We start from the raw sequence: 57,671 nt of genomic DNA, 5'->3' as shown, positions 1-57,671 counted from the left end.
ACCTCTTTTACTCGCATCATAGTGGTGCTGTCGATTTTGCGCCAAGCCATTGGTTTACAACAGACACCCTCTAACCAAGTTTTGATTGGTATGAGCCTGTTTATGACCTTTTTCATTATGGCGCCGGTGTTCGACAAAATTTATGACCAAGGGGTCAAGCCTTATATTGATGAGCAGCTCACGCTGCAACAGGCCTTCGATAAGGGCAAAGAGCCATTACGTGCATTCATGTTAGGGCAAGTGCGTACCACAGATCTGAAAACCTTTATCGATATCTCGGGGTATCAAAACATTAATTCCCCAGAAGAAGCGCCAATGAGCGTGTTGGTGCCAGCTTTTATTACCAGTGAACTGAAAACCGCCTTTCAAATTGGGTTTATGTTGTTTGTGCCATTCTTAGTGCTCGATCTCGTGGTGGCCAGTATCTTGATGGCCATGGGTATGATGATGCTCTCGCCGATGATTGTCTCTTTACCCTTTAAGATCATGTTGTTTGTGCTTGTCGACGGCTGGGGCCTAGTAATGGGCACACTCGCCAATAGCTTTGGTTAGACGAGCGGAGATTCGCGATGACGCCAGAAGCCCTAATCGATATTTTCCGTGAGGCCTTAGCCGTGATAGTCATGATGGTTTCGGCCATCGTACTGCCAGGGCTGGGTATTGGCTTAATTGTGGCGGTGTTTCAAGCTGCGACCTCAATTAACGAACAGACTTTAAGCTTTTTACCTCGACTGATAGTGACCTTACTGGCCTTGATGGTCATGGGACACTGGTTAGTGCAAACCCTGATGGATTTCTTTATCGAAATGGTTAACCGCATTCCCCAAGTGGTGGGTTAAGTCCATGGAGCTGCTGCTCGACACCTTAATGCAAACCATCGCCTCTTACATGTGGCCATTGTTTCGCGTGACCAGCATGTTGATGGTCATGGTGGTGTTTGGGGCTACAACAACTCCGACTCGTGTACGTTTACTGTTAGCCGTTGCCATCACGCTTACCATTGCGCCAGTTTTGCCGCCCGTAAAGGATGCCGAACTCTTTTCCTTAAGCGCTGTTTTTATTACCGCCCAGCAAATTATTATTGGTGTCGCCATGGGTTTTGTGACCCAAATGGTGATGCAAACCTTTGTGTTAACGGGCCAGATCATTGGTATGCAAACCAGTTTAGGTTTTGCCTCTATGGTCGACCCTGGATCTGGTCAACAAACACCAGTGATAGGTAATTTCTTCTTGTTACTCGCGACGTTGATTTTTCTCGCCGTCGATGGACACCTGTTGATGATCCGCATGCTCGTCGCCAGTTTTGAGACCTTACCGATTTCGAATCAAGGATTAACCTTAACAAGTTATCGCTCGCTAGCGGAATGGGGCTCCTATATGTTTGGCGCGGCACTGACTATGTCGCTCTCGGCGATTATTGCCTTACTACTCGTTAACTTATCCTTTGGGGTCATGACCCGCGCCGCGCCGCAGCTGAACATTTTCTCGATAGGTTTCCCCATCACTATGATTGGTGGACTGCTGATTTTATGGTTGACCTTGACTCCCGTAATGGCCCATTTCGAAGAAGTCTGGGCGTCGGCACAGCTTTTGCTGTGTGATATTTTAGGGCTTCAGTGCCAAGCCAATGGCATATTCTAACCGGATAGGAACGCGTAATGGCTGAAGAAAGTAGCGGCGAACGCAGCGAGGAACCCACCGGGAGGCGCCTCGAACAGGCGCGAGAAAAAGGGCAGGTAGCCCGTTCAAAAGAGTTAGGTACTGCGACCGTGTTACTCTCGGCGGCGACTGGCTTATATATGCTCGGACCTGGAATTGCGAAAGCCTTATCCAACGTATTCGAGCGTGTATTTACCATGGAGCGCGCTGCGATTTTCGATACGAACCAGATGTTTAATGTATGGGGCGTCGTGGGGAGCGAGATTGGCTGGCCGTTACTCAAGATTATGTTACTGATTGTGGTGGTGGCATTTATCGGTAACGTATCCCTTGGCGGGATGAATTTCTCCACCCAAGCCATGATGCCTAAAGCCAGTAAGATGAGCCCGATTGCAGGCTTTAAGCGGATGTTTGGTGTGCAGGCCTTGGTTGAATTAACCAAAGGGATTGCTAAGTTCTCCGTGGTAGCAATCGCGGCTTATTTGCTACTCAGTCATTATTTTAACGATATTCTGCTCCTGTCTGCCGATCATCTCCCCGGTAACGTCCATCATGCGCTGGATTTATTGGTGTGGATGTTCATTCTGCTTTGCTCCTCCGTCTTAGTCATAGTGGTCATCGATGTGCCGTTTCAGATCTGGAACCACAACAAACAGCTGAAAATGACTAAGCAGGAAGTCAAAGACGAGTATAAAGATACCGAAGGTAAACCCGAGGTCAAAGGGCGAGTACGGCAAATGCAGCGTGAGTTAGCGCAGCGGCGCATGATGGCCGAAGTGCCCAATGCGGATGTGATTGTGGTGAACCCTGAGCATTATGCGGTGGCCATTAAATACGATGTGAAGCGCTCTGCAGCGCCTTTTGTGATCGCTAAAGGCGTCGACGAAGTGGCGTTTAAAATCCGCGAGGTGGCAAGGGCACATAACATTGCGATTGTCTCTGCACCACCGCTTGCGCGGGCCATTTATCACACCACTAAACTTGAGCAGCAGATCCCTGAGGGCCTATTTACTGCGGTGGCACAGGTACTGGCTTATGTGTTCCAGTTACGCCAGTACCAAAAAGGTCGTGGTCGTAAACCTATTCCAATCCCTGCTAATCAACCCATTCCTGACGAGCTGAAGCACTAGTTAAGTGTTAGGTTAACGAAGAGATAGTTCACAGAGATAAAACCATAACTTGAACTGTTAGCGGTTGGCGCGCTTTTTGCTTCCAGGCTGTTATACGTCAAAGTTTAGGTATCTGTGAATGGATGTTAAAGCCTCCCTAGGCCAAGTAAAACAGTTGAAACTGAGCTCTTTCAAGGGCATAGGTACGCCAATGCTAGTGCTTGCGGCATTGGCTATGATTGTATTGCCTATCCCGCCATTTCTACTCGACGTTTTATTCTCCTTTAACATTGCCTTGGCTTTGATTGTTCTTCTTGTCGCGATTTATACCGACAGACCCTTAGACTTTGCTGCTTTTCCAACTGTTTTATTAGTCGCGACATTGCTGCGACTCGCACTTAACGTGGCATCGACCCGTGTAGTATTACTCGAAGGTCACAATGGTGGTGATGCCGCCGGTAAGGTGATTGAGGCCTTCGGCTCCGTGGTCATTGGCGGTAACTATGCAGTGGGTCTAGTTGTATTTATAATCTTGATTATTATCAACTTTGCCGTTGTGACTAAAGGTGCTGGCCGTATTGCCGAGGTGAGTGCTCGCTTTACCTTAGATGCGATGCCCGGTAAGCAAATGGCCATCGATGCCGACTTGAACGCAGGTATTATTAATCAGGATCAAGCCAGAACCAGACGCGCCGAGGTGACCCGCGAAGCCGACTTCTATGGCGCGATGGACGGTGCGTCTAAGTTTGTAAAGGGCGATGCGATTGCCGGTATCATGATCTTGGTTATCAACATTCTCGGTGGGTTTATTATCGGGATTGTGCAGCACGGTTTGACATTCTCCCAAGCCGTTGAAATTTATACCCTGTTAACCATTGGTGACGGTCTCGTCGCACAAATCCCCGGCCTGTTGTTGTCAATTGCTGCGGCGTTGATGGTGACCCGTCAAAATGAATCTGGCGATATGGGCCAGATGTTGATTAGTCAGATGTTTGACAGTCACAAGTCACTCAGTATTGCGGCTGGCGTACTCTTTGTCATGGGTATTGTGCCAGGCATGCCACACATGGCGTTTTTAAGCTTTGCCGTGATCACAGGTGGTGCCGCTTACTTTATATTTAAACGTAATGAAGCCAAACGTGCCAAAGCCCTTGAGCAAGTCAAAACGGGCCCAACTGAAAGAGCCGAAAGAGAACCTAAAGAACTTAGCTGGGACGATGTGCACCACGTTGACACTATCGGTCTGGAAGTGGGTTATCGTTTGATCCCATTGGTCGATAAGGGGCAAGGTGGTGAATTACTGAGCCGGATCAAAGGAGTACGTAAAAAACTTTCTCAAGAACTGGGCTTCTTGGTGCCTGCGGTACATATTCGTGACAACCTCGATTTATCACCCAATGCCTACCGCATCTCGTTAATGGGCGTGGTGGTTGGAGAGGCGGATATTCGCCATGACTGCGAACTCGCCATCAACCCTGGTCAAGTTTATGGCAAGCTCGATGGTATCGAAACGCGTGATCCTGCCTTTGGTCTCGAAGCGGTTTGGATTGCCCCAGAGCTGCGTGAACATGCACAAACCTTAGGTTATACCGTGGTGGATGCCGCGACAGTGGTGGCAACCCATATCAGCCAAATATTGACGAATAACGCGGCGAAACTCTTAGGCTACGAAGAAGTGCAACAACTGATGGATATGCTTGCCAAGCATTCGCCTAAGCTGGTGGATGGCTTTATTCCTGATGTGATGCCGCTCGGAAATGTCGTAAAAGTGATGCAAAACCTATTAAATGAAGGAGTTTCTGTCAGAGACTTGCGTACCATAGTGCAAACTTTGTTAGAATACGGCACTAAGAGTAACGATACTGAAGTATTAACGGCCGCGGTGCGTATCGCATTGAAGCGCATGATAGTTCAAGAGATCTCCGGTCCTGAACTCGAAATACCTGTCATAACTTTGGCGCCAGAGTTGGAACAGATGTTGCATCAGTCGATGCAGGCAACCGGTGGCGATGGTCCTAATATCGAGCCCGGTCTTGCGGAGCGTATGCAGCAATCCTTAGCGGATGCCGCTCAAAAGCAAGAAATGGTTGGTCAGCCGGCTATTTTGCTAACGTCAGGTATGTTACGTGCGACACTGTCTCGCTTTGTTAAATATACTATTCCTAATCTCAGAGTGATTTCTTACCAAGAAATCCCCGATGAAAAGCAAATACGCATAGTGTCTGCCGTCGGCCAGTAGAGGACGCATAAGTGAAGATTAAACGTTTTTTTGCCAAAGACATGCGTGCTGCACTGGCCCAAGTGAAGGACACGCTCGGCTCCGATGCCGTGATTATGTCAAATAAAAAAGTGAACGGTGGCATTGAGATTGTGGCTGCCGTTGACTATGACGAGCCCAAAGCGAAGGCGCCTGCTGCGGCTCCGACCTTTATGGATGTGAGTGATGACTTAGTTTCGCTCGGTGCTAAAGCGCCGATTCGCGCTGAAACTAAGTTAAAACCATCGGCGCCAGCGGACTCTCTCCAAGCATTGCTCGAGAAGCAACAAAGCCGTTTAAACCAACAGCTCACCCATCAACAGCAAGACGCCGAACTGCCTGCGTGGGCTAAAGGATTACAAGCACCTGTGGCACCTAAAGCTGAGCGTCGCGATATGGGCAATCCCTTCGATAAGAAACCGCAGAGCTCGCCAAAACAAAATGCGGATCTCGAAGCCATGCGCGATGAATTATCATCCTTACGTAATTTGTTGACCCATCAGGTTTCAGCATTGATGACTGAGCATAAAAAACGTATCGACCCTGTCGGTGCCATGCTGGAGTCAAAGTTGCTGGAAGCCGAGTTTTCTCCAGCTGTCGCGAACAAGTTAGCGGCGCTCAGTCAACACTATACCCCTGCAGAATTAGTTCGTGCACTGCCACAAAGTCTAGCGAATATGCTTGATAACCAAGGTGATGATATCGTTAAGCAAGGTGGTGTTGTAGCGCTGGTTGGCCCAACGGGTGTAGGCAAAACCACTTCTTTAGCGAAATTAGCGGCTCGTTTCGCCGCCCATCATGGTGCGGATCAAGTGGCTTTGATTACCACAGACCATTATCGTATTGGCGCCTATGAGCAATTGGCCACCTATGGCAAAATTATGGGTTGTCCAGTCAAACAAGCCCATGACCTTGCTGAACTGGAGCAAATTCTGTATCAGTTCAGAAATCGCAAGCTAGTATTGATAGATACCGCGGGTATGGGTCAACGAGATATGCGGCTTTACCAGCAACTTGATAATTTAACTGCAAATAGCAGAATACCTATCCGCAGTTATCTGGTACTGTCTGCCACAGGACAGCGCCGCGTGCTGCAAGATGCTGTAAATCACTTTAAACGCATTCCCTTATCTGGTGTTGTACTCACAAAACTCGATGAATCCGTGTCTTTAGCGGGCGCATTAAGTGTGTTGATCCAAAGTGGGTTGCCATTAAGTTATGTTACGGATGGGCAGCGAGTGCCCGAAGATATGAAAGTCGCCGATACCTTACTGCTCGCTGAGCAGGCATTAGCGGCCTTAGAAAACACTGAAGAACAATCGTTACCAGACACAGCGTGGTCAGATAATATGACCTGTGCATTTGAGTAGAGTTATGACCCTGGATCAAGCAAGTGGTTTACGTATGATGAATCAACCCTATAACGAAAAAGTGAAAGTAATCGCGGTTACGGGTGGTAAAGGTGGCGTGGGTAAAACCAGTGTGTCCATCAATACCGCTGTAGCATTAGCCGAAAAGGGCAAGCGTGTCTTAGTGCTTGATGCCGACTTAGGCTTGGCAAACGTCGATGTCATGTTAGGGATCCGTGCTGAACGTAACCTTTCCCATGTACTCTCAGGCGATGCTGAGCTGGATGATATTATTGTCCGTGGTCCCAAGGGCATAGGCATTGTCCCCGCGACCTCGGGTACTCAAGGCATGGTAGAATTGAGCCCCGCACAACATGCAGGTTTAATTCGTGCTTTCAGTGAGATGCGTACCCAGTTTGATATTCTCATCGTGGATACTGCCGCGGGGATTTCAGACATGGTGCTCAGTTTCTCCCGTGCGTCACAGGATGTACTAGTCGTGGTATGTGACGAGCCAACCTCCATCACTGACGCTTATGCGTTGATCAAAATTCTCAGCCGTGAACACGGTGTTTTCCGCTTTAAAATTGTTGCGAATATGGTGCGCAGTTTACGCGAAGGTATGGAATTGTTTGCTAAACTCAGTAAAGTGACCGACAGATTCTTGGACGTGGCACTTGAACTGGTTGCGACCATTCCGTTTGATGAAAACCTTCGCAAATCAGTGCGTAAACAAAAGTTAGTGGTTGAGGCTTATCCTAAGTCTCCAGCTGCGATAGCGTACCATGGCCTAGCGAATAAAATTATGAGCTGGCCAGTACCACAGCAACCTGGTGGGCATTTGGAGTTTTTCGTTGAGCGTTTAGTTCAGCGACCAGATTTTCAAGAGGAAAAAACGAGTGAATAAAGCCGCAGCGTATACTTGTTTAGACAGTAAAACGTCAATCGTTGAACAGTATGCACCGTTGGTTAAAAGAATTGCACATCACTTGCTCGCCAGATTACCTGCCTCAGTGCAGCTCGATGACTTGCTTCAAGCGGGGATGATGGGGTTGTTAGAAGCATCATCCAAGTTTGATGGTGGCAAAGGTGCAAAGTTTGAAACCTTCGCCGGCATACGGATCCGTGGCGCCATGTTGGATGAGATCCGTCGTGGCGATTGGGTTCCCCGTTCCGTTCATCGTAATAATCGTCGAGTTGCTCAAGCCATTGATGAGTTAGAGCAAGTGTTGGGTCGTGATGCACGCGACACAGAAATTGCAGAAAAACTTGATATGACGCTCGATGAGTACCATCATATTCTTAACGATGTTTCTGTTGGTAAAATCATAGGGATAGAAGACTTAGGCGTATCACAGGATATACTCACTCCGAGCGATAATGTGAGTGATGGTACATTTGAAGCACTAGCAGAGACCCAGTTTCATTCAGCACTAGTAGAGGCGATAAAATTATTGCCCGAAAGAGATGCGCTAGTGCTATCGTTATACTACGATGAAGCATTGAATTTAAAAGAAATTGGCGCCATTCTTGAGGTGAGCGAGTCGCGAGTTAGCCAGATATTAAGTCAGGCAATGTTGCGACTCAAAGGCAAACTCAAGCATTGGACATAAGTATAATTATTTATTGAGCACAGAATGTCAGCTCACCGGAGGAAACCTTGGACAAGAATATGAAGATTCTCATCGTTGATGACTTTTCGACAATGAGACGTATCATCAAGAACTTGTTGCGAGACTTGGGATTTAACAATACCCAAGAAGCAGACGACGGCTCAACCGCGTTGCCTATGCTACAGAAGGGCGACTTTGATTTTGTCGTGACAGACTGGAATATGCCAGGTATGCAGGGTATTGATTTGCTTAAGGCTATTAGAGCTGATGATTCCCTAAAACATTTGCCCGTGTTAATGGTTACCGCCGAAGCAAAACGTGAACAAATTATTGCTGCCGCACAAGCCGGTGTTAACGGCTATGTGGTTAAGCCTTTTACCGCAGCAACACTAAAAGAGAAGTTAGATAAAATATTCGAACGACTCGCTTAAGCAAGGATGAGCTATGAAGTCACAAACATCAGGGCTCATTACGCTCGAGAAGGCTCAGCGTTTAGTTGAATTATTAAGCGCGAATGAACAAGCTCAAGCAGATGATTTATTTAGGGAACTCGCGGCTCCACTCCAAAGGGAGCTCTTTGATGAAGTTGGCAAATTGACTAGACAACTTCATAGCGCATTAATGGATTTCCAAGTTGACAATCGTTTGGTTGAACTCGCGAATACCGAAATTCCCGATGCTAAGGAACGGCTAAGTTATGTCATTGACATGACAGAACAAGCCGCGAATAAAACCATGGATGCGGTAGAAGAGTGCTTGCCGCTCGCAAATGCATTAACGGCGAATATTCAGCAAGTGATGCCATCTTGGGATAAGTTGATGCGGCGTGAAATAGCCCTGAGCGATTTTAAAGCGCTTTGCCACAATGTGCAGCATTTGATGTCACGTAGCGAATTGGATTCCAACCGCTTACGCGAATTGCTCAACCAGATTTTGATGGCGCAGGATTTTCAGGACCTGACTGGACAGATGATCCGGCGGGTGATCGATCTAGTGATGGAAGTTGAAAGTAATCTGGTGTCTATGCTGACAGTATTTGGTGAGCAACCCGTGATTGAGAGTCAGATTACTCAGAAAAATAATATTGAAGCTGAAGGACCGATAATGAATGCCGAGCTTCGTCAAGACGTCGTTACCGGTCAAGATGAAGTCGATGATCTGCTATCGAGTCTGGGTTTCTAACTGGGAGTCAATTTGATGGCCTTTGATGTAGATGAAGAGATACTCCAGGACTTTTTAATTGAAGCGGGCGAAATTCTTGAGTTGCTGCAAGAGCAACTGGTCGCGCTTGAAAACAATCCTGATGATACTAACTTGCTAAATGCCATTTTCAGGGGGTTTCATACTGTAAAAGGCGGTGCGGGTTTCCTTAGTCTCACTCCCATGGTGGATGTCTGTCACGAAGCAGAAAACACCTTCGATTTATTACGCACTGGCAAGCGCAGTGTCTCCGCCGAGTTAATGGACATCATTCTTCAAGCTGTCGATGCGATTAACACTATGTTTGCTCAAACCCAACAAGGTGAGCAACAAGACCCTGCAGATCCTGCATTATTGGCTAAATTAAAAATGCTGAGCTCAGGAGAGCCGCTTCCTTCCGAATCAGGCCAAAGTCATGCCGAAGCTGAGTCACTGCCTGAACCAGAACCTGAGCCCGAACCTGTCATAGAAACTGTGGTTGAAGTCGCCGCAGTTGAAGAAATGCCGATTGAGAAGTCAGAGCTTTCAGATTCCAGTATCGATGAAATAGATGAAGCGGAGTTTGAAGCATTACTCGATGCGCTGCACGGCGCCGGAAAAGGTCCCGGAGTTTCTGCTCCACAAGCCGATGCTGCCCCTGCTGTGCAAAATAAGCCTCAAGCGACATCTGCAAGCGCAAGCGATGATATCACCGATGATGAGTTTGAAGCGCTGCTCGATGAGCTGCACGGTTCTGGTAAGTTTAAAGGTAAAGTGGAAGAGCCTGCCAAGCCAAAAGCTGAAGCAGTTGTCGCTGCACCAAAGCCTGCCGCACCTGCTGTTGATTCGGACGAAATCACTGAGGATGAGTTCGAGCGTCTCCTCGATGAATTACATGGCAAAGGCGGCGCGCCAGCAAAAACCACTGCCAAAGTCGAATCTTCGAAAGCAAGTACCAGTGCCTCTGCGCCTTCAACGCCAGCCGCTCCTAAAGCCAGTGTTGCTGCACCAGCAACACCTCCTGCGGTAAAAGCCAAAACTGATGTGGCGGTTGCTGAAAAAGCCCCTGCTAAAGCAGCGGCAGCAGCCTCTGCTAACGTACCTCAAGGCGAGACAACTGTTCGCGTCGATACCGCGAGACTCGACCAAATCATGAACATGGTCGGTGAGTTAGTGTTAGTGCGTAACCGCTTATTGAGTTTAGGCATTAGTCGTGATGACGAAGAAATGTCTAAGGCGCTAGCGAATTTAGACTTGGTGACAGCAGATTTGCAGGGCGCTGTGATGAAAACGCGCATGCAACCCATCAAGAAAGTCTTTGGTCGTTTCCCTCGGGTTGTACGCGATTTAGCCCGTACTCTGAATAAAGAAATTGATTTAGTCCTCGTGGGCGAAGAGACCGACCTCGATAAAAACTTAGTTGAGGCGCTCGCTGATCCGTTAGTGCACTTAGTGCGAAACTCGGTAGATCACGGTATTGAGATGCCCAATGACCGTGAGGCCAGCGGCAAGCCGAGAACGGGGACCATTACCCTGTCTGCAAGCCAAGAGGGTGACCATATTCTGCTGAAAATCGAAGACGATGGCGCAGGTATGGATCCTGAAAAGTTAAAGCAAATTGCTATCAAGCGTGGGGTACTCGATGAGGATACCGCGGCGCGGATGACCGACAGTGAAGCTTATAACCTGATTTTTGCGCCTGGTTTCTCGACTAAAGTCGAGATTTCAGATATTTCCGGCCGCGGTGTTGGGATGGACGTGGTGAAAACCCGTATTACCCAGCTTAACGGTACGGTGCATATCGACTCGATGAAAGGCAAGGGCACCATACTTGAGATTAAAGTGCCGCTGACCTTGGCGATTATGCCGACCTTAATGGTGGACGTTGCCAAGCAGGTGTTTGCATTGCCTTTATCCAGTGTGAATGAGATTTTCCATCTCGATCTCACCAAGACCAATATTGTCGATGGGCAGCTTACTGTCATTGTCCGCAACAAGGCCGTACCGCTGTTCTATCTGGAGCAGTGGTTACATCGCAATAGAACCAGCTTTAAACATGGCGACAAAAAACACGGTCATGTGGTGATTGTACAGCTGGGAATGATGCAAATTGGTTTTGTTGTCGATGCTTTAATTGGGCAAGAAGAAGTGGTGATTAAACCTCTAGGGGCATTGTTGCATGGCACGCCGGGTATGGCGGGGGCGACAATCACATCCGACGGTGGTATTGCGCTCATCTTGGATGTTCCCGGATTATTAAAGCACTATGCGAAAAATAAAAGTTAGTTTCCAATAAGGAATGGAATGGCCATTAAAGTATTAGTCGTTGATGACTCAAGTTTTTTTAGACGACGTGTTAGTGAAATAGTCAATCAAGATCCTGAACTGGAAGTGATCGCAACGGCCTCTAACGGGGCCGAAGCGGTGAAGATGGCTGCCGAACTTAATCCGCAAGTCATTACAATGGACATTGAAATGCCTGTAATGGATGGTATTACTGCTGTCCGTGAGATTATGGCGAAGTGTCCAACGCCTATCTTGATGTTTTCTTCATTGACCCATGATGGTGCCAAGGCCACGCTTGATGCCCTTGATGCGGGGGCGCTTGATTTTCTACCTAAGCGATTCGAAGATATCGCGACCAATAAAGATGACGCTATTTTGCTATTGCAGCAAAGAGTCAAGGCTTTAGGTCGTCGCCGGATTTTCCGTCCTGTGGTACGTCCTACCACACCAACGCCGCCACCTCGTTCGAGTGCGAGTTCAGTATTAGGTGGGGTATCGACACATACGCAGCCTGCACCAGTTCGTTCTTCACATGCTGCATCTATTCGTCCAAGTGGTAAACAATATAAGTTATTGCTGATAGGCACATCGACGGGCGGGCCTGTTGCTTTGCAGAAAATTTTGACTCAGTTCCCCGCAAATTATCCGCATCCTATTTTGCTTATCCAGCATATGCCAGCGGCCTTTACGCCAGCCTTTGCGAATCGTTTAAATGGTTTGTGTAAGATTGAAGTCAAAGAAGCGGTGAATGGTGATGTATTGCGTCCAGGATGCGCGTATTTAGCGCCTGGCGGGATGCAAATGATGGTTGAGCGGACAGGTGTCACGGGCCGTGTCAAAGTGTTGGCAGGAAGCGCTGAGATGAATTACAAGCCCTGTGTTGATATCACCTTTGCTTCTGCCTCAAAAGCCTTTGGCGGTGATGTGCTGGCGGTAGTGTTGACAGGAATGGGAGCCGACGGCCGCGAAGGTGCGCGTATGCTGAAATCCGCGGGCGCGACCATTTGGGCACAGGATGAAGCGAGTTGTGTGGTTTATGGTATGCCGCAGGCGGTGGCCAGTGCCGGTATCGCTACTCAGTCTATTTCGCTGGACAATATGGCTGAGTCGATTTTAAAAGAGTCTGCGCGTGGCTAAGTCCAAGACACAGATAAGCACAAATATGCTGCTTATCATTGTGTTAATGGCAATCGCTATATTGTGCCTAGCCGCGTTAAGTCTCGATTATCATCGAAAAATCATGGCATTACGCGATGATGTAAAGCGATTAGAATCGACACAGATTTTGCTTATGGTACCGGATGAACAAGCTCAGGCGATTGCGTCTTGGCTCGCTTCCCATCCGGATCAAACCAAAGCGATGTTAAAGCTGGCTTCACCCGGAGAGCAAAAGGCGGTGACTTTAGGCCCCGAGACTTTTTCGGCACCCGAAACGAAAATTCCGCCAACGCTCGAGAAACCAGCTGATGATAAACCGTTGCAGCAAGCCACGGTAGATCCTGTGCCTGAATTATTGCGGCCAGAGACCTCATCTGTCCTATCGACGGCAGCGCAATCTCAATCGAATAATGTGCCTGTGGTGATTTCAGAAAATGCCGATGGGGTGAAAGTGATTAGTTTGCCTAATGGTGGCATTAGAGTCACCACGAGGGAAGGCGAGTAATGTTTGTGTTACGCAAACCTGCATATGAATAGCCGAGAATCAACATTAAAGAGGTCAGTTCTTTGAAAGTCTGGACCATTGCGAACCAAAAAGGTGGGGTTGGAAAAACCACTTCAGTAGCCAGTTTAGCCGGCGCGCTCGCTAAACGGGGTAAACGTGTACTGATGATTGATACCGATCCCCATGCATCGCTTGGTTATTACCTTGGCATTGACTCTGAAGAGGTTCCTGGTTCGCTATTTGACGTGTTTGTGGCACATAAGGGTTTGACGACTGACTTAGTGAAGTCCCACATAGTGCCCACCTTAGTCGATGGCTTAGATTTACTGCCCGCTACGATGGCGTTAGCCACGTTAGACCGAGCGCTCGGACATCAAGAGGGCATGGGGTTGGTGCTGCGTAATTTATTGGCACTGGTTGCCGATGAATACGATGTGGCGATTGTGGACTGCCCACCCGTGTTAGGGGTATTAATGGTGAACGCACTGGCGGCCAGTCAACACATAGTGATCCCCGTGCAAACCGAGTTTTTGGCCATTAAAGGGCTCGAACGCATGGTGAAAACCATGGAAATCATGGGACGCTCAAAGAAAACCCGTTATAGCTATACCGTCGTACCCACTATGTACGATAAACGTACCAAGGCATCACCTGCAGCCTTGCAGGTGCTGAGTGAACAATATGGCGACAGCCTTTGGCGAGATGTGATCCCCGTAGATACTAAGTTTAGAGACGCCAGTTTGGCACATTTACCCGCTTCCCATTATGCAAGCGGCAGTCGTGGCGTAAAAGCTTACGAGCGATTATTGGATTTTCTTTTAGCTGGGGAGTTTGGTCATGTCAAAATCGGTTGATGAAACTGTTTTTGATTTTTTTGAATTATTGCTGCATGAAGAAGACAGTAAAACTGTAGCTTCCCCAAATGCGCCTCGAAACGAGGCTGCGGTTCCGTTGGCAGGGAAAAAAAATGAAGCACAATTGCTCGATGATGCCATTTTAGCCGAGCACAGTCAGGCTAAAGTGCACGCGAGCGTGACCATTGCTGCCGAAGTGCAGCCGCAGAAGGCAAAGTCTGCCAGCAGTGTACCTCACCTTGAGGAGCCAACGCCTTTAGTTAATAAACAGGCCTTGGAAAAACTCCTTGCGCCGGTATTAAAGACGGTTGCGGACAAGCCAGCTGAGGCCATGGCCGAGGTTGCACCTGAAGTGGTTCAAGTTCAAGAGGTGGCTCATGACGAGAATACTTCGTCTGGCGCAACGCAAAACGACGCTAACGTAACCATTGAGCAGCCATCCGCAGTCGTAGATGACGAGATAATCATTGAGACAACACCCGAGACTCAGGTGGGGTTTGCCCCTCCAAGTATCACAAAAGACCTACAAGAAGTACTCGATGATGAGTTTCAAGTACTATTCTTTAAAGTGGCAGGGTTAACCTTAGCAGTGCCTTTAGTGAGTCTTGGTGGGATCGTTAAGGTTGAGCGAATTAATCATATTATCGGTCGCCCTTCTTGGTTTTTAGGAGTGCAAACCCATAGGGAAGAGCAGTTAAATCTGGTTGATACCTGTGCATGGGTGATGCCAGAAAAATACACGGATAAACTGGCGCAATCGGTAAATTATCAATATCTTGTATTATTAGAAGGCAGTAATTGGGGATTAGCTTGTGAGTCTCTCGTTAATGCAGTAAAAATTAATAAATCGCAAGTAAACTGGCGCAGCAAAGCGGGGAAACGTCCTTGGTTAGCTGGTGTAGTGAAAGAACAAATGTGTGGCATTTTGCACGTACAAGCCTTAGTTGAAATGCTTGATGCGGGTTTAGGCTGTCAGGACTCCATTGGTTGAGGTAAACATGAAAGATACAAGAAATGTCGCGGCCGTGGCTGCAAGTAAAGATGATGCAGTATTGCAATGGGTTACCTTTAAGTTAGACAACGAAACTTATGGTATCAATGTGATGCAGGTGCAAGAGGTGCTACGTTACACCGAGATTGCCCCTGTGCCTGGCGCACCCCATTACGTTTTAGGGATCATTAACCTGCGCGGCAATGTGGTGACTGTTATCGATACTCGCTCACGTTTTGGCCTGCAATCGGCGGAAGTGGATGATTCGACTCGTATCGTGATTATCGAAGCAGAGAAACAAGTGATCGGTATTTTGGTGGATAGTGTGGCCGAAGTGGTTTATCTGCGCCGTTCTGAAATTGATAATGCGCCGAATGTCGGCACTGAAGAAAGCGCCAAGTTTATCCAAGGCGTGAGCAATCGCGATAACGAGCTACTGATCCTCGTCGACTTAGACAAGTTATTATCCGATGAAGAATGGGCTGAGTTAAATCAGCTCTAAGCTTCCATGATGAGACGACAGATTAGCTAATCTGTCGTCCTTGCTTTTCACGATGCAAACGGTTTATTTCGCTATTGTTTAACCATTATGATTGCCGTTTGGTGAAGCCGTTGTATTGTTGATTTCAGTTTATAGTGATGCGTAAGGATGATTAATGGGCGATGAATTTTTAATCGCAGCCTTAGTTTATGTGATTGCGTGTTTAGGGTTAGTCCTTTATCTCCAAAAACAATTGAGTAAGTTGCGCAGTAAAGTTGAAGCGTTAACCGTGCTGGTCAAAGAAGGCGATCGCCAACGTGAGTCCTTTAAACGCGAGTTGCAGGAGCTTCGCAGTGGTACTATTGGCATGGGGCGACGTGTTATCGAGCTTGAGAAGCGCTTACATCAACAATCCGAGCGTATCGAAGAGTCGACGCAGCAGGATCCTCAAGCCAAACTCTATACCCGAGCGATGAAAATGGTCGCCTTAGGCGCGGGGGTGGACGAACTGATTAAAGAGTGTGAGTTACCTAAAGCTGAGGCTGAGCTGTTAATTCGCCTTCATCGAAAATAGGCTGCAAAGTCGCACATTCCTTATTTTAGGCTTTCTCTACAATTTTCTTGTGCATGTTATTCCACTGCTCAGGAAATTTGCCATCCAACATGTACACAAAGGCAATCAGTTCTGCGATCAGCAGATACAGTTCTTTCGGAATTTCCTCACCTAATTCGAGCAATCTTAAAAAATTACTCAGGTGGGGATCTTGATGAATATAAACGCCTGATGCTTTTGCGAGCGCAATAATTTCATCTGCAACCAATCCTTCCCCTGATGCCACGACTTTAGGTGCATGTTTCCCATCGTAACTCAAGGCGACGGCTTGCTGGGTTTTGGGTTCTTCATTCATCATTCATTCTCGATTTTAAGCACGTGTTTTCACTAAAAAATGATCGCCCGGGAGCAGTGTCGCTGGCACTTGGGCAATTTGCGTGGAAAGCTCCCCAGGCGTAAAGCCTAGCTGGGATAATTTTTGGCCTAAGGGTGCTAAAAAATTATCGACGCGATTGAGCAGTTGTTGGCTATTACCTTTAAATTGAATATCTAACACTTGCTGATGGAAGCGTGCCGAAATTAGCAGCGGCCCCTGTGCAAGATTAAACTTCAATTGCAGATGCCAACCTTTGTGCTTTTGTTGTTCGTCATCATTGGCATCTCGTTCAAATTTTCCTTCGAGCTGTTCATGCCGTTGATTGATCCCATAGGGCAGGGCAAAAAACCATACCAGATTGCCGTTGTTTTCGCCGCTTGCCTGCTGATAAAGGTGTAAGCTCGAGGCCAGTTGGCCCATGCTTTCAAGCCCTCCGGCTTTACTCAATTGTCCAAGCTGATTGGTCGATAAACCCGTTTTAGCCTGTAATTGCTCTAGGTAATCTGCCAGCTTCTGGCTGACCGTATTGTTGCTATTATTGGCCCTAAACCCCAACAATAGTTGAAATAGCGAGGTAATCGCATTGGCATTCATAAACACGGCGGGTTGACTAAGCTGTGGCGCGGCAAGGTTTAAGGCTGAAAGTCCAAGCATAGCGTCCTTTAATTCGCTCAGTTCACTTAATTGCCCTAATGTTGGCGGGCTTAGATGGGGCAAATGTTTTAATAACTCCGCCGCGAGATTTGCTCCGCCGCGCGCGAGCATTTGTTCTAACGGCAAGGCACCGGCTTTGGTAAAAGCTTTCTGTAGCACCTCATTGACACTGATTTGTGCCTCGGTGGACTTATTGATTTTTTCGCCTAATTGAGCCTCCATCGCCTGTGGTTTGAGACTCAGTGGTAGCTCGTTACCGACTAAGCCAGTTTTAGTGGAACTTGTAGGGGGGAGATCCTGTTGAGCCTTTGCCGCTAAAAGCGAGTTGCGACTGCTATCGAGATTACTCGCCCCCGATGCCATAGTTTTAGCTTCTAATGGTTTTAATTCTAGTGGCTTAGATTCAAGGGGTTTTGATTCAAAAGGTTTAGATTCAAAAGGCTTTGATTCAAAGGCCTTGGATTCTAACGTCTTAGCATCAAGCACTTGTGCTTTTTGCTGATTTTGGGAAGTTTCTTGCGATTGCGCCGTGGTATTTAACGTTTGATTTACAACAGTCAGCTTAGGTTCAGTATTGGCTTGTAGACTGGTTTGAGGGTTAGCGGCCGATACATTGACTTTGCTGTTTGGCATATCTGTTGCGGAAGAAGGAGCTAGCATATTGGCAGCTTTATTCTCCGAGGACACAGGTGCTTGAGTACTAGGCTTTACTGTATTTGATGGCTCGGCCTGTGGTGCAATTCCTTCAAGTTTACGTAAAAATGCAGCAATTATCTGAGCAGGCTCAGTTTTAGTGATGACCACATTAGCTGCTTGTTTATCAATAATGGGAAGTTGAGTTTCATTTATTGGCGCGCCAATGTGGATTTCAAGTTTGCTCAGTATTGGGGTCAGGACTAAAATAGGCCTTCCTTGCGAGAGGCTTATTTTAGCTTGATATTCTCCAGTGCTGAGTCGAGTACCTGGATCCTGTGGCACCACAGTCCCGTTAGCAAATTGAAATTCTTTCGTTGTAACAGTGACATTGGGTAGAGGATATCCCAGCGGCCTTGCCGCTAGGGTATAGAGCTTATCCAGGGAGATACCATTTTGCTGCGCAAGTTGCGCTATCGCTTCGGGCAATTTTAGGGTTAGTGTCGCCCCTAGCGTCAGTAATTGTGCGTTAGCGACTGTGCTATTGGCACTGGTGCTGGCTGTGGCTTCTGGGGTGATTGGATTCACTAAGAAACTACTCGCTACAATCAAGGCTTGTCTTTGCTGTGCATTAACAAGCTTTAAATTATATTCTGTACCGTTTAGAATAATACTATCGCCCTCGGGGAAGACTTGCACTTCAGCTGGAAGGGGACGTGAGTTTACGCTCACGGCCTCGTTTGAAGAGGCTGGAGCGATTAATTGCGCATTGGCGGTATTAATAAGTGGAATTGACTCCATGTAAGGCCCTTGTTGGTGTATCTAACGGCACGCTATTTTGAAAAATTAACAATTGACCAAAATGTTTTGCCAAGTATGCTTATGCGCTTTGTAAAAACAACGACAGTTTCTCTGTCATACTAGAGTATGCCACTCAGGTGAATAATCTTTTATCGTCACTTGTCCTTGGTCACTTTAGCAAAACTCGATATCTAAGCAGTACATTTATTTAAGAGAGCAATATGAAGTTGAAATGGCTAGGGGTACTTTTAGGATTTGCATTACTGCCTAAGGTGTATGGGGCAGAGGCGACTGTACCTGAGACTACTCCAAAGGATACGGCTTCAGCAGTAAAGATTACTTACGATGATCCGCGTGATCCCTTTGAGGGATTTAACCGTGCAATGTGGGATTTCAACTATCTGTATTTAGACCGGTATATTTATCGTCCTGTCGCACATGGATACAACGATTATCTGCCATTGCCCGCCAAAACGGGGATAAACAACTTCGTACAGAATTTGGAAGAACCGAGTAGCCTAGTTAACAACGCCTTACAGGGTAAATGGGGCTGGGCGGCAAATGCTGGTGGCCGTTTTACGGTGAACACCACAATCGGTTTACTCGGGGTATTCGATGTGGCCGATATGATGGGGATGCCACGCAAGCAAGATGAATTTAACGAAGTGCTAGGCTACTACGGCGTGCCAAACGGACCGTACTTTATGGCTCCCTTTGCCGGCCCCTATGTGGTGCGAGAACTCGCATCGGATTGGGTTGATGGTCTATACTTTCCACTATCTGAGCTAACAGTGTGGCAATCCATTGTTAAATGGGGACTTAAGAGTCTTCATGCGAGAGCATCGGCGATTGACCAAGAAAGGCTTGTTGATAATGCGCTCGATCCCTATACCTTTGTGAAAGATGCGTACTTACAACACATGGACTATAAAGTCTATGATGGCAATGTTCCTCAAAAACAAGAAGATGATGAGTTGCTCGATCAGTACATGCAGGAACTTGAGTAAGCTTATGCGCTGTACTTGGCTGTAAATCCTTTTTTGCAGCCAAGCCCTTGCCGTATTGAATGATTCTTCCGATGTCATGATTGAGTTATTGCTATCGCAATGAATGTTATTCGGGAATCTTTATGGCGTTAAATGATGTTTCTATTCTTTGGGTCGAAGACGACCCGGTCTTTAGGCAAATCGTCGCCACTTTTCTTATTGGGCGCGGTGCCGAAGTAGTGCAAGCCTGCGATGGTGAGCAGGGACTGTCCATTTTTAAGCAACAACGTTTCGATATCATTCTTGCCGATCTCAGCATGCCTAAACTTGGTGGCCTCGATATGCTCAAGGAAATGAGTAAATTAGAGCCGCTGGTGCCATCAATTGTGGTCTCTGGCAATAACGTAATGGCGGATGTTGTCGAAGCCCTGCGTGTTGGTGCCTGTGATTATCTTGTAAAACCCGTCCCCGATTTATTTATCATCGAACAAGCGATAAAACAGGGATTGCAACGACACTATTCCGATGATGTGACTCAAGCCGAATTTGATGCTTTATCTAATCAAGAACTCAAGGATAACTTGGTTCTGTTAGAACAAAGTGTCGAGGCAGCTAAGCAAGTTCAGCAGCAGCTGTTTCCTGCTTCTAACATCAGCTATCCCACGGCCAAAGTGGATTACAGTTTATTTAAGAGTAGCGATATCAGCAGTTACTTTATTGATTCCACTATGGTGGGCAGTGACTACCTCATCATGTACATGGCCCATCTCTATCCCGAAGATAATAGAGCGGCTTTTGCCTGTGTATTGCTGCGCAGTTTTGTTAACCAAAAGCTCAAAAGTTATCGTAGTGGCCAAAGCAAGACCATTATCGAGCCCTTCAATATGTTGAGTTATTTGAACGAGCGTTTAGTCAAATCTGGCCTCGATATCACAGTCGATATTATTTATGTCGCTATCGAATTAACACGCTATCGCGCCGCGATTGCGCAAGCTGGTAAGGGGCTGAGGTGCTACTTGCGTAATGATGAAGGTTTGAGCCCATTAGCGCTTTCTGAGAGCTTACAATTGGGGATGTTAGATTGGGGGAAACCGAGCATTCAGTTTCGCACTATATTGCCGCAGGAGCAGCTCTGTATTGCGACCAGTGAGCCTGAACACAAGCAGCAACTCTTAGAAAACCAATTTAAAGGCCTTGTATATGATCCGCAGTTACCCGCGGGTGGCTTTATGCAATTAAGCCTATAACGGTGGCCAAATTCACTATGCCACTACAGTGACTTTGTGCGTATCGATGATAACGAATATGAAGGTTGGCGATGATTCTAAAATCGACTATTAACCTGAAATGTAAGTGGAAATTAGCTCGATGGCTTAAGTTAATCTTCTATGCGACAAATAAAAAACGCTGCCATGGCAGCGTTTTTTATTGATTGAACCTAAAGCATATTAACGTTTAATCGCTTCATGCTCACCGGTAACGGCAATTTCATCTTCTAACGCTTCGGCTTCGTTGTGATGCTTGCTTTCTGCGCCATGCATCCAATCGACTAATTTGTCCGCCATAAAGTATAAGATCACACCGGAAAGTGCAGCTGTAATGGCGATACCGGAGAAGATCGCCATCGCATTAGCGAGCTGCTCCTCTTTTTCGCCGCCATGGCCGATAAATGAACCAACCACGCCACCAATTTTGTTCGCTGCAGCAACGAAAAGGAACCAAGAACCCATCATTAACGAAGCGATACGCAGAGGGGCTAACTTAGTGACCATAGATAAACCGATTGGTGATAAGCAAAGTTCACCCATGGTATGGAAGAAATAAGCACCGACTAACCACCACATGCTTGATTTAGCAGAAGCATCACCGCCCATTTCAACCACGGCACCGATCATAAATAGGAAACCTACGGCTAACAGCACTAGGCCCAAAGCAAACTTCACAGGTGAGTTAGGTTCATTCTTACCTAGTCGTACCCAAATAGAGGCTACAACAGGTGCGAAAATCACGATAAACATCGCGTTTAATGATTGGAACCAAGTGGTAGGTACTTCCCAAGTACCGATCATACGGTCGGTAAAGTCGTTAGTGAACAGGTTCATCAGGCCACCAGCTTGCTCAAAGCCTGCCCAGAAGATGATAGTAAATAGACCCATCACCATGATGACTTTAATACGATCACGCTCAACTTTAGTGAGAGGTTCTTTACGTACTTCGCCTTTTTCAGCAGCTTTTTCACGCTCAAGTTTAGCGGCTGGAGTTCTACCAATATTACCGAGTAATTTTTGTGCAAACAGAAGTTGGATGATTAACGACAGGATCATACCAATGCCCGCACAGATAAAGCCGGCTTGGAAGTTACCATCATAAGCTGCGACAACAGAGCCTACGATAATACCGGAGAGGAAAGCACCAACGTTGATACCCATGTAGAAAATGGTGAAAGCACCATCACGGCGATGGTCGCCTTCTTCGTATAGGTCACCCACCATAGTGGAAATATTAGGTTTAAAGAGACCGTTACCTAGGATTAAAGTGCCTAAGCCGACATAGAATACTTCAGTTTCCATACCTGGTACCCACGCATGAGGAGTACCAAGAATAAATTGACCTGCGGCCATTAAAGTACCGCCAATCATGATGGCGCGGCGTTGACCTAAAAAGGTGTCAGCTAACCAACCGCCGAGTAAAGGCGTTAAGTAAACCAGACCTGTAAATGTTCCGTAGAGCGAAATCGCATCGGCTTGCGACCATCCTAAACCGTGCCCCCCTTCACTCTGAACTTTATCGACTAAATACAGCACCAGAATGGCGCGCATTGCATAATAACTAAAACGTTCCCAAAGTTCGGTTGTAAAAAGTAGGAATAGGCCCTTGGGATGACCAAGCATCGTCCCCTGTGGTTTTGCTACGCTCATGAAGTGTCCACCTTAAGCTCGTGATTGCCTGTGGCGCCCCTGTTACAGGATGATGTCACCACAGAAAAATGGTTGTTGCTCTTCTCATTTATCCGCTAAGAATTCGTTGATTACCCCAGGCTTTACGGCAAGGGTAACTTGTTGAATTTCTACGGCTTACGTATGAGTTATTGTTACGTTGTTATAATAAAAGTAATATTTTTAGCGTTAAATGGAATAATTTCGCTAAAATCCCATCTTATATACCCTTTAAAAGCAACTAAAGTCAATTTTGGCTTGCTAACTGGTGAGATTATCTGCAACTTAGCACAGATGTGGGTTAATGCTGATTTTACTAATATATCCAGCCTTGCTCAGATACCGAGCGATGACTCTATTGAGTCAAAAAACTGCTTCCATCCATCTTCACAACTTTGCTATGATTGCCAGCCGTGAATGGACATCACTTAACATAGGGTAGTGAGATTAGTAGATGAAGGCATGGTACCTTTTGTATTGTAAACCTCGTAGTGAAGCGAGGGCACAACAGAACTTAGCACTTCAAAATTTAGAAACATACTTACCAATGGTTTCTGAAGAAAAATCTCAACGCGGGCAGAAGCGGAACTGTCGTGTACCTCTATTCCCAAATTATCTGTTCATCAATTTCGACCCAAGCCAAACCAGTGTTAAGCAGGTCAACTCTACTCGCGGCGTGAGCCGAATCGTCAATTGTCAGGAAAAAATGACTCCTATAGACGATCGTATTATTCACGCCATTCGCATGAAAGAATTAACGCCTTCCCAAGCGGTTTTAGACCACGAACTAGAACTAAAAACCGGGGAAAAAATTCGCTTTAAAGATGGACCATTTGTTGATTTAGAAGGCATTTTTCAAGAAAAATGCCCAAACAAACGTTGCCAAGTTTTATTTAATATTATGGGGCAGAGCAAAGTTGTTACTGTTCCTCAGGATTCTGTAGTTAGGCTATAACATGCTTTGAAATTAAGTATCTTGCTTTAGTTGTCCGCAAAATAGCGGGTTACCCGTTGCAAAGCTTAAATTCTCTGCAGCGCAATATGTAAGATATATGTTTCATTTTTGGTGCGGGATTTTGCGCCTTTAAAAGAAATAAAGAAGTATCATTTTGTACAGTATTTAAGCAGCAAGAGAGTACACGCATGATTTAATTAGGATATGTGATAAATCATATCCTTTCTGAGTGCTATCCTTAACCATGCTTGAAGTTAAGTTCTACTTGGATTTAGGTTCTAATAGAATTTGAAATTGGTGCAAAGCTTAGTGTGACCAATTGAAAAATAAGGTTTTTCGCGTTGCGAAGGGGATTTTGGAGACCGTAATCCATGGGCGGTAGCGTGTCTGAATGACATCAAATCGATAGTTTCATTCGTTAAGCGAAGAATGCAGAAGGTCTTGTCTGGCACGCAGATTGGTAGCGTGTCAGATTTTGATGAATTGCGTTGCTGCTTAGCTGGTTCTCGGTCTCTAGGGCACAATCCAAAGCGCCGCTCTGCAAAGCTCGCAAGTTAGCTTTAGAGCCTAGACCTTAGAAGTACAATCTTCTCGCAGGGCAAAGCCCGATCAGCTTTTAAAGTTTTTAATGTTTTCCATCATCTTTACCCAATCGGAGATATCTGGTGTTACAACAATTCAAAAAATACATCAAAGCGGTTCCCAAAACCGCAATATTAGTTGGCATCACTGCCACGATATTGATGGGCACACAGGCGCAAGCTATTACGCCCTCTCCGCAGATGATAGAGCAATTCAAACAACTACCTAAGTCAGAGCAAGAACGTTTAGCTCGCCAATACGGTATTGATCCGTCAATGATCACGGGGGCCTCATCTACTGCTACTGTTGTTGAAAACCCACCTGTAGTTACGCCACGAACGGAAAGTGGTAATAACGTCATCGATCAATCTGAGGACGATAAACTTAACCAGGCAACCAAAACGGAAGCTAAGGTTGAAGCGATTGAAAGCAAAAAAGAAGATCAGCTAAAACGCTTTGGCTATGACTTATTTGCTGGTTCTCCAAGTACGTTTGCTCCCGTTTCTGATGTACCAGTGCCTGCTGAATACATGATGGGCCCCGGTGATACCTTAAATGTGCAGTTTTTTGGTAAAGAAAATAATCAGTTCACATTAACCGTGGGCCGTGATGGCGCGGTGCAATTCCCTAACTTGGGGCCTATTTCACTAGTAGGCTTAACCTTTGCTGAAACACGCGAGTTATTACAGCAAAAGATCAGCCAAAGCATGATAGGTATTGAGTCCAATATTACTATGGGTGAATTGCGTTCAATCCGGATTTTTGTTGCGGGTGACGCTTACAAGCCAGGCTCCTATACTGTATCGAGTTTATCCACTATTACTCAGGCCTTGTTTATCTCGGGTGGCGTGAACGAAATTGGTAGCTTGCGTGATATTCAATTAAAGCGCTCTGGTAAAACTATTGGCCGTTTAGACTTGTATGATTTATTGCTTCGTGGCGATGCTTCGGGTGATATGCGATTACAATCCGGTGATGTGGTCTTTGTTCCATCTACAGGGGGCACTGTGAGTGTCATTGGCGAAGTGCGTCGCCCTGCCATTTACGAACTTAAAAATAATGAAACCATGGCCGATGTGATAAATATGGCCAGTGGCTTAAACCCAGGTGCTTATCCTAAAGCCAGTACTATCGAACGTTATAGTCGTGAAGCGGTAAAAACCGTGGTAAGCGTTGATTTAACAGAAAGCTCAGGCTTAAGTACGTTAGCAAAAAATGGCGACTTGCTTAATGTGCGCTCAGCTTCAAGCCGTATTGATAATGCTATTACGGTTTCAGGAGCAGTAATCCGCCCTGGTAAATATCAATGGACAAATGGTCTAACAGTTGCAGATTTATTGCCTTCTATTTGGGGGGATTTAACCATCTCGGCAGACTTGGATTACAGCTTGCTGGTAAGAGAAGTCAACCAACGTGGCGATATCGAAGTCGAGCGTATTAATCTCGGTCGCGCAATTGGTGAACCAAAATCACATTATAATCTTGCGCTAAAGCCACGTGATTCAGTCATCGTATTTGACTATGCCGATCGTGAGGAGCTGCTTAAGCCCATTATTAAAAAGTTAAAAGAGCAAAGCCGTTTTGGCGATGCAGCGAAGCTAGTTAATATCAATGGTAATGTGCGTTTTCCTGGCCAGTATCCAATAACGGTTAATGCCGATGTTAAAGATTTACTTATAGCTGCAGGCGGGCTAGAAGAAGGCGCATATACCTTATCTGCAGAGCTGACTCGCCAACAAGTGTCTGAGCAAAACGGTGTCACTGTAGAACATGTGCAGCTTAGTTTAGACCGCGTTATGCAAAATGATCCGGCGGCCAATATCAAACTGCAAAGCCGTGACATCTTAACCGTACGTACGTTGCCAGACTGGCAAGAAACTCGCTGGGTCACCATTAAAGGTGAAGTCAAATTCCCCGGTACTTACAGTATCCAGCGCGGCGAAACCTTAAAACAAGTGCTTGCTCGTGCAGGGGGTATGACGAGTGATGCTGCACCACGCAGTGCAGTCTTTTTGCGCAAATCTATTCAAGAGAAAGAACAGCAAGAGCTTGCTAAGCTTGCCGATGAATTGCGCCGCGAGATTGCCGCAAAGGCCTTGACCAAAGACACGCCTACCGTTGGTTATAACGACGCACAAATGATGTTAAATCAGTTGGAAAACGTTAAAACGGTTGGTCGTTTGGTTGTCGATATCAATGCGATTGAATTAGGCATCGAAAGTGCCGATTTAATGCTAGAAGATGCAGATGCACTCTACATTCCGCCTGCTAACCAAACGGTTTCTGTTATGGGCCAAGTGCAACATCCAAGCACTCATCGCTTTAAATCCGGCTTAACCTTTGAGCAGTATTTAGCCTTATCCGGCGGTCCACGTAAACGTGCTGACGAATCACGTACTTATATATTAAAAGCTGATGGCTCGGTACAAATGCCTGAATCTTCATTGTGGTTTACTGGTGGTAGCTCAATGGAACCTGGTGACACCATAGTTGTACCATTAGATACCGAATACAAAGATAATCTAACGTTGTGGACTCAAGTAACGAGCATTATCTACAACACCGCCGTCGCAGTATCCGCAATATCGGGGATATAACGCCACGGTGTGGCAAGAATCTAGGGCGTTGCTTCGCAACTGCTAGGACGCAGCAAAAAGCGCTGCTCTAGGACGCCACTGCGTGGCTCTAGGATTTAGACCCTTGAATCTAGTGCGGCCTTTGGCCTCTAGGACGCAGCAAAAAACGCTGCTGCTAGAATCTAGAAGGAGCGAATCGACTCTCTGTTTTTAGCTTTTGCTTGTATAGTAGGCCGAAGGCCGTTCTAGCAGCGAAGCGTCCTAGATTCTAGTTTCTGCTCTCAAGGAAGATCATGCGATTCGAACAACTGGATGTTTGGAAAAGAGCTTCGAGATTATCTTGTCAAATATATCAAGTGACAGAATCAGTAAGTAATTGGGGTTTTAAAGATCAAATAACCCGTTCAGGATTATCTGTCCCTTCAAATATTGCTGAGGGTGAAGAGCGTGAAACACTAAAAGATCAAATTCGCTTTTTGTACTATGCCAAAGGCTCTCTAGGAGAGCTAGTCACCCAACTTTATATAGGTATTGAAGTTGGATATTTGGCAAAGGAACCCACGTTACTTATGGTTCAAGAAGCAAAAGAATTAGCCAAAATCTTAGGTGCAATTATCAAACAAAAGCAAAGTAAGAGTAAAAGCTAAGAAGAACGCAGCAAAGAGCACTGCTCTACAACGGCCTTCGGCCTCTAGAACGCCACTACGTGGCTTTAGAATCTAGAAGTCGCGAAGCGACGCTCTGCTCTTTCTATAAGGGCGCAGCCCGCTCTGCTTTAAGCTTTTTCCTTTATAGAAGCGCAGCGCTCTCACCGCGCAGCGTACTAGAATCTAGAATCTGAAGAACCAATGAATACACAAATTACTCAAAATCCAAACACATACCAATCCGACACTAGGTTTCCTCAAGTGCAAAACGACGAAATCGATCTTCGAGAGCTTTTTGCCGTCATCTGGCAAGGCAAATGGCTCATTATTGCCATAACCGCTGTTTTTGCGATTGCCTCTGTTGGCTTAGCACTTTATTTACCCAATATCTATAAATCCGAAGCTTTGTTGGCGCCAGCATCAGAGGAGCAGGGCGGTGGCTTAAGTGCCTTGGCATCGCAGTTTGGTGGTTTAGCTAGCCTTGCTGGAGTTAACCTCGGCGGTAAAGGTGGTACTGATAAAACCCAGCTTGCGATCGAAGTATTAAAATCCCGCCAATTTACCAGTGAGTTTATTCAAAAGCACAACATACTTGCTGATTTAATGGCCGCAAAAAAATGGGATAGGGATACGGATAAAATTATTTATGACTCTGAGCTATATAACGAGCAAACCAATACTTGGGTGCGCGATGTAGAACCACCATTTAAACCTGAACCATCGATGCAAGAGGCCTATAAAGTCTTTAGTAAAATCATCGAAGTTAATAAAGATAAAGAATCTGGCATGGTGACCATTTCGGTAGAGCACTTATCCCCAACCGTTGCCCAGCAATGGGTCACTTGGTTAATTCAAGATATTAATAAAGTAATGAAAGATCGTGATGTCGCTGAAGCGCACCGCAGTACTGAGTTTTTAAATCAACAAATCGCCTTAACCAATGTCGCCGATATTAAAACCGTACTTTACAAATTGATTGAAGAGCAGGCAAAAACCATTATGTTTGCCGAAGTTCGCGATGAATACGTATTTAAAACTATCGATCCCGCATTAGCGCCTGAAGAAAAGGCCAAACCCAAACGTGCATTAATTTGCGTTTTAGGCACTATGCTCGGTTGTATGTTAGGGGTGATGTTAGTGCTGGTAAGGTATTTTATGAGAAAAGAGCAAAACTAGAGATTTAAAAAAAAAAAAGGGCCTATTGGGACAGTTTGAAGAAAAACAGTAAAACCTAGGCTTTACGTGGGATAGCGAAAATGCTGTTGTCTCAAAATGGATGAAAAGTGTCTCAGCTTGGTTTGGAAGGCTGAGATGAATATGTGTAGTATTTCAATTTCTTTTTTAGAAATTGTTCTAAATTAGGTCTGAAGTAATGATGAAAAAGAAAGTTCTTACGGTTTTTGGTACACGACCAGAAGCGATAAAAATGGCTCCATTGGTACATGCATTAGCTTCAGATGAGCGTTTTGAAGCAAAAGTCTGTGTAACTGCCCAGCATCGTGAAATGTTAGATCAAGTTTTGTCATTATTTGATATCTCTCCAGATTATGATTTAAATCTGATGAAGGCAGGGCAGACTTTAAACGATATTACTGCCCGTATTTTGCTTGAGCTAAAACCAGTTCTGCAAGAGTTTAAACCCGATGTTGTGTTAGTGCATGGTGATACAGCAACAACTTTTGCAGCAAGCTTAGCAGCATATTACGAGCAAATTGCTGTAGGACATGTTGAAGCGGGTTTACGTACAGGCAATATATATTCCCCATGGCCTGAAGAAGCAAATCGAAAGCTCACTGGTGCTTTAACCAAATACCACTTCGCGCCTACTGAAATATCTAAACAAAATTTACTCCAAGAAAATTATGTTGAAGAGAATATTTTTGTTACTGGTAACACAGTAATTGATGCACTTCTAATGGTAAAAGCCAAGATTGAACAAAATAGTGAACTACAAAATAAATTAGCTGCCCAGTTCCCATTTTTAGATTTAAATAAAAGGTTGATTTTAGTAACAGGTCATCGTCGTGAAAGCTTTGGTGGTGGTTTTGAAAGGATTTGTGAAGCTTTAGCTATCACTGCTAAAGCCAATCCTGATGTGCAGATTCTTTACCCTATGCACTTAAACCCCAATGTGCGTGAGCCAGTTAACCGCATTTTGGGCGGCATTGAAAACATCATCTTAATCGAACCCCAGGAATACCTGCCGTTTATCTATTTGATGATGCGCAGCCATATTATTTTGACCGACTCTGGCGGCATTCAAGAAGAAGCGCCATCACTGGGTAAACCCGTTTTAGTCATGCGTGACACAACCGAGCGCCCCGAGGCAGTAGCGGCAGGCACAGTAAAATTAGTGGGTACGGATGTAGATAAAATCGTTTCAGGGCTTACTGTGCTACTCAATGATGAAGATGCCTACACAGAGATGAGCTTTGCCCACAATCCTTATGGTGATGGCAAAGCCTGCCAAAGAATTTTAAGCGAATTAGCAAAGTAAGAAATTAAGAATCAGATACAAGAAATTAGATACAAGCATTCAGGAAATATCATGTCATTTAAAACAATTTCAGTCATTGGTCTTGGTTATATTGGTTTACCCACAGCCGCAATGTTTGCCTCGCGCAAGGTCAACGTAATTGGTGTAGATGTTTATAAACATGCAGTAGATACCATCAACCAAGGAAGAATTCATATCGTTGAACCAGAGCTTGATATGTTAGTGCATGCAGCGGTGACAGAGGGCTATCTCAGAGCTGTTATGACACCAGAGCCTGCCGATGCCTTTTTAATCGCTGTACCAACACCTTTTTTACCTTGTGCCGAAGGCGAAATTCCTGCTCCTGATTTAACCTATATTGAATCTGCTTGCCGAGGTATTGCACCCGTGCTCAAAAAAGGCGATTTAGTGATTTTAGAGTCTACTTCACCCGTAGGTGCAACAGAGCAAGTAGCCGAGTGGCTTGCGGCTGCTCGGCCAGATTTATCTTTCCCACAAACAGAGGGTGATTTAGCGGATGTAAATGTAGCTCATTGCCCTGAGCGTGTATTACCTGGCCATGTAGTGCGTGAACTAGTTCAAAACGATCGCGTAATTGGTGGTATTTCTGCAACATGCTCAGCACGCTCGGTTGAGCTTTACAAAATATTTGTAGAGGGTGATTGCATTATCACTAATGCTCGAACAGCTGAAATGGCCAAATTAACTGAAAATAGCTCTCGCGATGTGCAAATTGCCTTCGCCAATGAGTTATCGATGATCTGCGATAAATTGAATATTAATGTATGGGAATTGATTAACCTTGCTAATCGTCATCCTCGGGTAAATATCCTCCAACCAGGCCCTGGTGTAGGTGGTCACTGTATTGCGGTAGACCCATGGTTTATTGTTAGTAAAACACCCGAGCAAGCACGTCTTATCCGAACTGCGCGCGAAGTTAATGACAGCAAACCAGGCTGGGTTATCGATAAAGTGAAGTTGGCCATTGCTGACTTTCTGCTGGCTAACCCAAATAAGACAGCGAAAGATGTTACCGTCGCCTGCTATGGATTAGCTTTTAAACCCGATATTGACGATTTACGCGAAAGCCCTGCGATGTTAATAGCACAACAACTTATCGCTTTGCATAGAGGTCCGGTTCTGCTAGTAGAACCGAATATTGATACCTTATCCGCGAAGTTATCTGAGCAGACGTTGCTAAGTGCTGAGCAGGCTTTTGCGCAAGCCGATATCCATGTTTTATTAGTTGATCACAAGCAGTTTAAGGCAGAAGGCCCGACCAAGGGTCATATAGTCGATACAAAGGGGATATGGAATTAATGAAGCAGTTATCTCAAGTTAATATCGCCATTATTGGCCTGGGCTATGTTGGCCTTCCGCTGGCGGTAGAATTTGGCAAACATTACTCAACTTTGGGGTTTGACATTGACCAGGCCAGGATTAACGAGCTTAATCAGGGGCAAGATCACACGCTCGAAGTAAGTAGTGAGGAGCTGGCGACCGCGGCTAAACTTAGCTACAGCTGCGACATTGCCTATTTACGTCAGGCCAATGTGTATATCGTTACCGTTCCCACGCCAATAAATGAGCACCGTCAGCCGGATTTAACGCCGCTGATTAAAGCCTCAGAAACCTTAGGCAAGGTGATAAAGCAGGGCGATATCGTTATTTACGAGTCAACCGTCTACCCAGGCGCAACAGAAGAAGACTGTATTCCGGTAATCGAGCGGGTGTCGGGGCTGAAATACAATGTAGATTTTTTCGCTGGCTACAGCCCGGAGCGGATAAACCCGGGCGATAAAGAGCACCGGGTCACGACGATTAAAAAAGTCACCTCTGGTTCAACGCCCGACATAGCCGATTTTGTTGACAGCCTTTACAGCAGCATTATTACCGCAGGTACTTATAAAGCCAGCTCAATTCGGGTAGCAGAGGCGGCCAAGGTTATAGAAAACACCCAACGCGATTTAAACATAGCGCTGATAAACGAGTTGGCGGTGATTTTTAATAAGCTGGGTATCGACACTGAAGAAGTGTTGTTGGCTGCGGGCACCAAATGGAATTTCCTGCCATTTCGCCCCGGTTTAGTCGGTGGCCACTGTATAGGGGTAGATCCTTACTATTTAACCCATAAAGCCCAGGCGGTAGGTTATCACCCTGAAGTCATTCTGGCCGGACGGCGTATTAACGACAGCATGGGGCGTTATGTTGTCAGCGAACTGGTAAAGGCCATGGTGAAAAAGCGTATCCATGTGGCCGGTGCTAAAGTGCTGGTAATGGGCTTAACCTTTAAAGAAAACTGTCCGGATATTCGTAATACCAAGGTGGTGGATATTTTAGCCGAGCTAAAAGAATACGGTGTTGCAGCTGATGTGTTTGACCCCTGGGTTGATAGCGCCGAAGCGCAGCACGAATATGGTATTACGCCAATCGCCTCACTAGAGCCAGCTTGTTATGATGCCGTAATTCTGGCAGTTGGTCATCAGCAGTTTAAAGACCTTGGTGCTGCCGGTGTTAAAGCCTTAACTAAAGCTGATAGCGTGATTTACGATTTAAAATATGTCTTTGCGGCAAACGCCGTAGATATGCGGCTATAAGGCTACTTACTTATGCAGTATGAAAATGTAAAAAGGCAGTTACTGGCAGAGCCTAAAGTGTGGTTGATCACGGGAGTAGCCGGTTTTATTGGCTCGAATTTACTGGAAACCTTGTTGCAGTTAAATCAGACCGTAGTTGGCTTGGATAATTTTGCTACCGGCCATCAGCATAACCTTGATGAAGTTAAAACCCTGGTAACGCCAGAGCAGTGGTCACGGTTTAACTTTATTCAAGGTGATATTCGCAACTTGGAAGATTACCAACAAGCGGTGACAGGTGTCGATTATGTTTTGCATCAGGCCGCTTTAGGCTCTGTGCCTCGTTCTATTGCTGACCCTATCACAACTAATGCCGCCAATATAACTGGCTTTTTAAATATGTTAGTGGCAGCAAGGGATGCTGGTGTAAAAAGTTTTACTTACGCAGCCAGCAGTTCAACCTATGGTGATCACCCAGTGTTACCGAAAATAGAGGAAAACATCGGTAACCCATTATCGCCTTATGCAGTGACCAAATATGTTAACGAGCTATACGCCAACGTATTTGCCCGTACTTATGGCTTTAAGTGTATTGGATTACGTTACTTTAATGTATTTGGTAAACGCCAAGACCCAAATGGCGCTTATGCAGCTGTCATCCCCAAATGGACGGCTGCAATGATCAAAGGCGATGATTTGATTATTAACGGTGATGGTGAAACAAGCCGGGATTTTTGTTTTATCGAAAATGTCGTTCAGGCCAATATTCTGGCTGCAACAGCGAATGATGCAGCGAAAGATCAGGTATACAACGTAGCAGTTGGTGATAGAACAACACTAAATGACCTGTTTAGTGCGTTACAATTTGCATTAGAAGAAAATGGTAAGTCCTACATTAAAACGCCGGTGTATCGTGATTTTCGAGCGGGAGATGTGCGCCACTCTCAGGCTGATGTCACTAAGGCAAAACGTTTGCTTGGATATGCTCCGTCGCACGCAATACGTATGGGCATTTCGGCAGCTATGCCTTGGTACATCAACTTTATGAGTCAGTAATATGAAATTGTTAGTCACTGGCGGTGCGGGTTTTATTGGTTCGGCCGTAGTTCGCCACATTATAAAAAACACCGATAACTCGGTAGTCAATGTCGATAAACTTACCTATGCTGGTAACTTAAACTCGGTCGCCGATGTAGCAAAAAATACTCGCTACGTGTTTGAACAAGCCGATATCTGTAGTGCAGATGCAATGGCAGATCTTTTTGATAAACATCAGCCAGATGCGGTAATGCACTTAGCTGCAGAGAGTCATGTAGACCGTTCTATCGATGGCCCAGCAGCGTTTATCGGTACTAATATTATTGGTACCTATACGTTATTGGAGGCTGCACGTAATTATTGGAAAGATTTACCTCATGTTCGTAAGCAGGCATTTCGTTTTCATCATATCTCTACCGATGAAGTCTATGGTGATTTGCATGGCATTGATGACTTGTTTACTGAAACTACTCCGTACGCTCCAAGTAGTCCTTATTCAGCCAGTAAGGCCAGTTCGGACCATTTAGTTCGTGCCTGGCACCGTACTTATGGCTTACCGGTTATAGTGACCAATTGCTCCAATAATTACGGCCCTTATCACTTTCCTGAAAAGCTAATACCGCTAATCATCTTAAATGCGTTAGCCGGTAAGCCATTACCTGTTTATGGTAAAGGTAACCAGATCCGTGACTGGCTTTATGTTGAAGACCATGCACGTGCGCTGTACAAGGTAGTAACCGAAGGCAAAATAGGTGAAACCTACAACATTGGCGGCCATAACGAAAAACAAAATATCGAAGTGGTGCACGCCATTTGTGAGCTGATGGACGAATTAGCGCCAATGTACGAACGCGGTTACCCACTTAACACTAAACATTCATCACTCATCACTCATGTAACCGATCGGCCTGGCCACGACATGCGCTACGCTATAGACGCTAGCAAAATTGAGCTCGAACTAGGCTGGAAACCGGAAGAAACCTTTGAAACTGGCTTACGCAAAACCGTACAGTGGTATTTAAAAAATAAAGCCTGGTGGCAAGCCGTGTTGGATGGCAGCTACAAGCTGGAACGTTTAGGCCAGGGAGCTTAGCATGAAAGGCATAATACTAGCCGGTGGCTCTGGTACCCGGCTTTATCCGATAACCCGTGGTGTATCTAAGCAGTTACTGCCAGTGTACGACAAACCGATGATCTACTACCCGTTGTCGGTACTAATGTTGGCCGGTATTCGTGATATTCTTATTATTACTACGCCGGAAGACCAGCCCGCCTTTAAGCGACTATTAAGTGATGGTAGTGATTTTGGCATTAATTTAAGTTACGCCATACAGCCAAGCCCTGATGGCCTGGCGCAAGCTTTTATTATCGGCGAAAGCTTTATCGGTAACGACAATGTGTGCCTAGTGCTGGGCGATAATATTTTTTACGGCCAGGGTTTTAGCCCGAAATTAAAGCAAGCTGCAATGCGTCCATCCGGAGCGACTGTATTTGGCTATCAGGTGCGTGATCCAGAGAGATTTGGTGTAGTCGAGTTTGATGAAAATCGTAAAGCGATATCTATAGAAGAAAAGCCGCTTAAACCTAAATCAAACTATGCCGTTACCGGCTTGTATTTTTATGATAACGATGTCATCGACATAGCGAAAAATATTCAACCTTCAGCACGTGGTGAGCTAGAAATTACCTGTGTTAATCGTGAGTACTTAAAACGCGGTGCATTGCAGGTTGAAATGTTGGGCCGGGGGTTTGCTTGGCTGGACACTGGCACTTACGACAGCTTACTTGAAGCATCTTCTTTTGTACAAACCATCGAGCATCGACAGGGCTTTAAAGTCGCGGTGCTGGAAGAGATTGCTTATTTAAATGGTTGGCTGACACAGTCTGACATCAGTCGTATAGCCAATACGATGGCAAAAAATAGCTATGGCCAGTATTTGGCTGAGTTGGTGAAAGCAAAATGATTCCAGTTAATAAACCTTATTTACCTGCATTTGAAAAATACACCAAGTACCTTGAACGCGTTTATGATAAAGCCTGGTTAACAAACAACGGCCCCTTAGTTCAGGAACTAAAAGTACGGCTGGAAGAGTATCTGGGCGTAAAAAACTTATTGCCAGTGGCTAATGGCACCCTCGCCATGCAACTTGCCTATAAAGTATTTAATTTAAAAGGCAATGCGGTAACTACGCCTTTTACATTTATTGCCACCAGCAGTAGTTTGGCATGGGAAGGTGTAACCCCTAAGTTTGCTGACATTGACCCGCTAAGTTATAACTTATGCCCGAATAAAGCCCGCCAGGCCATAGATTCCGACACCACAGCGATAGTGCCAGTGCATGTATACGGTAACCCTTGTGATGTCGAAGCGTTTGAACAAATAGGCAAAGAGCACAAGGTGAAAGTGATTTACGATGCTGCCCATGCCTTTGGCGTTAAGGTTAATGGTAATAGCGTACTAAATTATGGCGATGCGTCTACCCTAAGCTTCCATGCTACCAAGGTGTTTCACAGTGTTGAAGGTGGCGCAGTGATCTTTAAAAATAGCGATGACTATGAGCGCGCTGTATTGATGACAAACTTTGGTATAGATACTAAAACAATTAACATTGTTGATAGTGGTATTAATACCAAAATGAGTGAAGTACATGCAGCAATGGGTTTGGCTGTTCTTGACGATATAGAAACAATACTTAGCCATCGGGTAAATCTATTCGAACTTTATGCAAAACAACTCTGCGGCATTGCCACCATGCCAGCATGGCTCGATGGAGCGAGTTTAAACGGTGCCTATATGCCAGTGATGTTCAATGATGAACATATAACCAGCAAAGTGTTAGATGGATTAAAAGCTTCTGGTGTATTTGCAAGACGTTATTTCAGTCCATCTATAAATAAGATTAACTGTTATGGTGCTGCTGATAACACTCCTTGCCCGGTGTCTGAACATGGTGCTAACACAACGCTGTGCCTTCCGCTATACACGGCATTAAGCGAACAAGAAGTTACTTATGTTTGTAGTGAAATTAGAAAAATAGTGGGTGGCAAATGATGCATGTTCTGATTGTCTCCGACAACAAGCCGTTAGTTAGTTTTATACAAAACCTTGTGGCAGTTAATGCTGATAAATTTCAGAGCGTAACTTTTGATTATCGCTACAGCGCTATAAACAAGAACCCAGCATCACTTATCTCCTTAGGTTTAACATCAATAAATGTAAAATCTGAGAAAGATGTTGCACATATTGTTGAGCATTACGAATTGGTTGTTTCCGCGCATTGCAAGCAGATATTTCCATCAGAATTAGTTAATAACGTGCGTTGCATTAATATCCACCCTGGCTTAAACCCACATAATCGTGGTTGGTTTCCGCAGGTTTTCTCAATCATCAATAAAAAGCCAGTTGGATGTACCATCCACCTAATGAATGAAGAAATTGATGATGGCGCCATTTTATTTCAGAAAGAAGTGCCTATTTTCGAGTGGGACACGTCATTAAATGTTTATGAAAGAGTTCAGCAAACTGAAATGGATCTGTTAAAGGACCATTTGGCTGACTTAGTATTTGCTAATTACCAGCAAAAACTGTCGTATGAAAAAGGCAATTACAACGGAATAAGTGACTTTAAAGCACTGTGTAAGCTGAATTTAGATCATATTGGAACGCTTCGCGATCACATTGACCTGCTTAGAGCGTTAAGCCATGGTGATTTTAACAACGCTTACTACTTAAGACCCGATGGTTCAAAAGTGTATATTCGGTTATCTGCAGAGCTTGTTAAGTGATGAATAAACCAAAAGTTAGTGTTGCTATAATTACGTATAATGCTGAGAACTTTATCCGAGATGTGTTGACAAGTGTCGCATCTCAGCAGTCTAGTTTTGACTTTGAAATTGTCATTGGAGACGATGCTTCTAAAGACGGAACTCAAGAGATACTGAAGGAGTTCTCCGAACGATATAATAATATAAGTTTGGTTCTTCACGACTCTAACGTTGGTGCAAACCAAAACTACTTAGATGTTTTAGCTGCTTGTAAAGGCGAATACATTGCCCACTTGGATGGCGATGATCTCATGTATCCAAATAAGCTGCAGACTCAATCAGATTACTTAGACAAGAATCTTGATGTAAGTGCATGTTTTCACAACATGAAAGTTTTTGAAGATAAAACGAATAAATTTATTCGATTTTATAACGACTCTAACCGAGCTGAGAAAGTAACGATAGAAGAGTTAGTTAAGTATGGTGCAGGGTTATGTCATAGCGCTAAAATGTTTCGAAGAAGTACAATAGAAGATATAGAGCTAACCCTTCCTACAAAAATTGTTTTTGATTGGCTGATGCACATTATTCATGCTCGACACGGAAAGATTGCTTATATTGATGAGGTTTTGGGAGCCTATAGGAACAACCCAAATAGTGTAGTTTTTTCAAATACAGAAAAAATAGAACAAGTTCGTCAAGACTTTATTTTAACGCTTAAGATTGCTGAATCCTTTGGGGTATCTAGAAAATCAATAATTTATGGACTGGCTAGAATTAATTTCGAACGTTCATTGAGAGCATTGGAACAAAAGAACTATCAATTGTTTAATGAACTCATTGAAGAAAGCGCTAAAGATGGCACTTATTTAGGTTCTTACCATCAGGTTATTCATAGGCTTAGAATCACCCCGAGGTTGTTATATATGCTTTATTCTTTGAAGAAAAACTTCTCGTCATACCGAAAAAGAAAAAGTCACTAGCATGCTCTATACCATTTTAATTCGTTACCTCACTGTGTTCGTTCAGTTTTTGATTATAGGTACGACGATTTGGCTTTATGGCTCTGAGTCAAGGGGAGTGGTGGCAGGATTGATCGCCACTTTTAGCCTAGTCGGTGCAATAAGCTCTTTTACTATAGGTAAAGGTCTAATTGCGTTACTAGAAAGAGCGAAGGGTAAAGATCTAGACAATGGTAGCCTTTATATCAGTGCTATAACTGTTTCGCTTTTACTGGTTATACTGTCTTTTATTTCACATTTGGTACTTAAAAAATATTTAATAAATTTTTATGGTAATATACCAATTGAAACTATCAAATATTTTTACCCGGCTGTTTTCTACTATGTGTGGATACAAGTTGGCGCTTATCTATATTCGTTATCGTCAAAACTAAAGATATACAACTCGATATCACTAGTGTCTAATTTTGCGGTTATGATTGGATTAGTATGGATTGCTCTAGTTGACAAAATAGCTTTTGAAAATTTTTTATTATTTATTTCTACCATTTTCTTTCTCGAATTTTTGCTGAGTGCAGGTGTTTTTTATAGAGTTATGTCGCTAAAAAGTGCTAAACCAAAATACAAGAATCTCGTGTTTAAATCGGGGATGAAATTACATATAGATACTATCGGCGGTGTAATGTTTTCGTCTATTAGCTTAGTATTAGTTAACGCCTATTTGACACTTGAAGATGTCGCCAATTATGATATTGCAGTTAGACTGTTTGCTTTGCTTTGTGTTATGCCTCAAATGGTGCAAATGTTTAATCACGATAAGGTAGTATATAAAGACTCAAGATTGCTGATAAAATCACAAATGCAACTTCTCAAGAAAGTAGCCGTTGTTTTTTTACTACTTTTTCCACTTTCTTTGTTAGTATTGTCACAACTGCGTTCTTGGATTAACTTATCCACCGAAATAATTTGGTTATACGCAATCTTAGCTTTAGGATTCATCCCTTATTTCTACTGCTCGATCGTTTCACCATTTTGGATAAAACGAGGCCATGGGATACAATTATCATTTACAACTCTATTGATTGGAGTTTTTGGCAGTATTAATTCAATTTTTCTGATGAATAAATATTCAGTTTATGGAGCAGCACTCGCTGTGATAGTCAACTACTTCGCCGCGATGATGATAAATATGGCTTATCGTAGTAAGTACATTTAAATTTAATTCTTTTTGATGACTAGATGACTAACTGTGACATAGCGAAATCATCAATTCAAATGTTTAAATCCCATTTTTGGGTCTCAAATAAGTACTGATACTTTGAAAATAAATGCTATTTTGTTCATTTCTATTTTTTTTATTATCTATGGCCCTGTGTTGGACACTTCACTGGGGGAAGTCGTTGATCTAAGCTTTTTCACATGCATTGTGTTAATGCTATTCGGTGCTTTAAGGAAAAGTGTTGTATTTAGTAACAGATTTATCTATCAGCTTGTTATTTTCTTACTTATTATTATGGCTCTTTGTCTAGCGAATGCAGTTCTTTTGGATACGTATGGAGTTCAGTATGCCTTAAGACCTATCTTAAGGCCTGTTAGGGTTATTCCTGTAATATTTGGAATAGCAGTTCTTTGCCACTATGTTATACATGAAAATCCTAGATTTAGCATGTACTCATTTGTATATATTATATATTTAGCCATACTGCTTCATGCTTTAATAATGACTATACAGTTCTTTAATGTTGATTTTAGAAATTTCATTTATCAGTATACAACAGCTAAATATGTATTAGAAATATATCAAGCAACAAGAATGGCTGGATTGACTGGAGCAGGTGGTGCGCAGTTATCAATAGTACAAAGTTGCGGTCTAATCTTGGGAGTTTTTCTTTTTGTTCAAACTAATTCTAGCAGCCAAAAATTTATTGTATTCCTAACTTTCCCGTTAATAATCCTGTCTGTTTTTATGGCTGGGCGAAGTGGTTTTATAACTGCTTTTCTGTTTTGCCCATTGTATCTTATTTACTTGAGCGCTTTAATTTCACTCAAAAGAGCGGTAGTTACCTCTATGGGGGTACTCGTATCTTTGTTGGCTACATTTTCATTATTGTGGTTTCTGTTTTACGATATACTATCACAGAACGTTAGTTTTGTTTCTGCATTTCAAAGAATCTTTGATTCATTCATTGCTTATAATCAGGGGGAAGGTGTAAAAGTGAACACCGTCTCTCGTTTATCAGAAATGTTTATAATTCCAGATGAATCCCTGCATCTATTGTTTGGAAAGGCTAGCTATTTGAATAACAATACGACATATGACATTGATACCGACATTGGATATTTTAGGTTGTTGTGGGGTTATGGAATACTTGGGTCTATTTTTCACTATTTGTTTTATATATTTGCTATAACAAAAATCATTTGTTGTAGCTATTTATCAAAAGCTGAAAAAAGTTTGCCAATCATTTTGCTATTTTTAATTTTATTTTTTAATAGCAAAGAGATTCTTGTATTCTCTCGAATCAATTTTCAAATAACTATGTTAGTTTTATTTTTTGCATTTTTTATAAATTGGAGTAGGAAGTCAAATTATGGCACTCATGTTTCCTAATTTTTTTTTGCTGTTAGCCAAAATTTTTCGAAGGCTAAAGATGTTACTCATCAGACCATTATTTAAAAAATATGGGAGTGGATTTGTGTTTGACCCGGATGACCATTTTTCTTACCACACTATTTCAGTCGGTAACGATGTATATATTGGTCCTGGAGCTAACTTTAGTGCATCCGTTAGCTCAATCACTCTGGGCAATAAAATTATGTTTGGTCCGAATGTCACCATAATGGGTGGCGACCACAACACTAGTATAGTCGGTGCTTATATGTATGATGTTAAGGAAAAGCTACCTGAGAATGATCTTCCTGTGGTTATAGAAGACGACGTATGGGTTGGCTGTGGCGCAATAATTTTAAAAGGTGTAACAATTGAAACGGGCGCAATTGTAGCGGCAGGTGCTTTGGTTACTAAATCTGTACCAGCTTATTCGATTGTTGGTGGTGTCCCTGCTAAAGTCATCGGAATGCGATTTACTGAAGAAGAGTTAGTTAAACACAAAATGATAATTGGGAAAAATTAGCATGTGTGGAATAGTTGGATTTGTTACTAAGGAAGGGATAGATGCTCAACGCTTTGAAAAGCAGCTTGATAATGCATTGGAAAGCATAAGCTATAGAGGACCCGATGATAAAGGAAAATACTTTCAGCAAAACATTGCTTTTGGTCAAGTTCGTCTTAGTATTTTAGATTTAAGTAGTGCAGGCCATCAGCCTATGCGTGAAAAAAATCTGAACAACGTAATTACGTATAATGGTGAAGTATATAACTTCATGGAAATCCGAGATGAGCTTATTCAGAAGGGGGTTAAATTTGAAAGCAGTACCGATACAGAGGTAATACTAAAAGGTTATAACATTTTTGGCGTTGATTTGTTTCCAAAGTTAAATGGTATGTATGCCTTCGCTATTTACGATAGTAACAAAAACAAAGTTATTATCGTCAGAGATAGATTTGGAATCAAGCCACTTCATTATCGTATTTCAAGTACAGCGGTTTATTTTGCTTCTGAGATAAAAAGTCTCGTAAATTTATCAGAAGAAGAGCTCAGACTAAATACTGATGTATTGCCACAGTGGTCTTACTATGGAAGTGTATTTGGTGAAGACACTTTTTATCAAGGTATTCAAAAACTTTTACCTGGCCACTATATGGAGATCGATTTATCATCATTAGTAACTGCCATCCACAGTTACTGGCTACCTGAGAATATTAAACCGTTTACTCACAAAAGTGCTGGTTCCCAAGAAGGGATTGTGAGAAATGTGAGAGTGCTTTTGCAAAAGGCAGTTCACCAACAACTAGTTTCTGACGTACCAGTAGGCGTTTTTCTATCTGGAGGGATTGACTCTTCAGCAATTACTGCTTTTGCCTCGCAAAAGTATGGAAGTAAATTAAAAACTTATTCCGTTGGATTTGACTTTGATAAAGGGGTAAACGAATTACCTAAAGCAAAACTTGTTGCAGAAAAGTTTGGAACAGACCATCAAGAACTCGTGATCAGTGGTTATGATCTGGCTGATACCGTTCAAAAATTGGTTGAACATCATGATTCGCCATTTTCTGATGCCGCCAATATACCGCTGTTGCTTTTAGGTGAGAAGGTAAAAGGTGATGTTAAAGTCATTTTGCAGGGGGATGGTGGTGATGAGATTTTCGCGGGGTATAAGCGATACCAAACGCTAGCAACCAAAAACTATTGGAAACCATTTTTGCCGTTTGTGCAGTTCGCTAATGCGTTAACGCCTACTAATGCAAGTCACTTTGCTAGAAAGCGTTACATTAATGCGCTGAAGAGCAAGGACGACGCAACCTTAATGGCATTGTTGTTGACCTCAGAAGATCGTGAGCTCAATCCTTGTAGGATTTTTTCTAAAAGTCTGCAAAGCAAAATAGCAAATATTGACCCTTTTGCAGAGTTTGTTAAATGTGACAGTAGATTTTCTGATAAAGACTTAGTTCAGAAAATGCTATATACAGATACACAGCTTATTCTTCCAGATATTTTTCTAGACAAAGTTGATCGTTCGACAATGGCTGCGAGTATCGAAGTTAGAGTGCCATTTTTAGAAAATGACTTAACTGAGTATGTAATGTCGTTACCTTCGTCAATAAAAGTCAAAAGAGGTCAAAAAAAGTGGCTACTAAAACAGGCGCTTAAAGGAATTGTACCAGACGAAATATTATTTGGCGCCAAAACGGGTTTTGGTGTGCCTTTCCATTATTGGTTAAAAGGAGCACTTTACGAACTGTTCAATGATTTTCTCAGCATGCTTGAGAGTCAGGGCTCAGACTTTCTCGACTATAAGGAAATTAGAACTATGATGGCTGAGCATAAAACAGGTCAACGAAATCATGGTTTTACTCTTTGGAAGACTCTTAACTTAATGATATGGCTTGTAAAAAACGAAAAAATTACTCATGAAACCCAATAAGACTATAGTATTTGTCGGTGCAAAACCGGACCTCGTAAATAATCACGCTGGAGGACAAACAACGGCGTCCTTAGGTTTGATTGAGTATGCTAAAAATAATGGAATAGACCTGAAGATCATTGACTCTGCACAAGAGAGCTTTCCTCCTCCTTCATTTAAGCAGAGATTATCGAAAGCTTTAAATAGAGTTACACAATTGATTTGCATTTTAGCAAATGAACATGTATCGGGTATTATTATTTTTAGTAGTGGAGGCTTTAGCTTCTATGAGAAATCGTTACTGGCTTTGATTTGCAAACTGTTCAAAAGAAAATCACTTTTGTTTGTGCGCTCAGGGCATTTTATGGATCAGTGTAATAGCTCTGTCATCAGAAGAACCATTGCAAAGGTGCTTTTGAAAATACCTTCTAGCATTGGTGCACAAGGTTCTAACTGGCTTGATTTTTACCAGTCATTAGGGGTGCCCAAAAACAAGGTTTCAATTATTAGAAACTGGTTACCTCCTTCGCGCTGTATCTCGACAGATATAAAAGAAGTAAGAGCTGCGGAAGAATTAACATTCTTATTTGTTGGCTGGGTTGTCAAAAGTAAAGGAATTTTTGAACTTGTTAGTGCCATTGACTCTTCTGAATGCCTTAAAAAATGTAAAGTTTTGATAGCAGGTGGCGGCGACGCTCTTGATGCTATCACCGTTTTTGTAAAAGAAAGAAACTTGCACAATGTTGAGTTGTTGGGATGGCAAAGCCACCAGGAAGTTGATGGGTTGCTAAAAAAAGCTTCCGTATTTGTGTTGCCTACGTACGCTGAAGGATTTCCAAATGCATTATTAGAAGCGATTAGTCAGGGGCTACCGGCTATTATAACACCCGTTGGCGCTATACCTGATTCTGCAATTGATGGCATAAACGCAGAGTTAATTAAACCCAAATGTGTAGAGTCATTAAGGTTGGCAATGGAAAAGTTTTATTACAATCCGGGATTGGTTGCAAAATACTCAAGTGAAAGCTCGAGAATTTCGAGGGAGTTTCACGATCGTAAGATTAACTGTGAGAAGCTTTTTAAGCTTTTTGATTAATATTTATCTTTCGCTTCCTATTAGTAACTGGGAGAGGAAGAGAATTAATTTCTCTTGGACTAATTTATATGAGCAAAAATGTTATTGTAACTGGAGCTGTAGGCGGGATTGGAACGGAAATATGTAAACGTCTTCATAATGATGGTTTTAAAGTCATTGCAGCTTATAGAACGAAAAATGTTGATGCGGCAAAATTGTGGCAAGCAAAGATGATAAAAGATGGATTTAGCATCAGCATATTTCCTGTTGACGTAGAGTGTTTCAGTTCTTGTCAGGAATTAGCAGACCTCATTAAAAAGGAATTCGGTACTATTGATATTCTAATCAATAATGCAGGGATTACTTCTGATGCAACCATGAAAAAGATAACTCAAGAGCAATGGAATAATGTGCTTCGTACAAATTTAGATTCTGTTTTTAATATGTCTAAGGCTGTATTCGCTGATATGTGTGACAACGGTTGGGGACGCATAGTGAATATTTCTTCCATCAATGGCCAAAAAGGTCAGTTTGGTCAAGTTAATTACGCTGCTGCAAAGGCAGGGATTTATGGGATTACAAAATCATTAGCGCTTGAAGGGGCAAGAAAAGGTGTTACTGTAAACTCCATATCTCCAGGATATGTTGGAACACAAATGGTAACAAGTATGCCTGGAAGTGTTATTGAGTCTATTGTAAAAGAAATTCCGGTAGGGAGATTAGGAAAGCCTGAAGAAATCGCTAATGCTGTGGCATTCTTGGTTGGAAATTACTCAGGCTTTATTACGGGGACAGACATATCTATTAATGGCGGTCAATACATGTAACCGTTTTTTTCGTCTCGCTTATGAACGATGTATGGTTGACCCTATGTATCAGAGAGAAGATTTTGGGACAATTATAAAGCTGTGGCCAAATTTAGTTGACCTCTACACCGTGAATGCTTCCTACGTTTGATGCGCTCGATGTACTGTCGGACTCTACTATCTGGATCTGCATTGCTGTTTAATTCGTGATCGTTCAGCCGTAAGCCCTGCGTATTAGCAAGATTCAATAAGGAAAAAGTCATTGAAAAGAAACATCTCACTCCAAATAACATTGGATTATGAAATATTTGGTGATGGCTCGGGTGATGTTTATAGAGAGCAGATAATACCAACTAACCATTTAATGGATATATGTGAACAATATGGCGCTAGACTGACGGTTTATTTCGAATACGGTCAATATTGGGCGTTTAATAAATACGCAGAATTAGATCCAAAGCTAAAAGTAATGAATCTAGCTATAGAAGAGCAGCTAAAAGATTTAGTGCAACGAGGACATGATGTTCAATTTCATCTACACCCTACATGGTTGGAGGCGACATTTAGCCGAGATAAAGGCTTTACTTTAAAAAAAGATATGTATGACATTACATCTCTACAATACGATCGTATTGTTGATTTATTATCACAAGGCAAGTCTTTTTTAGAGGGACTATTGAAACAGGTTGATCCTAACTATACCTGCTTTGCATTTAGAGCTGGTGCTTGGTCTGCTCAGGATTCAGGAAAGTTGGTTTCTGCATTATTAGAGGCCGGTTACAAAGTTGATAGTACTGTTGCGAAGGGAGCTCATTTAAAAAGTGACTACGGCACCTTTGATTTTAGGATTACCTCGAAAAAACCATATTGGTTTGTGGATAATAATATATGCCTAGAATCTGATGGAAATAATACAATTTTGGAACTGCCAATTTTGACAAAAAGTACTATTATGGCACCATTTTATTATTTTTCAAAAAAACGGAAATTCGTTAATTCAATTGTAACGCGATTCTATGCCACAAAGGTAACGGACCAAGGTACAAATATCATCGGCAAACTTAAGAAAATTTTGTTGAGAGATTTTGTGCTAGCTGATTTTAACTTTATGCCTTCAAACACGTTGTTTGCAATGGTTAAAGCGCGAATTAAAGAAGCCGGTTCGCATAACTTGAAGTTCCCAATAACGCTAATAGGTCATTCGAAAACTAGTTATCAAAACGATGACCTCCACCTACTATTTAGAATGTTAGAGGCTGAATATAGTGTCAGTTATGACACTGTCACTTCGTATTACTTGCAGAATATCGAGAATTAAAATGCGACTGTTTGTCAGATCTATCTTGGCTAAATTTATTAGTGAATCAACAAAAAAGAAGCTAAAAAAATGGGAGTTTAAGGCAAGGCAAAAGCTCGTTAGAACTTTACCGGAATTGACAGAGGATGATCTTCGAGAGTTACTTGAAAAACAACTTAAAATAAAAAAAGGTGATAACTTATTCGTTCATGCTTCTTTGTCGTTGCTAAATACCAAGCTTAGTTCAGAGCAAGTGTATAATATAATTAGAGATATTGTCGGGGAGAATGGCAGTATTTCAGTGCCTTGTTTTCCGAGAATGTCCTCAAAACAGTTCATGTGCTCTAATAAAAAATTCGATGTTAAATTTACTCCTTCAGGTATGGGGGAGTTTTCTGAATACGTGAGAAAAAGGAAAGATGCTATACGAAGTTTTCATCCAACTAAGTCAATTGCAAGTGTAGGTTTGTCTGCGGAAGTTCTAAGTGGACATCATGAATGCGACTACCCCTTTGGTAAAGGATCTCCTTATCACAAGTTGTTGGAGTTAAATCCAAAGGTCATAGGCATAGGGGTACCTATGAGCTATTTGTCATTTGTGCATATTGCCGAAGATATGAATCCTGAAAGCTATCCTTTACAGGTAAATGAGTCGAAAAAAATCACTAAGATGTGTGTAAATGAATATGGGGAAGATGTTTTTGTCGAGTCGTTTGTTCATGACATGAATGTTGTAGTAAAAGCAAACCCAGAAAAGTATGTGCGAAATAATTTAAATTCAGATTGTTGGGTTTTAACGCGTTGGTATTTGTCACCATTTTTTATTGTTGATGGAGCCAAGTTGACAAAGCAGATTGAAGTAGATTTTAAAAATGGAATAACGGTGTATAAATAAATGAAACAAATTCTACAGGATATGGCAAAAGGTGGCTCAACTATTGTTGAGGCACCAGCTCCGAAAGTGACTATTAATCATGTAGTTATTAATACTAGTACAACTTTAATTTCTGCTGGTACAGAGAGAATGCTAGTCGATTTTGGAAAGGCGTCATTGATTGATAAAGCCCGTCAACAACCTGAAAAAGTGAAAATGGTGCTTGAGAAAGTTCAGACTGATGGGCTTTTGATAACTGTTGATGCAGTGAGGTCTAAATTGGGCCAGCCACTTCCTTTGGGGTACTGTAACGTAGGTGTTGTAGAAGCGGTTGGTAAAGGCGCCGAGCAGTTTAAGCCAGGTGATAGAGTAGTGTCTAATGGTCCTCATGCCGATGTTGCTCGGGTTCCTAAAAACTTATGCGCAAAAATACCTGACAATGTTAGTGATGAAGCGGCTGCTTTCACGGTTGTTGCCAGTATTGGTTTGCAAGGTATCAGGCTGGTAGAGCCAACCTTAGGTGAATCAGTTGTAGTTACCGGGGTGGGCTTAATAGGTTTATTGACTGTGCAGTTGCTGCGTGCACAGGGCTGCCGGGTGTTAGCTATTGATTTTGATCAACGCAAGCTCGAACTTGCTAAGCAATTTGGTGCGGAAATTTGTAACCCCGGCGCCGGTGAAGACCCGGTTGCTGCAGGTATGGCGTTTAGCCGCGGCCATGGCGTTGATGCTGTTATTATTACCGCTTCTACTAAGTCGAATGACCCAGTGACTCAAGCAGCAAGAATGAGCCGTAAACGCGGCCGTATTGTATTGGTCGGTGTAACAGGCCTTGAATTGAACCGGGCTGATTTTTATGAAAAAGAATTAACGTTTCAAGTTTCTTGCTCTTACGGCCCTGGCCGCTATGAACCAGACTACGAGCAAAAAGGTATGGATTACCCGCTGCCTTTTGTTCGTTGGACGGAACAACGTAACTTTGAGGCTGTGCTGGATATGTTGTCAGCGGGGGCGCTTAATGTAGAAGCCTTAATTACACACCGCTTTATATTCGAGAATGCGGCGGATGCTTATGCGGTTTTAACCGATGACAAAACTGCGTTAGGTATTTTATTAAAGTACCCCAGTGAATTTAAACAACGGCACATCCGTTCTGTTAGTTTGTCACAGGCCTCATTTAACGCTGATAAGCCAACGTTAGGCTTTATTGGTGCTGGAAATTATGCCTCCCGGGTGCTTATCCCTGCATTTAAAGCCGCCGGTGCTCAGTTGCATACTATTAGTACTTCAGGTGGTATTAACAGTGTTATTCACGGTGAGAAGTCTGGTTTTGCCAATGCCTCTACTGATACGCAAGCATTACTTGAAAATACCGAGATAAATGCTGCGGTTATTGTTACACAGCACAACAGTCATGCTTATTTTACTGAACAAGCTTTACTGAACGGTAAGCACGTTTTTGTAGAAAAGCCTTTAGCGATAACCATAGATGAACTGACGAAAGTTGAAGCTGCCTATAGCCAGACAGGCGGTAAGCAACTACTAATGCTTGGTTTTAATAGACGGTTCTCGCCGCAAATACAAAAGATGAAATCGTTGCTAAATGCAGTTAAAGAGCCTAAGTCATTTATTATGACGATGAACGCCGGAGCGATTCCCGAAGATCATTGGACGCAGGATAATGCAGTCGGTGGTGGTCGTATCATAGGCGAAGCTTGTCACTTTGTAGACTTAATGCGCTACTTGGCGGGATCCGAAATAGTCTCTGTGCAGGCGCGGCGTATGGGAGACAATCCACATCAGGCGATAACGGAAGACAAGGCTGCCATTATTCTGGGTTTTGCTGACGGATCTTTTGGCACTATTCAATACTTTGCCAATGGTTCTTCAAGTTTTCCAAAAGAACGAATTGAAGTATTCACTGCTGGACGGGTGCTGCAATTGGATAACTTCCTAAAACTGAAAGGCTTTGGTTGGCCTGGCTTCTCAAAAATGAACTTGTGGCGTCAGGATAAAGGGCAAGTCACTTGCTGTCAGGCTTTCTTAGCGGCGATTAATGAAGGCAAAGAATGCCCTATTCCAGCTGAACAAGTGTTTGAAGTGGCAAGAGTGTCTATTGAAATTGCTGAACAGTTAAGAATACAACAGGGCTAAGGATGCAGCTGCTGAATAAATTTCAGCGGCTTTACCACACGGTAAGACCGCTGCGCTTTGAACAAATAGCTTATAGAATTTTCTATAAGCTATTTCCATTAAAGAACCTACCTGCCGATTCTACTTCTAGCAATGCTGCCGATTGGATTTGGGATGGACCAGAGGTGGTTGAGCCGTCTTTTTTAGGCGATAACCAGGTTTGTTTTCTGAACCTGTCTGGTCAGGTTCAGTCAGAGCAGGACTGGAATAGCCCTGCCTTTGAAAAGCTCTGGCTATATAACCTGCATTATTTCGATGACTTAAATGCCCGAGACAGTAAGCAAAGAACCGCAACACAACTTGCTCTGGTCGAGCGTTGGATTGCAGAAAATCCCGCAGTATCAGGCAATGGTTGGGAGCCTTATCCCTTATCTTTGCGGTTGGTTAACTGGATTAAGTGGTACAACAGAGTAAAACTGAATAAGCCTGAAATTGTCCACAGTATAGATCTCCAGGCAAAAGCCCTAAGTAAACAGCTTGAATACCATATTTTAGGCAATCACTTATTTGCCAATGCTAAAGCACTGGTGTTTGTTGGTTGTTTTTTGCAGGGGAAATCAGCAGCAAAATACCTTGAGTTAGGCTTAAAAATTCTTCAGCGGGAAATACCGGAGCAGTTTTTAACGGATGGTGGCCATTTTGAACTGAGTCCGATGTACCACTGTATTTTGCTATGGGATCTACTCGATTTGATTAATCTTGCTGAAATTACCGGCCGGCATGAGTTGGTTGCAAAATTACCTCAGTGGCGCAGTGTAGCTTTGAAAGCACTGAGTTGGTTAAGAGTCATGCAGCATCCTGATGGCGAGGTAAGCTTTTTTAATGACAGCGCGATGGGTATTGCAGCGACGCCCGCGCAATTGTTTAGTTATGCTGCCAGCTTAAAGTTGGAAATAGACAACCTGCCATTAGCTCAGTTGGTAACACTTCCCGTCTCTGGTTATAGCCGGGTTTCAATGGTTGAGCATAGTTTACTTTTCGATCATGCTGCCGTAGGCCCTGATTATTTGCCGGGTCATGCTCATGCTGACACCCTTAGCATAGAGTGGTCTGTTGGGCACGAACGTGTGCTTGTTAATTCCGGTACTTCAGTATACGGCATAAGTGAAGAGCGTTTGCGGCAACGCAAGACTGCAGCGCATAACACTGTTGTAATAGACAATACTGATTCATCAGAAGTTTGGAGCGGTTTTCGGGTAGCTCGCCGCGCGTATGCAACGCTTATACAAACACAAGCTACTGATGACAATGTAATGTTGCTTGCCTCGCATGATGGTTATAAAAGGCTGGCAGGTAACGTTAGGCATTTACGCGAAGTGAAAGCGAGTGATAAAAAAATCACAGTTCTAGATAAACTACTGGGTAAGTTTATTTGCGCTAATGTGCATTGGCACTTGCATCCGTCAGTCAAGGTTGAGCAAATATCTGAAAATGAGCTAGGTCTTTTGCTTAATAGTGGTAAACGCTTAAAGGTAGAATGTGACGTTCCGTTGAGAGTGCAGCCTTCAACCTGGCACCCTGGTTTTGGTGAAACAATCAATTCGAATAAAATAGTTGCAGATTTTAGTGCAGACTCAGTGAAAATTACCTTTTCTATAATCTAGGAAATCCATATTGAAAATTTTAGTTTTGTCTTTTTACTATGAACCGGATTTATGTGCTGGCTCGTTTCGATGTACAGCTTTAATTGAACAATTAAAAAAGCATTCTGGTATCGAACTGGAGGTTATTACAACGCTTCCGAATAGGTATGCTACATTCTCTGCGTCTGCACTTCAGCATGAAATTAAGGATGGAGTTGAAATTCACCGCGTTGCGTTGCCATCACATAAAAGCGGAATGTTAGATCAAATCAAAGCCTTCACTACATTTTACCTCCAGGCTATGAAACTGACACGCGACAAGAACTATGATTTAGTTTTTGCTACCTCGTCGCGTTTATTTACTGCATTTCTTGGGGGAAGAATATCGTCGTCTAAGAAGTTGCCCTTGTATCTAGATATTAGAGATATCTTTGTTGACACGATAAAAGATGTATTACCCAGTAAAATTACCTGGCTGGCAAAACCGATATTCTCTTGGATTGAGTCTTACGCTTTTGATCGTGCTAAACGTATTAATTTAGTTTCCAAAGGTTTTGCCGACTATTTTTCCAGTCGTTATCCTAAGGCTGAATACCGATGGTTTACCAATGGTATTGATAATGAATTTCTGGCTGTTGCTCCACAATCTTCGGTGGTTTCTGAAGTTTCAGGTCCGGTGACTGTACTTTATGCCGGCAATATAGGCGAAGGGCAAGGGTTACATACTATATTGCCTGCATTAGCAAATCGTCTGGCAGGAAAAGCCAGGTTCAGAGTAATTGGCGATGGTGGGCGTAAAGCTATTCTCCAGCAGCATTTGGCGGATATCTCTAACGTTGAGTTATTACCCCCAGTCAGCCGCAATGAATTAATTCGTGAATATCAAAACGCTGATATTTTATTTTTACATTTAAACGACTATCCTGCATTTAAAAAAGTGCTACCGTCAAAAATATTTGAGTACGCGGCGTTAGGTAAGCCCGTGTGGGCGGGTGTTGCAGGGTATGCGGCAGATTTTTTGAATGAAGAGGTAAGTAACTCCTCTGTTTTTTACCCCGGGAATGATGAAGAAGCCTATCGCGCTTTTGATGCTCTGGAGCTAGGGGTCAGTCCCAGAACTACATTCATAACCAAGTTCTCCCGTGAACAAATCATGGCAGAGATGGCTAAAGACATAGTGAGTTTGGTGAGGCAAGATGCTTGATAAAACAATACTTCTGACAGGTGCAACAGGTTTTGTTGGTCATGCTGTAGCGTCCGATTTACATACTAGAGAGCTGCGCTTGTTGAGTAGAAAAGACCCTCAACTAGCTCAGTGTAAATTTTGTCAGGCAGAGATAGATAAAAATTCAAATTATTCATCTTACTTGCAGAATGTAGATGTTGTTATACATGCTGCAGCTAGGGTACATGTTATGAATGACCATTCATCAAATCCGTTAAGTGACTTCCGTGAAGTTAATACAGCGGGAACCATGAATCTTGCTAGACAGTCAGTAGAAGCTGGTGTAAAAAGATTTATTTTTGTAAGTTCCATTAAAGTTAATGGTGAATCAACTGAGATAGGTAAACCTTTTACTGAAAGTGATGACAGATGCCCAAAAGACTTTTATGGACAATCCAAATCTGAAGCTGAAGTACAATTATTAGAGCTAGCTAAACGTACTGGATTAGAAGTCGTCATCATTCGACCTACATTGGTTTACGGACCAGGGGTTAAGGCTAATTTTGCTTCACTACTGAAATTAGTCTCAAAAGGTTTACCGTTGCCTTTCGGCAGTATTAAGGATAATAAACGTAGCCTGGTTTCAGTAAACAATCTTGTCGATTTAATTGTTACCTGTATTGATCATCCAAATGCCGTAAACCAAGTATTTTTAGTTTCTGATGACCATGATGTATCTACAGCCTCAATGGTAAAGCATATGTCACAAGCACTTGGGAAGTCGAGTAGATTACTCCCCGTCCCCTTGTGGTGTTATCGCTTAGTTGGCAAGTTAACTGGAAAGACTGATGTGGTTGATAGATTATTAGGCTCCCTGCAAGTTGATATTACGCATACCAAGAACACGCTAGGTTGGGCTCCACCGCAAACGCTTGAACAAGGTTTTAAAGAGACTGCAGAAGCTTTTCTTCTTAATAAAAATAAATAGAGTTTTTAAATGATCCGTCTAATCGATTTTTTAGCAGCCTTCTTTGGTTTGCTTGTACTTTGGCCAATATTATTCATCGTCACCATTATCGGTTTGTTTGATACTGGCTCACCAATTTTTATTCAAACTCGAGTAGGTAAGCATAAAAAGCCATTTAAGCTAATTAAGTTTCGTACTATGAGCAAGGATACTGCATCGGTTGCGAGTCATCTTGCAAGCAATGCTGCTATCACTAAGTTTGGCGGTTTTTTGCGCAAGACTAAAATAGATGAATTACCACAACTGATTAACGTCCTAAAAGGTGAGATGAGTTTGGTTGGCCCAAGGCCTAACTTATTTAACCAAGAAGAGTTGATAGTCGAGCGTGATGCCTTAGGGGTATATGATGTGTTACCTGGTGTAACTGGGTTGGCGCAAGTGCAAAATATTGATATGTCCACGCCTAAATTGCTTGCGCAAACGGACAAGCGAATGATCGAAACCTTAACCTTAGGTCGTTATTTTAAGTACATCCTGATGACGGCTACTGGTAGTGGTAGTGGCGATGCAGTAAAGTAGCCCTATTAATCCTATCTATTAATACTATCTATTTGTGCTTTAACGCTAGGCGGTTGTTTTGTAACGTTTAGCGTTTTTGGGATCTGTCTCAAATTTGATGAACGGCCGAAAAAACTGTCTCAGGGCTGTTTTGTGCAGCGATGTGTTCTGCCATGTTGCGCCGATTTCGGAGCCTATTTTCGCCGCGAGCTCTATGAGTCAGTCAGTCGGTGGCTGGTGCGTTGAGCGGTGTTTTTAGGTGGCAGGATCTGGTTGTGGTTTACTCGCGAAGGATGCATCCTTCCCTGCTTGGTTTGCGTAGCCAAAATGTTGAGTGTGGTAACGCTACATTCGACCCTTTTTAAGAAATGAATGTGGTGAACTGTTGAATACCTCTCAGACGGTGCCACGGTGTTGCATCTTAAATCCTATCAGGGTGCTATAATGCGGCTCCCTGATGTATCGGGCGGTGTCGTGTACACGACAGTGTTATTGGTTAACTTATGAAGAAAATGTCATTGGAGCAAAAGATGGAATTTTTGCAGTTTTTATTTTCGTTAAAACGGTCACAAAAGCGTGTGGTCAGTGTCGCTATTGACTCTGTTTTTCTGCTGTTTGCCTTTTGGTTTGCGTTATTGGTGCGTTTAGACTCTGTTGAAGTATTACTCAAGGCCCAATATTGGGGGCTAATAGCATTAACAATACCCATTAGTATTGCTGGTTTTGTGCGGTTGGGGCTGTATCGCGCAGTGCTGCGTTATATCGGCTCGCAAGCGTTTACTGCTATCGTTGCGGGTGTAGTTATTTCTACCATAGCCCTTGTTTTACTAGCCTATTATGGCGGTGTTGATTTACCTCGTACCGTTCCCTTTATTTATGCTGCCTTTGCGCTAGTGTTTGTTGGCGGCGCGCGCTCGCTTATGCGGTCTTTAGTTGGTGCGGGTATGAATCGTCGTGGTGAACCTGTGATAATTTATGGTGCCGGTGTGAGCGGCCGCCAAACGGCAATTGCGCTAGCGCAAAGCCATGAATATCATCCAATTGCTTTTGTTGATGATGATGAATCGTTGCAAGGTACTGTGATCCAGGGCCTACATGTGCATGCACCACAGGAATTACGTAAGTTAATCAAACAAAAAGCCACTGCACGAGTATTGTTAGCGATGCCAAGTGCCTCACGCTCTCGCAGGCAAGAGATTATCAATCAGCTTGAGCCGCTTACGGTAAAAGTGATGACCTTACCCGCTATGGCAGATCTTGTTAGTGGGGATAAATTATTTAGTGATGTAAAAGAAGTAGAAATCGAAGATTTACTGGGCCGTGATTCTGTTGCACCTAGACAAAACCTATTGTCCGCTAACATCAAAAATAAAGTGGTGATGGTGACAGGAGCAGGGGGCTCGATTGGCTCTGAATTATGTCGGCAGATTTTAAAGCAGTCACCTAAAAAGCTAGTGCTATTTGAGTTATCAGAATTTGCACTTTACTCCATTGAACGTGAGCTTTCTGCTACTGCCCATGATTTGGGTATTGATATTGAAATTTTGCCCATGATGGGGTCTGTACAACGTGAAAATCGTGTACAAGCGGTAATGCAAGCCTTTAATGTACAAACTCTTTACCACGCAGCAGCCTACAAACACGTGCCTTTGGTTGAGCATAATGTGGTTGAAGGTGTTCGCAACAACGTATTTGGTACCTTGTATACCGCTAGAGCCGCAATTGCAGCAAAAGTTGAAACCTTTGTTTTGGTTTCTACCGATAAAGCCGTGCGCCCCACTAATATTATGGGTACCACTAAACGTATGGCCGAACTGGCATTGCAGGCGCTATCTAAAGAGTCGCAACAAACACGTTTTTGTATGGTACGTTTTGGTAATGTGCTTGGCTCTTCAGGCTCAGTTGTGCCTTTGTTCCGTAAACAGATTGCTAATGGTGGCCCTGTTACTGTAACTCATCCTGAAATCACCCGCTTTTTTATGACCATTCCCGAAGCATCTCAGCTGGTTATTCAAGCAGGGGCAATGGGTAAGGGTGGCGATGTGTTTGTGCTTGATATGGGCAAGTCAGTCAAAATTGTTGATCTGGCGGCTAAAATGATCCGTCTCAGTGGTTTTGAGGTTAAAGATGAAGATCATCCACATGGCGATATTGCCATTGAGTTTAGTGGCCTACGCCCTGGTGAAAAACTCTATGAAGAATTGCTGATTGGTGATGATGTAACAGGGACAGACCATGAGCGTATTATGACGGCTCATGAGATATTTCTGCCCTGGACCCAATTAGAGCAAATTCTTAATCGTTTAGATAAAGCTTGCCATGAGTTTAACCATGAGGCGATCCGTGAAATTTTGCTCTCGGCCCCGACGGGGTTTGCACCAACAGATGGTATTTGCGATTTAGTCTGGCAACAAAAGAAATCGTCTAAACCTATTGATGTTAAAGCTAAAGTAGTTAATTTGGTTTCTTAGTTTAAGTCATTTTTAAAAAGCCAAATCAGGTTTGATTTGGCTTTTTTCGTTTATGAGGTTTTTAAGGATGCAGTATGTCTAGGAAGTATTTTGGTACCGATGGTGTGCGTGGCAAGGTGGGTACATTCCCTATAACGCCTGATTTTGCGATGAAGTTAGGTTGGGCGGCTGGCACTGTGCTGGCGTCCACTGGCACTAAAGAAGTGTTGATTGGTAAAGATACCCGTATTAGTGGCTATATGCTTGAGTCGGCAATGGAGGCGGGCTTTTCGGCGGCGGGTGTGAATGTGGCGTTGATTGGCCCAATGCCAACACCTGCGGTGGCGTATTTGGCGTCGACGTTTCGCGCCGATGCGGGGGTGGTGATCAGTGCCTCCCACAATCCTTATTACGACAATGGGATTAAGTTTTTTTCAAACGCTGGCACTAAGTTAAATGATGCGCAGGAGCTTGAAATTGAAGCCTTGTTAGAGCAGGCACTGCAGCATAATGCGATGCAGTGTGTGGCTTCTGAAAAACTCGGTAAGGTTCGCCGTATTGATGATGCCGCAGGCCGTTATATTGAGTTTTGTAAGGGAACCTTCCCGAATCATTTAAGCTTGGCGGGATTAAAGATTGTTGTCGATAGTGCCCATGGTGCTGCCTACCATATTGCCCCGAATGTGTATCGCGAGTTAGGGGCCGAGGTGATTAGCATTAATGACAAACCCAACGGCGTGAACATTAACGATCATTGTGGCGCAACACATTTAGATAGCTTGCAATCTGCGGTGATGATCAATGAAGCGGATTTAGGTATTGCGCTCGATGGTGATGCCGACCGAGTCATGTTTGTTGATCATAATGGCCATGTGGTTGATGGCGATGAGATCTTGTTTATTTTGGCACAAGCAGCATATCAAAAAGGCGAAATGCAGGGCGGGGTGGTTGGTACGCTCATGTCAAATCTCGGATTAGAACTGGCACTCAAACAAATGGATATTCCTTTTGTGCGTGCAAAGGTGGGCGACCGTTATGTGGTTGAACAGCTCAAACAAACGGGTTGGCAACTGGGCGGCGAAGGCTCTGGGCATATTTTGAGTTTGCAGCATGCTTCAACTGGCGATGGCATTGTGGCATCTTTGCAGGTACTTAAAGCCATTTTAGAGTCAGGCAAACGTTTAGCCGAACTTAAAGCGGGCATGACAAAGTTGCCACAGGTACTTATTAATGTGCGTTTATCATCTGGCAGTGCCGATAGCATTTTGGCTAAAGACAGTGTTAAACAAGCTGTGCTAACCGCTGAGGAAGTTTTAGAAGATAAAGGGCGAGTATTATTACGTAAATCTGGCACTGAACCCTTAATTCGAGTGATGGTTGAATCCACGGACATTGCCTTGACCCAACAACAAGCTGAATATATCGCACAGGCAGTCAAAGCGGCATAAGCGAGGAGCGAGAATTTAGGACGGCCTTCGGCCGCAAGACTCTAGGGCGTTGCTTCGCAACTGCTAGAACGCAGCAAAAAGCGCTGCTGCTAGGAGGCCTTCGGCCCTAGGACGCTCGCAAGCTCCGGTGTTTTTCAAGGTAGTTGTCACTCTTTGCTTAAATATTAAGCTGCATTTATTACCCCTTCTATTGGTGCTTTATCTGGGTTTAGGGTCACGGGCCCAACTGCCTCACAATTTCTCACGTCTTTA

The 57,671-nt window shown here is 43.6% G+C and carries 50 protein-coding genes (1 of these 50 running past the window's edge); 47 read left to right on the top strand and 3 right to left on the bottom strand.

From position 1 onward, the window contains the following. The 17 genes from fliP to B5P39_RS14220 form a co-directional block, all read left to right on the top strand. Positions 1–552, top strand: the 3' portion of a protein-coding gene (fliP, locus tag B5P39_RS14300) for a flagellar type III secretion system pore protein FliP (RefSeq protein ID WP_011622079.1). Its footprint begins 195 nt before the window's first position; the window shows 552 of its 747 coding nt (coding positions 196–747); its start codon lies beyond the left edge, outside the window; its stop codon occupies positions 550–552. Positions 553–569: 17 nt separating this feature from the next. Then, positions 570–839 carry a flagellar biosynthesis protein FliQ gene (fliQ, locus tag B5P39_RS14295; protein ID WP_011622080.1) on the top strand — a complete coding sequence of 90 codons (270 nt, stop codon included), beginning with the start codon at positions 570–572 and terminating at the stop codon, positions 837–839. A gap of 4 nt (positions 840–843) precedes the next feature. Continuing rightward, entirely contained in the window at positions 844–1,641 is a 798-nt protein-coding gene (gene fliR / locus B5P39_RS14290; protein WP_088211986.1) for a flagellar biosynthetic protein FliR, read from the top strand. Between the two features lie 17 nt (positions 1,642–1,658). Further along, the gene (gene flhB / locus B5P39_RS14285; protein WP_088211985.1) at positions 1,659–2,789 is read left to right on the top strand and encodes a flagellar biosynthesis protein FlhB; all 1,131 of its coding nucleotides are present in this window, start codon (positions 1,659–1,661) and stop codon (positions 2,787–2,789) included. 118 nt (positions 2,790–2,907) lie between these two features. Continuing rightward, entirely contained in the window at positions 2,908–5,007 is a 2,100-nt protein-coding gene (gene flhA, locus B5P39_RS14280) for a flagellar biosynthesis protein FlhA (protein ID WP_088211984.1), read from the top strand. 11 nt (positions 5,008–5,018) lie between these two features. After that, the gene (gene flhF / locus B5P39_RS14275; protein ID WP_011622084.1) at positions 5,019–6,395 is read left to right on the top strand and encodes a flagellar biosynthesis protein FlhF; all 1,377 of its coding nucleotides are present in this window, start codon (positions 5,019–5,021) and stop codon (positions 6,393–6,395) included. A gap of 4 nt (positions 6,396–6,399) precedes the next feature. Continuing rightward, entirely contained in the window at positions 6,400–7,281 is an 882-nt protein-coding gene (locus B5P39_RS14270; RefSeq protein WP_011622085.1) for a MinD/ParA family protein, read from the top strand. Further along, positions 7,274–7,987 (top strand): RNA polymerase sigma factor FliA, encoded by a 714-nt coding sequence (locus tag B5P39_RS14265; RefSeq protein WP_011622086.1) that lies wholly within the window; start codon positions 7,274–7,276, stop codon positions 7,985–7,987. The genes B5P39_RS14270 and B5P39_RS14265 overlap by 8 nt, the downstream gene beginning before the upstream one ends. Before the next feature lie 47 nt (positions 7,988–8,034). Then, positions 8,035–8,418 carry a chemotaxis response regulator CheY gene (gene cheY, locus B5P39_RS14260; RefSeq protein WP_007649667.1) on the top strand — a complete coding sequence of 128 codons (384 nt, stop codon included), beginning with the start codon at positions 8,035–8,037 and terminating at the stop codon, positions 8,416–8,418. Between the two features lie 13 nt (positions 8,419–8,431). Further along, entirely contained in the window at positions 8,432–9,169 is a 738-nt protein-coding gene (locus B5P39_RS14255; RefSeq protein ID WP_011622087.1) for a protein phosphatase CheZ, read from the top strand. A 15-nt stretch (positions 9,170–9,184) separates the two neighbouring features. Then, positions 9,185–11,452 carry a chemotaxis protein CheA gene (locus B5P39_RS14250; protein ID WP_088211983.1) on the top strand — a complete coding sequence of 756 codons (2,268 nt, stop codon included), beginning with the start codon at positions 9,185–9,187 and terminating at the stop codon, positions 11,450–11,452. Positions 11,453–11,470: 18 nt separating this feature from the next. Further along, complete coding sequence (locus tag B5P39_RS14245) at positions 11,471–12,589, top strand: protein-glutamate methylesterase/protein-glutamine glutaminase (protein ID WP_088211982.1); 1,119 nt, start codon at positions 11,471–11,473, stop codon at positions 12,587–12,589. A gap of 13 nt (positions 12,590–12,602) precedes the next feature. Beyond that, complete coding sequence (locus B5P39_RS14240; RefSeq protein ID WP_441347617.1) at positions 12,603–13,115, top strand: membrane anchored protein in chemotaxis locus; 513 nt, start codon at positions 12,603–12,605, stop codon at positions 13,113–13,115. 62 nt (positions 13,116–13,177) lie between these two features. Then, the gene (locus tag B5P39_RS14235) at positions 13,178–13,969 is read left to right on the top strand and encodes a ParA family protein (protein WP_088211980.1); all 792 of its coding nucleotides are present in this window, start codon (positions 13,178–13,180) and stop codon (positions 13,967–13,969) included. Continuing rightward, positions 13,953–14,960 carry a chemotaxis protein CheW gene (locus tag B5P39_RS14230; protein WP_088211979.1) on the top strand — a complete coding sequence of 336 codons (1,008 nt, stop codon included), beginning with the start codon at positions 13,953–13,955 and terminating at the stop codon, positions 14,958–14,960. Before B5P39_RS14235 ends, B5P39_RS14230 begins: the two co-directional genes overlap by 17 nt. 7 nt (positions 14,961–14,967) lie before the next feature. Then, positions 14,968–15,462, top strand: a complete 495-nt coding sequence (locus tag B5P39_RS14225) for a chemotaxis protein CheW (protein WP_011073088.1) — start codon at positions 14,968–14,970, stop codon at positions 15,460–15,462. Positions 15,463–15,616: 154 nt separating this feature from the next. Then, complete coding sequence (locus B5P39_RS14220; RefSeq protein WP_011622093.1) at positions 15,617–16,015, top strand: DUF2802 domain-containing protein; 399 nt, start codon at positions 15,617–15,619, stop codon at positions 16,013–16,015. A 25-nt stretch (positions 16,016–16,040) separates the two neighbouring features. Here B5P39_RS14220 and B5P39_RS14215 read toward each other — a convergent pair whose 3' ends face one another. Together B5P39_RS14215 and B5P39_RS14210 are read right to left on the bottom strand one after the other, a co-directional pair. Further along, entirely contained in the window at positions 16,041–16,352 is a 312-nt protein-coding gene (locus B5P39_RS14215; protein WP_374918424.1) for an EscU/YscU/HrcU family type III secretion system export apparatus switch protein, read from the bottom strand. Between the two features lie 12 nt (positions 16,353–16,364). Further along, positions 16,365–18,458 (bottom strand): flagellar hook-length control protein FliK, encoded by a 2,094-nt coding sequence (locus B5P39_RS14210; RefSeq protein WP_088211978.1) that lies wholly within the window; start codon positions 18,456–18,458, stop codon positions 16,365–16,367. A gap of 221 nt (positions 18,459–18,679) precedes the next feature. Here B5P39_RS14210 and B5P39_RS14205 point away from each other — a divergent pair, with 221 nt between their 5' ends. Both B5P39_RS14205 and B5P39_RS14200 read left to right on the top strand, forming a co-directional pair. Next, a complete protein-coding gene (locus B5P39_RS14205; protein ID WP_086903716.1) occupies positions 18,680–19,465 on the top strand; it encodes an MlaA family lipoprotein in 786 nt (261 codons plus the stop codon). 122 nt (positions 19,466–19,587) lie between these two features. Next, on the top strand, positions 19,588–20,691 hold the full coding sequence (locus B5P39_RS14200; RefSeq protein WP_088211977.1) for a response regulator: 1,104 nt from the start codon (positions 19,588–19,590) through the stop codon (positions 20,689–20,691). Between the two features lie 201 nt (positions 20,692–20,892). On the opposite strand, the gene B5P39_RS14195 is transcribed toward B5P39_RS14200, so the two are convergent. After that, entirely contained in the window at positions 20,893–22,362 is a 1,470-nt protein-coding gene (locus tag B5P39_RS14195) for a peptide MFS transporter (protein ID WP_011622098.1), read from the bottom strand. 472 nt (positions 22,363–22,834) lie between these two features. Between B5P39_RS14195 and rfaH the strand changes: the two genes are divergently transcribed. The 28 genes from rfaH (at position 22,835) to glmM (ending at position 57,419) form a co-directional block, all read left to right on the top strand. Beyond that, positions 22,835–23,335 carry a transcription/translation regulatory transformer protein RfaH gene (gene rfaH, locus B5P39_RS14190; RefSeq protein WP_088211976.1) on the top strand — a complete coding sequence of 167 codons (501 nt, stop codon included), beginning with the start codon at positions 22,835–22,837 and terminating at the stop codon, positions 23,333–23,335. Between the two features lie 665 nt (positions 23,336–24,000). Further along, positions 24,001–26,514: an SLBB domain-containing protein gene (locus B5P39_RS14185; protein ID WP_088211975.1), complete on the top strand. Its 2,514-nt coding sequence runs from the start codon at positions 24,001–24,003 to the stop codon at positions 26,512–26,514. Positions 26,515–26,786: 272 nt separating this feature from the next. Next, positions 26,787–27,140 (top strand): four helix bundle protein, encoded by a 354-nt coding sequence (locus B5P39_RS14180; RefSeq protein WP_037424719.1) that lies wholly within the window; start codon positions 26,787–26,789, stop codon positions 27,138–27,140. Positions 27,141–27,341: 201 nt separating this feature from the next. After that, positions 27,342–28,316, top strand: a complete 975-nt coding sequence (locus B5P39_RS14175) for a Wzz/FepE/Etk N-terminal domain-containing protein (protein WP_088211974.1) — start codon at positions 27,342–27,344, stop codon at positions 28,314–28,316. A 196-nt stretch (positions 28,317–28,512) separates the two neighbouring features. Beyond that, a complete protein-coding gene (gene wecB, locus B5P39_RS14170) occupies positions 28,513–29,637 on the top strand; it encodes a non-hydrolyzing UDP-N-acetylglucosamine 2-epimerase (protein WP_088211973.1) in 1,125 nt (374 codons plus the stop codon). Between the two features lie 51 nt (positions 29,638–29,688). Beyond that, a complete protein-coding gene (gene wecC, locus B5P39_RS14165) occupies positions 29,689–30,957 on the top strand; it encodes a UDP-N-acetyl-D-mannosamine dehydrogenase (RefSeq protein ID WP_088211972.1) in 1,269 nt (422 codons plus the stop codon). After that, positions 30,957–32,234: a Vi polysaccharide biosynthesis UDP-N-acetylglucosamine C-6 dehydrogenase TviB gene (tviB, locus tag B5P39_RS14160; RefSeq protein WP_088211971.1), complete on the top strand. Its 1,278-nt coding sequence runs from the start codon at positions 30,957–30,959 to the stop codon at positions 32,232–32,234. The genes wecC and tviB overlap by 1 nt, the downstream gene beginning before the upstream one ends. Positions 32,235–32,246: 12 nt before the next feature. Beyond that, positions 32,247–33,269 (top strand): NAD-dependent epimerase/dehydratase family protein, encoded by a 1,023-nt coding sequence (locus tag B5P39_RS14155; protein ID WP_088211970.1) that lies wholly within the window; start codon positions 32,247–32,249, stop codon positions 33,267–33,269. Between the two features lies 1 nt (position 33,270). After that, a complete protein-coding gene (gene rfbB / locus B5P39_RS14150) occupies positions 33,271–34,344 on the top strand; it encodes a dTDP-glucose 4,6-dehydratase (protein ID WP_088211969.1) in 1,074 nt (357 codons plus the stop codon). A 1-nt stretch (position 34,345) separates the two neighbouring features. Continuing rightward, positions 34,346–35,215: a glucose-1-phosphate thymidylyltransferase RfbA gene (gene rfbA / locus B5P39_RS14145; RefSeq protein WP_088211968.1), complete on the top strand. Its 870-nt coding sequence runs from the start codon at positions 34,346–34,348 to the stop codon at positions 35,213–35,215. Further along, positions 35,212–36,303 (top strand): DegT/DnrJ/EryC1/StrS family aminotransferase, encoded by a 1,092-nt coding sequence (locus tag B5P39_RS14140; RefSeq protein WP_088211967.1) that lies wholly within the window; start codon positions 35,212–35,214, stop codon positions 36,301–36,303. Before rfbA ends, B5P39_RS14140 begins: the two co-directional genes overlap by 4 nt. Continuing rightward, a complete protein-coding gene (locus B5P39_RS14135) occupies positions 36,300–37,037 on the top strand; it encodes a dTDP-4-amino-4,6-dideoxyglucose formyltransferase (RefSeq protein ID WP_088211966.1) in 738 nt (245 codons plus the stop codon). The genes B5P39_RS14140 and B5P39_RS14135 overlap by 4 nt, the downstream gene beginning before the upstream one ends. Next, on the top strand, positions 37,037–37,999 hold the full coding sequence (locus tag B5P39_RS14130) for a glycosyltransferase family 2 protein (RefSeq protein WP_088211965.1): 963 nt from the start codon (positions 37,037–37,039) through the stop codon (positions 37,997–37,999). Before B5P39_RS14135 ends, B5P39_RS14130 begins: the two co-directional genes overlap by 1 nt. 1 nt (position 38,000) lies before the next feature. Further along, the gene (locus B5P39_RS14125; RefSeq protein WP_088211964.1) at positions 38,001–39,194 is read left to right on the top strand and encodes a hypothetical protein; all 1,194 of its coding nucleotides are present in this window, start codon (positions 38,001–38,003) and stop codon (positions 39,192–39,194) included. Between the two features lie 102 nt (positions 39,195–39,296). Then, positions 39,297–40,589, top strand: coding sequence for a hypothetical protein (locus B5P39_RS14120; RefSeq protein WP_088211963.1), 1,293 nt, complete (start codon positions 39,297–39,299; stop codon positions 40,587–40,589). After that, the gene (locus B5P39_RS14115) at positions 40,570–41,112 is read left to right on the top strand and encodes an acyltransferase (RefSeq protein ID WP_088211962.1); all 543 of its coding nucleotides are present in this window, start codon (positions 40,570–40,572) and stop codon (positions 41,110–41,112) included. Before B5P39_RS14120 ends, B5P39_RS14115 begins: the two co-directional genes overlap by 20 nt. Before the next feature lies 1 nt (position 41,113). Then, positions 41,114–43,024: an asparagine synthase (glutamine-hydrolyzing) gene (asnB, locus tag B5P39_RS14110; RefSeq protein ID WP_088211961.1), complete on the top strand. Its 1,911-nt coding sequence runs from the start codon at positions 41,114–41,116 to the stop codon at positions 43,022–43,024. Next, positions 43,011–44,099, top strand: coding sequence for a glycosyltransferase family 4 protein (locus B5P39_RS14105; RefSeq protein ID WP_088211960.1), 1,089 nt, complete (start codon positions 43,011–43,013; stop codon positions 44,097–44,099). The genes asnB and B5P39_RS14105 overlap by 14 nt, the downstream gene beginning before the upstream one ends. A 68-nt stretch (positions 44,100–44,167) precedes the next feature. Next, positions 44,168–44,905 carry an acetoacetyl-CoA reductase gene (gene phbB, locus B5P39_RS14100; RefSeq protein WP_088211959.1) on the top strand — a complete coding sequence of 246 codons (738 nt, stop codon included), beginning with the start codon at positions 44,168–44,170 and terminating at the stop codon, positions 44,903–44,905. Between the two features lie 241 nt (positions 44,906–45,146). Continuing rightward, on the top strand, positions 45,147–46,202 hold the full coding sequence (locus B5P39_RS14095) for a hypothetical protein (protein WP_088211958.1): 1,056 nt from the start codon (positions 45,147–45,149) through the stop codon (positions 46,200–46,202). Positions 46,203–46,227: 25 nt separating this feature from the next. After that, the gene (locus tag B5P39_RS14090) at positions 46,228–47,076 is read left to right on the top strand and encodes an AAC(3) family N-acetyltransferase (protein WP_176399943.1); all 849 of its coding nucleotides are present in this window, start codon (positions 46,228–46,230) and stop codon (positions 47,074–47,076) included. Continuing rightward, entirely contained in the window at positions 47,077–49,209 is a 2,133-nt protein-coding gene (locus tag B5P39_RS14085; RefSeq protein WP_088211956.1) for a bi-domain-containing oxidoreductase, read from the top strand. A gap of 2 nt (positions 49,210–49,211) precedes the next feature. Continuing rightward, positions 49,212–50,852 carry a heparinase II/III family protein gene (locus B5P39_RS14080; RefSeq protein WP_088211955.1) on the top strand — a complete coding sequence of 547 codons (1,641 nt, stop codon included), beginning with the start codon at positions 49,212–49,214 and terminating at the stop codon, positions 50,850–50,852. A 10-nt stretch (positions 50,853–50,862) separates the two neighbouring features. Continuing rightward, on the top strand, positions 50,863–52,035 hold the full coding sequence (locus B5P39_RS14075; protein WP_088211954.1) for a glycosyltransferase family 4 protein: 1,173 nt from the start codon (positions 50,863–50,865) through the stop codon (positions 52,033–52,035). After that, positions 52,028–52,984: a UDP-glucose 4-epimerase family protein gene (locus B5P39_RS14070; protein ID WP_088211953.1), complete on the top strand. Its 957-nt coding sequence runs from the start codon at positions 52,028–52,030 to the stop codon at positions 52,982–52,984. The genes B5P39_RS14075 and B5P39_RS14070 overlap by 8 nt, the downstream gene beginning before the upstream one ends. 9 nt (positions 52,985–52,993) lie before the next feature. Further along, positions 52,994–53,542 (top strand): sugar transferase, encoded by a 549-nt coding sequence (locus tag B5P39_RS14065; RefSeq protein WP_088211952.1) that lies wholly within the window; start codon positions 52,994–52,996, stop codon positions 53,540–53,542. 509 nt (positions 53,543–54,051) lie between these two features. Then, positions 54,052–55,992: a polysaccharide biosynthesis protein gene (locus B5P39_RS14060; RefSeq protein WP_088211951.1), complete on the top strand. Its 1,941-nt coding sequence runs from the start codon at positions 54,052–54,054 to the stop codon at positions 55,990–55,992. A 74-nt stretch (positions 55,993–56,066) separates the two neighbouring features. Further along, a complete protein-coding gene (glmM, locus tag B5P39_RS14055) occupies positions 56,067–57,419 on the top strand; it encodes a phosphoglucosamine mutase (RefSeq protein ID WP_086904671.1) in 1,353 nt (450 codons plus the stop codon). The last annotated feature ends 252 nt before the right edge of the window (positions 57,420–57,671 follow it).

The organism is Shewanella sp. Shew256, assembly GCF_002196695.1.
Lineage (GTDB): Bacteria > Pseudomonadota > Gammaproteobacteria > Enterobacterales > Shewanellaceae > Shewanella > Shewanella mangrovisoli.
This window is presented reverse-complemented; position numbering and strand designations above follow the sequence as displayed.

What these genes read in the sequence shown, in the direction of transcription:
- B5P39_RS14180 (WP_037424719.1), top strand. Translation starts at nt 26,787, where the DNA reads ATGCGATTCGAACAACTGGATGTTTGGAAAAGAGCTTCGAGATTATCT.
- B5P39_RS14130 (WP_088211965.1), top strand. Translation starts at nt 37,037, where the DNA reads ATGAATAAACCAAAAGTTAGTGTTGCTATAATTACGTATAATGCTGAG.
- B5P39_RS14245 (WP_088211982.1), top strand. Translation starts at nt 11,471, where the DNA reads ATGGCCATTAAAGTATTAGTCGTTGATGACTCAAGTTTTTTTAGACGA.
- B5P39_RS14065 (WP_088211952.1), top strand. Translation starts at nt 52,994, where the DNA reads ATGATCCGTCTAATCGATTTTTTAGCAGCCTTCTTTGGTTTGCTTGTA.
- B5P39_RS14080 (WP_088211955.1), top strand. Translation starts at nt 49,212, where the DNA reads ATGCAGCTGCTGAATAAATTTCAGCGGCTTTACCACACGGTAAGACCG.
- glmM (WP_086904671.1), top strand. Translation starts at nt 56,067, where the DNA reads ATGTCTAGGAAGTATTTTGGTACCGATGGTGTGCGTGGCAAGGTGGGT.
- wecC (WP_088211972.1), top strand. Translation starts at nt 29,689, where the DNA reads ATGTCATTTAAAACAATTTCAGTCATTGGTCTTGGTTATATTGGTTTA.
- B5P39_RS14115 (WP_088211962.1), top strand. Translation starts at nt 40,570, where the DNA reads ATGGCACTCATGTTTCCTAATTTTTTTTTGCTGTTAGCCAAAATTTTT.
- B5P39_RS14060 (WP_088211951.1), top strand. Translation starts at nt 54,052, where the DNA reads ATGGAATTTTTGCAGTTTTTATTTTCGTTAAAACGGTCACAAAAGCGT.
- B5P39_RS14155 (WP_088211970.1), top strand. Translation starts at nt 32,247, where the DNA reads ATGCAGTATGAAAATGTAAAAAGGCAGTTACTGGCAGAGCCTAAAGTG.
- wecB (WP_088211973.1), top strand. Translation starts at nt 28,513, where the DNA reads ATGATGAAAAAGAAAGTTCTTACGGTTTTTGGTACACGACCAGAAGCG.
- rfaH (WP_088211976.1), top strand. Translation starts at nt 22,835, where the DNA reads ATGAAGGCATGGTACCTTTTGTATTGTAAACCTCGTAGTGAAGCGAGG.
- fliR (WP_088211986.1), top strand. Translation starts at nt 844, where the DNA reads ATGGAGCTGCTGCTCGACACCTTAATGCAAACCATCGCCTCTTACATG.
- B5P39_RS14175 (WP_088211974.1), top strand. Translation starts at nt 27,342, where the DNA reads ATGAATACACAAATTACTCAAAATCCAAACACATACCAATCCGACACT.
- B5P39_RS14070 (WP_088211953.1), top strand. Translation starts at nt 52,028, where the DNA reads ATGCTTGATAAAACAATACTTCTGACAGGTGCAACAGGTTTTGTTGGT.
- asnB (WP_088211961.1), top strand. Translation starts at nt 41,114, where the DNA reads ATGTGTGGAATAGTTGGATTTGTTACTAAGGAAGGGATAGATGCTCAA.
- phbB (WP_088211959.1), top strand. Translation starts at nt 44,168, where the DNA reads ATGAGCAAAAATGTTATTGTAACTGGAGCTGTAGGCGGGATTGGAACG.
- B5P39_RS14195 (WP_011622098.1), bottom strand. Translation starts at nt 22,362, where the DNA reads ATGAGCGTAGCAAAACCACAGGGGACGATGCTTGGTCATCCCAAGGGC.
- rfbB (WP_088211969.1), top strand. Translation starts at nt 33,271, where the DNA reads ATGAAATTGTTAGTCACTGGCGGTGCGGGTTTTATTGGTTCGGCCGTA.
- B5P39_RS14135 (WP_088211966.1), top strand. Translation starts at nt 36,300, where the DNA reads ATGATGCATGTTCTGATTGTCTCCGACAACAAGCCGTTAGTTAGTTTT.
- B5P39_RS14250 (WP_088211983.1), top strand. Translation starts at nt 9,185, where the DNA reads ATGGCCTTTGATGTAGATGAAGAGATACTCCAGGACTTTTTAATTGAA.
- B5P39_RS14230 (WP_088211979.1), top strand. Translation starts at nt 13,953, where the DNA reads ATGTCAAAATCGGTTGATGAAACTGTTTTTGATTTTTTTGAATTATTG.
- B5P39_RS14270 (WP_011622085.1), top strand. Translation starts at nt 6,400, where the DNA reads ATGACCCTGGATCAAGCAAGTGGTTTACGTATGATGAATCAACCCTAT.
- B5P39_RS14225 (WP_011073088.1), top strand. Translation starts at nt 14,968, where the DNA reads ATGAAAGATACAAGAAATGTCGCGGCCGTGGCTGCAAGTAAAGATGAT.
- B5P39_RS14210 (WP_088211978.1), bottom strand. Translation starts at nt 18,458, where the DNA reads ATGGAGTCAATTCCACTTATTAATACCGCCAATGCGCAATTAATCGCT.
- B5P39_RS14140 (WP_088211967.1), top strand. Translation starts at nt 35,212, where the DNA reads ATGATTCCAGTTAATAAACCTTATTTACCTGCATTTGAAAAATACACC.
- rfbA (WP_088211968.1), top strand. Translation starts at nt 34,346, where the DNA reads ATGAAAGGCATAATACTAGCCGGTGGCTCTGGTACCCGGCTTTATCCG.
- B5P39_RS14220 (WP_011622093.1), top strand. Translation starts at nt 15,617, where the DNA reads ATGGGCGATGAATTTTTAATCGCAGCCTTAGTTTATGTGATTGCGTGT.
- B5P39_RS14215 (WP_374918424.1), bottom strand. Translation starts at nt 16,352, where the DNA reads ATGATGAATGAAGAACCCAAAACCCAGCAAGCCGTCGCCTTGAGTTAC.
- B5P39_RS14205 (WP_086903716.1), top strand. Translation starts at nt 18,680, where the DNA reads ATGAAGTTGAAATGGCTAGGGGTACTTTTAGGATTTGCATTACTGCCT.
- flhB (WP_088211985.1), top strand. Translation starts at nt 1,659, where the DNA reads ATGGCTGAAGAAAGTAGCGGCGAACGCAGCGAGGAACCCACCGGGAGG.
- B5P39_RS14125 (WP_088211964.1), top strand. Translation starts at nt 38,001, where the DNA reads ATGCTCTATACCATTTTAATTCGTTACCTCACTGTGTTCGTTCAGTTT.
- flhA (WP_088211984.1), top strand. Translation starts at nt 2,908, where the DNA reads ATGGATGTTAAAGCCTCCCTAGGCCAAGTAAAACAGTTGAAACTGAGC.
- tviB (WP_088211971.1), top strand. Translation starts at nt 30,957, where the DNA reads ATGAAGCAGTTATCTCAAGTTAATATCGCCATTATTGGCCTGGGCTAT.
- B5P39_RS14200 (WP_088211977.1), top strand. Translation starts at nt 19,588, where the DNA reads ATGGCGTTAAATGATGTTTCTATTCTTTGGGTCGAAGACGACCCGGTC.
- fliQ (WP_011622080.1), top strand. Translation starts at nt 570, where the DNA reads ATGACGCCAGAAGCCCTAATCGATATTTTCCGTGAGGCCTTAGCCGTG.
- B5P39_RS14105 (WP_088211960.1), top strand. Translation starts at nt 43,011, where the DNA reads ATGAAACCCAATAAGACTATAGTATTTGTCGGTGCAAAACCGGACCTC.
- B5P39_RS14085 (WP_088211956.1), top strand. Translation starts at nt 47,077, where the DNA reads ATGAAACAAATTCTACAGGATATGGCAAAAGGTGGCTCAACTATTGTT.
- B5P39_RS14255 (WP_011622087.1), top strand. Translation starts at nt 8,432, where the DNA reads ATGAAGTCACAAACATCAGGGCTCATTACGCTCGAGAAGGCTCAGCGT.